This is a genomic window from Enterobacter cloacae complex sp. 402C9 (assembly GCF_050030745.1).
Classification (GTDB): Bacteria; Pseudomonadota; Gammaproteobacteria; order Enterobacterales; family Enterobacteriaceae; genus Enterobacter; species Enterobacter intestinihominis.
Genome location: NZ_JBLGUW010000002.1, coordinates 281,887 through 338,715, shown reverse-complemented (window position 1 = coordinate 338,715; position 56,829 = coordinate 281,887). Strand labels below are relative to the sequence as shown.

Below are 56,829 nucleotides of genomic sequence, written 5' to 3'. Positions count from 1 at the left end.
CTGTCCTGAATTATTTCACTCGGGGCCAAAATACCGCTGTGTTGTTTGCCAGGTTACACCCCTGGCACCAACAGGGACGGGCTGTTATAAGAAAAGCGGTCTACTGGAGCATCTTCAAATCCGTGGTTCGGCGCATCTGGTGTCAGAACAAGGCCGTCATGTGCCGCGTGAATATGCAGCAGTGAATCACTGCCCGTGTCGATGTGCAGCGTCGGTACACCCCGATCGATCTCAAAAATGAGGCCGAAACAAGTCGTGCCGGATTCATTCACCACTTCACACTGAATGTTTTTCTCTTCTAACAACACCTTCACCTGATAGGACTGACAGTCTTCTTCTGGCAGCTGGGTTTCACCCAGTTGCCAGTCCTGTAACGTCCGGATAATCTCTGAAGGCGTTGCCTGCGATTCCGGCGTCAGAAGCGCATACACCTGCTGGCGGAACTGCTGGCTCAACTCCTCCATCAGGGGATTGTCCTCGCCATCGAAATGTTCTTCCCAGCCATCAGGATCAGCGTGCATCCAAACGTTATGCGTCAGAGACGGTAGTGAGTCGTCAGGGTGTACGATGAGATATGGGGAGCTTTCTTTTGTTTCCAGATAGCGGACAGGCTGGCCATCCAGCAAAGCTTCATCAACTGCCGTACCATCGGTTTCCGGCAATGCGATTTCCGTGACATTGCCGCCGCAATGCTCTGCCACAACACGCCCCAGATCCTCCATCAGTGCGCGATGTTTTTCTGGAGAATCCAGCTCGCCCAATAATTCCGGTTTTACCAGTAATGCAGTAATAATTGTTGCCAGTTCACGAGTTGAAATTAATTTAGCCATGATAGTCATCCTTTCATCTGATGTGTTAATTCTAACAGTTTCGGTTTGCTGGCTAATAACCCGGCGTGAAGTTTTTTAAAAATATATTCGCCCTTTAAACAAAGAGCGAACAATGGAATTAAAAAAGGACAAATTTGTAATTAATGAATCAGGAGGCTGCTTTAACTAATAAGCCAGGGCGACCGTTGGTATACCTGTCAGGCGGCGAAATACCGAATTCATGATTCAGGGAGTCAGTTGAAAGGACCATGCCGCCGTGAGCAGCCTGGACGTGCAGAACTGAAGGATCAGTGTCACCCGCGTTTACATGGACCGAGGGAACACCATTTTCAATTAACAACGTCAGGGCCATTACCAGGCGTGATTCCACATCCTGTACTGCCAGCTGGGCATGACCGCCGAGCGCCATAGTAACGATAAACTCTGCTGAAGACCCGGGCTGTTCGTCGTCGAGGTTGCAGTAATCACGCATTCGTACCACCTGCGAGGGAAGATTAGCATGGTTGGTTTGTGTCTGAAGGAGCATCCGCTGGAGGGCGTAGCGGCGAACTGAGCACTCTTTATGCGTCGGCAATTCATCAGGGCTTTCTTCGTCGCTGCCTTTGATATGGTCAAGCCAGCCATCTCGGGCATGGTGACGCCAGACATTATCGGTGAGGGAGTGCATGTCCGCGCCGGGAGATACGACGAGATAAGGGGTTACATCCGGAGAGGTCAGATAATCGGCCTGGCTTGATTCATCGCGATCCACCGGCATGATCACACCGTCAATCTCTCCTCCGCAATGTTTCGCCACCAGCTCAGCGATATCCTGCATAAATGCTTTATGCGACTCCGGTGTTTTTAATTCATTCATTAATGTGGGTTGCACCAGTAATCCACAGACAATTTCCGCAAGCTCGGCAGGTAATAGACATTTTGGCATGGTTGGTTCTCCTCTTTTTTGAATGAGAACACTCTAACATTCCGGCTTATTTTCCAAATAAGTTGAAGGCATTTATTTTTTTAAAAATTCATATCCAAACTATAATTAAAATAGTCCATTTTAATCTCAGAAAAGTAACTTTTCTAAAGGCTTACCGGGAGGGCATTAACGAGTGTTTCGTAATCACATTTGTGCCAGTTGAAAGCCGGTGTGCATGACCATTGTTTCGTGACCTTAAACCCAGGAATCGTCGAGCGTCTGGGAGAAAGGCTGCGACACCTTCGGTTAAGATGGGTCTTGTGAGTGGGGAAGGGACGCTACAGCCGGAAGACAAACTGAATCTGCCATTTCAGCCCGCGAGTATCCCGACCCTGTGCCACCGTTTTATAGCTAACATTTCTCCTTTACTGTAGCATTCTGCCGTTTCGCCATCCTCTCGGAACTTCGGTATACCGCGAGCGGAATATTTGCCAGTCATATGGCCCTTACTGGTAACCGGAAAAAAGCTTCATGAAGGCGGATAGGAAGTTCCTTAGACGCATATGGTGTTTTTAAATTAACACATAAGCATTGCTACTCATAAGGATGTAAAATAACCATGCCCATTAAGGATGTAATTAAGACCTCATTGGTTTTTTTTTGGTATTTGTAAACAGACAATTCCGAAAATATTTCTCAGTAAAATTGAATCCTGCATATATAAACTGCCTTTAGCAGTGCTGCAAAATTATTTTTAAAAATCTTTCATTCAGGTTATTAGCCAGCGAGACCAATCTGTCATGATTACTTCAGACCAAACCTGAGGAATCAAAAATGGATAAATACTTTGACCAGAGCGGAATTGAAATCGACAACGCTAAGATTCAGTGTATTGATTCAGTAAAAGGCACCGGGGAATATATTTATCGGGTCACTTGCAATAAATGCAAAGGCCGTGGTGAGCGTAAACACTTTTATAGGAGCCGCTGCATGGCATGTAATGGTACGGGCTATAGCCTGGTCACAACCCGTACATGTTACACCCTTTCCGCGTTATATCGCACATACCCGGAAGCGGCACGCAAGATTTCAGCAGCTCAGGCAGTAGTGCGTCAGCGTGCTGTACAATCAAAGACTTCCGCGTTCAATCTGTGGTGTAAGAGCAATCAGGAACTGGTTGACGCCATCACACAGCAAGACGGGGAGAACAGCTTTCTGAACAGTCTGAAATCGACGTTATCACGGAAATATCCATTAAGTGATAAACAACTAACGGTCGCAGCCAGAATTCTCGGGATTTAATAAATCAGCTTCAGGCTTTTATAATTCTTATTTAATTTTACTCATTCCATTACGGAGGAAGATATGATCCATTCATTTAAAGACAGACGGCTGGAAAGCTTTTTCCGTAATGGAAAGTCCACAGCAGGTATTCCTGCTGATCTGTTAAATGCGATTTCATGCAGACTGAAAACGTTAAATAATGTAAAAAACGAACGCGAATTGTTATCAAGTAGTTTGCGTTACGAACGCTTAAGGATGACCGCAAACCGGTACTCTTCCATTCGAGTTAATTCAAAATATCGGTTATTCTTTGTGTGGAATGATGGCGTACATAACGTTCACCTGTCGGCGCATGATTATAAATCGCTAATCCATTAAGGTAAAAAATGAAACTTTTCGGTATTTTATCCAGGGATGCAGGCACGGATGCGATGTTTTATATTCAGACCAGCACTAAACAACAGGCAAGCTTCATATTTGATGCCCTTGTCCCCCGGCTGAATGCGCATTGCCAACTGATCGACCCACTGAATGAAACAATTATACCTTCACTAAGCCGGACGACACTTTCTTTACAGCCCTGGTCCCAGAATACCCAGACACGGACGAGTGAGCTGAAGATGACGACGCACGGTCTGACTCTCTCCGGGGCAGTGATGGTGGAACACTCCCGGCAGATCGTCGACTTCTGCGATAACCTGGGCCTGCGCCTCGATGCACCCACCGGGAAACCCAGCTGGACAGAACTGATCAATGCTGACCTTGAGCAGCTTAATTCCCCGCGTTTGTTCCCCGTCCTTACCCAATCTGGCACGGAAGGACAGTTTCAGATCTATGTCCCGGCACCGGCTGTCATTGACGCCGACGTAGTCATTGCAAGCGTGATCGGCGAGTGTTTTAGCGGCGTTACCCCGTACTGCGTGAACGGCACTCCATATCCGCTGACTGAAAAGCCGCTGATCCGGATGGAGGCACACGTTAGTGACATGCATACACGGGTTTTTGAGCTGACATTCGTCAGTTATAACCTGGCCCTTACTGCGACGGTATATGACAACAATCTGCGCCAGGTTCTGATGCTGTGTGAAGATTTTGGTGTCACCCTTCAGGGGCGAGCGGGTGCATCCTGTCATGCCTACATGCGTAACGAATACCGGCGGCTTGCACATGTAGGTGTTTGCTCACGCTCCGGGGCTGAAGACGATGTCCGCGCTTACAGCTCATATAAAGAGGAAACCCTGATCCGGCAGCTGCTGAATCAGGCGACGGCGGACAGCACATTGATCCCGGCGCGACACGGCCAGCAATTTAACGGTGTGCTGATGAATGCCACCCCGTCATCAGCAACCACCGGATTTATCTACCTGTCACAGGAATTCCCGCAAGGCCAGTTTATGATGACGGCGGAAGTGGTGAATGCCAGCAGCACGCCACGGGGGATCAGTTACATCGAAACGGTGGACGGTTACCGTTTTATTGTGACTGCATACGACACGAGAGCGATGAATTCCCTGACCGAATTTCTTGAAGTTAACGAGACCTATTTTACCCCATACCGCTGGGCGTAGCGCCAGCGCACCGGACAGCCAGGGAGGGCATCCGGAAAAGGTGATTTCACGCCATCAACAGAGCGCGAAACTCGCAGAAAAACAGACTGGCCCTATTTTAATACCCGATCACCGAAGCCAATTGCCTTCCGGGCAGAATGCCTGAGTATACCGGGTCTTAGCGACGTGGGATCAGGGCAGCCGGGAAAAGTAACTTTTGAAAAATTAGACGTGGTCAGTCGGCATGGTGTATTAAATTTCAAATCCTCTGGTTATATTCCTTCTTATAAACAATCCTCCTAATTTTTAAAGCTATCAATCACATCATCAACTATTCGGAAAAATTTTGCCGCAGGTTATTAGCCGTCGAGCGCGTCCTGGTATAATTGCCACATACCAACAGGAGACATCATGAATAAATTAGATATCATTTCCAGTCAGCTTAATTTCATTTCCCTTCTTAATGCTGTCGGTTATTCCGTATCTGATGTTGTATTTAAACGTCACGGTGCATCAACCGACTTTAATGCAGGTTTCTGGACGTTTGTCGCGGAGCAGAAAGATCGCTATATCGAAGTGTCGTGCAGCCTGTCACATCCTACCGCAGAAGGCACGCAGCATATCGATGTGCGCATTGATATGTTTGAAGACCCGATTGATGATGAGATCTCCCGGACTTTAGACACCAACACCTATGCCACGAATTATAAATATATTGAGCGAGTGCCGTTTACTGAATCCGTCAAAAGAGAATTTACCACCAGCCTTGGTGATATTATTTCAGAATAGTGCCAGCTTAATTCACGGCATGGATGCCTGAGATTTTCTTCAAAATATTCTCTTCCGGGTTATTAGGTTTTGAACCCAACCTGGTATTATATATCTACAGGCAATGCCAACAAATAATGAAGCGTCGGAGGCGATATGAGCATTCAGGAATTCGATTTTACCACCTGTGATTTATTTTCCATTCTGGACTCTCTGAATTATTCCCGCGAGGATATTAATGGTCTTACTCCGGCTATTTTCCGGGACGGCGAATTATCGAGAGTCTCTCTCTCTGTCGTCCAGTCTACCCGCTCGGCGGAAATCACGATCAGCCAGCGCGTGAGCACCGCCACAGGTCTCCGCTGCTATGTGCTGTTGATTGCGCAGCATGAAGACCGCATCCACAGTGAAGCCCTCAGCCAAGATGCTGAGGCGCAGTATCAGGTGAATCGCTTTATCCGCAAGATGGCTGAAGTCACGGATGCCAGCACCAAATCGATCAAGAAATGCTCTCAGATGATGAAAAAAATCATAAAGGAGCACCAGTTTAAAGCCAATCCTTCTTTCGGCCAGAGTTTCATCAAGGGTTGATTGAGTCTTGCCCCGGACGCCGGGGCAACGCTGAATAAACCCCTAACCAGCCGGGAGGCGCAGATGCCTGAAAAAAACTTCATTGTCAAAATTGTATGCCGGAATGGCGAGTATGAGCATTCCAGCGTGAAGCTTGTCGCCAGCGATACTGAGGCAAACGCCAGCCAGACGGCATTACTGAATGAGTGTCGCGACGAGGTCGAAGCACTGAGTTTTGAAGACGGCGGAGTGTATGATCTTGGCGGGGAATTCTTCTATCAAGTGAAGAGCTGCCAACAGCTGCCACCGGAGGATGCGGAGATCCTACTTCGTTACCTGTGAACCCGTGGACGGTTGCGTCAGCCGCCGTCCGTTGTAACGCGATCTTGCCTGCCCAGCCCGAGGGTTATGTGGTAATTTCCCGGCAACAGAATGATTCGAAATTAAGGTTATCAGTATGAAAAGTAAATTTGCTGAGCTGCCGGTGAAAAACGGGAAATCCGGTAACTGGACGCTGGACTCCTTTGTGATTACGCCAGAAAAAGCGCAGACCCTGAAGCTTCGCGCCGAATATACAAAGGATCAGGATGAATATATCCCGGCAGGCGTCTACCGGCGTTTGTCCTGTGATAACGAAGTGGTGATGTCCAATACGCCGATGGAGATCCGTACCTGTGAAGCTTTCATTGAGCGAGCAACTGGACGCATCCTGATTAACGGACTGGGGCTGGGAATGGTGCTGCACGCCATTCTTCAGAAGCCTGACGTGACCCACGTGACCGTCATTGAGAAGTCTCAGGATGTGATGAACCTGGTTTCCAAAGCATTTGCTCACGATCCCCGCGTTGAAATTATCCTTGCGGATGCTCTGAAATACTGCCCACCGGCAGGCGTTACCTTCAATGTGTGCTGGCATGATATCTGGCCAGATTTTTCGAGATCAAATCTTGATGAAATGGAAGCGCTCGAACGCAAATATCTCCACCTGTGCGACTGGCAGGACTCGTGGGGTAAAGAGCAGTGTGAAGCTGCCCTGATTCGTTTCGCGGCGCTGGAATCGTCACTGGAGTCCCTGATGCAGAAAGGGAAGTGACCTGCTTCACCGTCTTCCTGCGCCCACTTACGTTGAACTGAATCCATTTTAAGGATGACTGATGAAGAGTTGCTTTTCTAATTTACCTGTTAAAGATGGAACATCCGGTGCCTGGACACTGGACAGCTTCGAAATCTCCAAAGATAAGGCGGTTAGCCTTTTCCTCCGTGCCGCTACGGAGGATATCGACGCGGTTTTACAGCCCGGTAACTATCGCCGCCTTTCAAATGGCAGAAATGTGGTGATGACCAATTTGCCATACGAAATCCAACTCTGTCAGGAGTTCATAAAGCGAGCGACAGGGCACGTCCTGATCAACGGACTGGGGCTGGGGATGGTGCTGCACGCCATTCTTCAGAAGCCGGAAGTTAACAACGTGACTGTCATTGAGAAGTCGCAGGATGTGATTAACCTAGTTGCCGAGGCCTTTGCCCACGATCCCCGTGTTGAAATCATCCATGCGGATGCTCTGGAATACTGCCCACCGGCAGGCGTTACTTACGATGTGTGCTGGCACGACGTCTGGGCGGGATTATCGAGTTCAAATCTCGATGAAATGGAAGCACTCGAACGCAAATATCTCCACCTGTGCGACTGGCAGGACTCGTGGGGTAAAGAGCAGTGTGAAGCCGCCCTGGTCCGTTTTTCAAGGATGGCTGATGAGCAACCTTAACAGCGATTTGATTGCGCGGATCTATGCCGCGTCAGACACCCCGTTAACGAACGAAGAGCTGTATCGCGAGGTACAACGCGAAACGGGGATGTCGGATGCAGAACTACAGAAAATGAAGGCGTTCGGCTCGGACAAAATGCGAACCAGCGGCGTCAAGCATCAGGTTCGCTGGTATCAGCAGACGCTGCGGCAGGCCGGGGTGATCGAGCGTGTCCCGGAAAAGCGGGGCGTCTGGCGCTATGCCTTCAAAAATGACAAGAAGCTGCATGAGTCCTGGGACAAACTGTGCGTCGTTGGCTTCTCAACTTCGCTCGGGGCATCGGTCTTCGGGAATGCGTACGCGTTCTTCAGCAACATCAATGAGCAAATCCATCTCTGCCTTACGTCGCCCCCGTTCCTGCTGCGTAATGCCCGAAATTACGGGCACGGCGGCGGACGCGGTGAGCAGGCGTATATTGACTGGCTGCTGCGGATTCTTGAGCCTATCGTGAAGCAGCTCGTGCCGGGGGGCAGCGTGGCGCTCAATGTGACGCAGGACAGCTTTAATCCAGGCAGGCCATCGCGCTCTCTGTATCTGGAAAGACTGACACTGGCGCTGTGCGATAAGCTGGGTCTTGAGCTGATGGACAGACTGAACTGGGTGAACCGAGCGAAACCCCCGTCGCCGACTCACTGGGCGTGTAAACAGCGTGTTCAGCTCTGTTCGTCTTACGAGCCGGTGCTGTGGTTTACTAATGACGCGCAAAAGGTTCGTTCGAACAACATGCGCGTTCTCCAGCCTCATTCAGAGCAGCATCAGAAATTGCAGGCGTCCGGCGGCGAAAACCGCACTACATTTTACGGGGATGGCGCTTACCAGCTTAAAAATGGCGCCTTCGGCAATAAGACAGAAGGGACTATCTCCAAAAATACGCTTATGTTTGGCAATGCCTGCCCGGATACGCGGCTCTGCCATCGCATCGCCCGCGAACTGGGGTTTCCGCTGCACGGTGCAACGTCACCCACTCGACTCGCCGCATTCCTGATCGAGTTCCTCACCAGGCCTGGTGATCTGGTAGTTGAGCCATTTGCCGGTCTGCACAAAGTACCGGTTGCCGCTGAGCGGCTCGGCAGACGTTGGTATGCAACGGACAAAATAATGGAATGGCTCGGGATCTCGCGCAGCCTGTTTACAGAAATGCCGGGATACCAGAGCAGCCCGATACTCGATGACCTGGTTGCCCTTTACCGTGATGAACTGCGGGAAGGGGGATGAGCTGGGCGGTTTAGCCTGGCCAGCAGCCGGAAGTGACGCCAGCGGGGATGTCCTGCGGCGACGGCGCTGACAGAAAATGATTCAGCAACATACCGGCGTAATGGCCACCAGGATTCTTCTCCCGGATGCCTTAAAAACGACGGCGACAATTTTAATCACTGAAGGGAGTGTGAGCATGAAGAATTTGACTGAACAGGTTTCCCCCATTGAACTGCAAAAGGGCGACCGTGTTGAAGCGTACGGCGCATTAATGGAAGTGATGCACATCGTTGAATCCGGCTGTGATGTCCCCGGCGGCGTCCGCGTTGCCGCCTGCGTCTCGCGGGTTATCGGTGACACCACCGGTACTATTCCGCGTGGATGGCTGGAAACGCCCGAACAAATGTCGGAACGGGGGGCAACCTGGGCCGCAGAGCTTCCGGCTGGGCTGTACTGGAACATTCAGGGCAATGCCCATGCCAGAGTCAGCCGGGTGACGAACTGACGTTATGAGAAAGGTGAAAATATTGCCAGTAGTCACCCATATGGTATAATTGACATACCAAATGGGAGGGTCGGTTATGACTATGAAAGTTTTTTCTCCAGATTTATCCAAAATGAACCCGCACGGCTTATGGCAGGTGGTGGGTCTGGATAATGACGGCATTGCGCTGATGGACAAAATTAGCCACGGACTGGAAGGTAAAGTCGCTCATTCCATTTCTGAATGGGCGAACATCACGCCGTCGGAACTGCGCAAAATGTCCGGCATTCCGAACACCACCTTCAATCGCAGCGTAAAAGCCCGTTTCACTGCGGATCAGAGCGAACGTCTGGTGCGTATTATTCGCGTCATTGAACGGGCTGTAGAGCTGTTCGAAGGCGACAAAGAGGCAGCACAGAAATGGATGAACGAGCCAAACCGTGGCTTGAGCTGGAAGACTCCGGCAGATGTTGTCTCTTCGGAAACCGGCGCACTCGAAGTGATGCGCCTGATCACCCGTATTGAACACGGAGTCTATTCGTGATCCTGTATCGGATGACCAAGACCCGCTATATTACGACTGCATGGTCGGGATTAGGTGCGAAAGAAGCGGGAGGCCGCTGGAACAGTGTCGGCACAGCACTTGTCTATCTGTCCGAGACGGCCTCTCTGACCATGCTGGAGACGCTGGTGCATATCAATGCCCCGCAGCTTCTGGACGCTTACACGCTGCTGAGCATTGATGTCCCGGATGACCAGATCCAGGCCTTTGACTTGAACCTGCTGCCGCCGGGCTGGGCAAGTGAAGATGCGCCCGCAGAACTTGCCCTGTATGGCGATAACTGGGCTGAAAGTGGCTCTTCTGTTGCCCTGCGTATTCCCAGTGCATTATCTCCGGTGGAGTTTAACTACCTTTTAAATCCGGCTCATCCGGCGATTTTTGATCTGATGAAAACCGTCCAGAAAATTCCTTACCAGTACGACACACGGCTGAAATAGTTTCAGGTTTATATAACCTCCTGGATTGAGATGATAAATGATGACAAGCGAAAAAATCTTTAAAATCAGTGTATCGCTCGTTGTGTTATTTTCTTTCGTTTACTGGGGGCTTGATCCCGAATTTATCTGTAAATTTGCCAGTGACCCATCCAGTACCTGTGATTATTCTGAGCGTATTCCATTGCTTAACTTTATTTCTTCAGTATGGGCATTGATGCTGACTGTGACTCTGGCTGGCATTCTCGTTAAGTGGGTCAGAAAAAATTAGCCGCAGCTTTTGAACCGGGACAGGCTCTTCATAACGTCTTGTGTTCCGTCTGGTATTGCAACCGGGGCAGAGAGTATTTTACTTCAGATAATAACCTGAATATTTGAAATATACTTTTATACCAGACGATGCAGGTTCGTTGCGTACTTAATTCCGAATATGTCAAATGTGAAATGAATTGCAATCGGATAATGTGATTTTGCTGTTTCCAGATTTGTTCTCTTCCTGTTTTATTCCTCTATTTTTAAAAATTTCGCTTTGTACTTATTAGCCAGTGAACCGACTTTGCTAAAATATCCCTACAGCAACCCAACTGACGGTCGAGGTTAATAGTATGGAATCCGAACAGCTCATCACTAAAATTACTCAGACACTGAAACGCCCCGACGGCTCTGAAGTGCGTATTGTGGTGCAGCAGTCATTTGGCTTAGGCCTCACGCCTTCGCTGGGTGTGTATGTCCTGCGTCGCCCGACCACTGTCGACAACTGGCAGTTGTGCAAAAACACACCGCACAAGGACTGGCGCACCATGTCGGTGGATGAATACCAGAAACACGGGCGTTCTGAAATGCTGCGGTACGTCTCCATCGGCGAAATCCTTCGCCTAAGCGCCGCGATTGGCAAACCGATGAGCTACGTTGATACCTGTCCGGGTTTACAGGGCTGATGGTGTATTTTACCCGTAGCAGAACTGACAAATTTAAAAATTGCAGACGGAGAAAAATGATGATTAACAAACAGGGCAACGCTGTAAATCTCCCGGACTTAAGCCGACTGTATATTATCTCAGGCCGCATGATGTTTGATGATGAGGAAGAAGTGATGCTGGTTGAAGCCGACTCCTCCGGTGAAGCAGAAGCGGCATTCCGGCGACATATCGCCGACAGAGAGGCACACATTGAAAAGGCACTTGTCATTTCGTCGGCGTCCCTTCAATCACTGTTACCAGACCGGATCATTGTTTCCGCCCTGACACATACCTTATAACTGAATCTTTCCCATTTAATAAATGCCGCCCTTGTGGCGGTTTTTTATTTTTTCCGCATAATTACTTAATGCCGCCCTCTAAATAATGGCTGGATTAATAAATATGGCGCCTGTCTTCTCTATAAAAACTTCGAAAATATTTCATTTCGGGTTATTAGGTGCGGGTATCTGTTTTGATATTATCTATTCACAGACAGCAATCACACTTAATTAAATAAGGAGTTATGCAATGGCAAATAATTACACTCAGGCATCCTTCACAATTCTCTGTTCACAGGAACAGGCTCAGATGGCTCTGGACGCGATTGCGTATGTTACGGACACGGATGTGTCGGAAGGTGATCACCTGCTGTCTAAACCTGCTTCAGAGTGTTCCCTCACTGAACTGCTGGTCCTGGGTATTATTCAGAACCACCCGGAGTGCGATCCGTTTGAGCCGACTTTTGGTCAGCCGGAGTCACCAGAAGACAATTACGAGCTGGAACTCAAAGCGGAAATCACCGGTAGCGGTCTGGCAATCAGCCATGATGAAAGCATTAACCTCGACCACGCAATCGCGGTAACAACTGCCGTGTTGTCGGTGTTTAACCTGCCTGAAATGGTCACAATCAATGCCGCTTTCGTCTGCGACCGACCACGCGAAAACGAGTTCGGCGGTGCGACAATCGTGGTGACTAAAGATACACACCACTATGAGGAAGGCTTTAATTTTTCCCGCCTGATGAACGAAGCCCATGATGCCGGTGTTCAGTATGCGTTGGTGAAAGTGAACCAGTATAACCACGAAAACACATACACAGAATGCTATCTGATGAGCTGCAAAGCGTCTGAATCGCCTTATGACGTTGCACGCCACCGCCTGGCCTCGGACGAGAGTACTTCTGACGATCCTGATGAGGATGGAGTCATCATTCTCAGCGAAGAAGACAACACCAGCATGGCGCTTCACAGCGTCACCGAACTGACGCCCGTCGTGTACGACAGCCTGAGCAAATTGCTGCCTTCGCTGGACGTATTGTGCCCCGTGACTGCCTGATAACCCTAGATTGCCACCGGGACAGCCGGTGGCATGGAGAGCTGAAATGTTCAATAAACTTTTGATTGCGTCCGCTAGCTGCATCAATGAATTTGCGAGTGAAGTCCCGCAAAGCGTCTTCTTTTCCATTGATACATCGCTGGCTCAGCGTATCCGTGAACTGGCGGCATACGTGAAAGAGAATGATTTGTACGTTGCAGAGTTTTTCTTCTATGACTGCCTCTGGTCCGAAACATCGGAAGAGGACATTGAGGAACTCATGGCGAAGGCTGCATTTATTGAAAGTGACAGTAACGGGCAGGAAACCATGCTCCGGGACGTCATGCCGTCCTCTCGCACGGAAACAACTTCCATCCGGGTCATGAAAGAATCATTTCAACTGACGGCTGTACCCCGCCATTGCGGTGATGACATGATGCTCAATACCCCCAGAATTCCGTTGGCAGAGCTGGAATCAAATACGACGGTTTTAATTACCCAGCAGTATTCGTGAGAGCGTGGTAAAGATAATATATTTATTGCCGCGTAATTCTATTTATTCAGTGCTATTTAGTTAAATTGGCATAATTCCAATTTAACTAAATTTATCTTCACATATTGCACTGAAGATATTAGATGGGTTTAATAAATAACGCGATAATGCAGCGAAAGCCAAAATTCAGGAAATAATATGTATATCGAAATAAAAGAAACATTCCTTGAATTACCCTCAGAAATTCAATTTTCTGAGGCGGCTAACGCTGCCATTCTGACGCAGGATAAATGGGGCGATGTCTGGCAAACACTGAAGACCGATGCGGATCTGAATTATACCGATGCCGGTGAGCCGGTCAGTCTCGCATCGCGCGTGACGACGGCAACCAGTGCCATTTATCATGCGATTACCGAAGGCTGGACCATGTGCGTCGGCTACAGCGGCGGGAAAGACTCCCACTCGCTACTGCACCTGTTCCTCATGGCCCTGATCCGTGCCGTACGGAACGGGTCGAACGTCAGCCAGCACCACTTCATTCAGATCTCCAACACCCTGATTGAAAACCCTGAGATGCATCATCAGTCCACGCAGGTTCTCAGCCAGCTCCGAGCCTTTATTGCCGAACAGCAACTGCCCGTGACCGTCCTGGTGGCCCACCCGTCCATGACCCAGAGCTGGGTCGGACGCATTCTGACCGGGCGCGGACTTCCGACCTGGACAAATTCCAATACGCGTCAATGCTCTACAGATCTCAAACGCTCTCCACTGCGCCAGGCCAAAGCCCGTTATTTAAAAAATGCACCAGCTTCCGTCCGCAACAAAGTGTGCCTGATGCTGGGTTCCCGCGATGATGAGAGCGCCCGTCGGGCAGGCAACATCCTCAGAATGGGCGGGCAGTCGGACAGCGTCTCGCTCACGGAGCTCGGCGGCGAACTGTACCCGGTGAAAGAGTGGCGGACACAGGATATCTGGTCATTTCTGATGGCCTGTGGTTCGCTGGCGCGATTTCCGCTGCCAAGCTTTTTGCCGGACAACTTCAGCCTCGCCACGCTTTACAAAGACGCGACCGGGGAATGTATCTGGACGCCGGAGAAATACACGGCCCGGTCTTCTGCCTGCGGCGCTCGCTATGGATGCTCGCTTACTCTTGTTTTTATGTATTTAGAGTTAAACTCTACTTTTCTATTTTTAGAATTCAAGCTATTCATCGTAATTGAGAGATATCCTTTTAATGTTCAGCAAGCCTGTTAAAAGCACTTTATCTGAACCGCGTTTTGCCTAAATCCTGCTCAATATATACTCTCCCTGAGTTCTGAAATCCTCAAATTCCCCAATCTTAAAGCATTGATACATAGATGATGTCAGATAATGCGCAATCATCTCACCGCCAATATGGATCCGTTCCGGGTGTGAGTATGTCGCCTGTATAGCCCTTTGTTCATTCATCATTACAGGAATTGTCTGCAACAAATCCCCATCCAGGATTTGGCACTCAGGTTTTACTCCTGTTCCGTATTGTAATTGCTCTGATTCGAAATCATGGACTGAGCGATAGGCGAACGAAACGATATTTCCTGTTTCCTCGCAAATTGCGAACTGATAAACACTGGTTGTCACCGTTGAAGAAGAGGGAATTGCATGGTCATGCTTGTATTGTTTCCACAGCCTCCTTAGACAGGCCGATGTATGATAATTGAGATTTTGTATACCTGATACGACCATTCTGGTTGATGCTTCAAGCAACCAGGTGTTAGAAAATCCACCTGCCCCCGTACCTGCTATGATGGTTCTTAGCTGGGGGATGTAACCTGCTTTGGAAACAAAAGATAACGGCTCCCCATTATCGGTGACGGCAAGGGTATCTGTTACAATCAGTGCTTGTGCTTCGTCTGTATAAAATATCAGTGATGACATATTTTCCTCATCCAGAAAAGACATTACATGAATCACAGAACAGGTCACTACAACCACGTGAAAGGGAGTCAGACCATTTTCCAGAGGTAAATATATTCTTGTGTTTGGACGCGTTGCGGTTCTCTGTAAAAAATATATAGCACAAACAAAAGTCCCCGCAGGGATAAATATAGTTATATGCGCTTTTTCTGCTGGCTTTTACAATTGAAAGTGACAGGTAAACGAAATGTGTTACAGGTTTCTTTTGCTTTTCGTTGGGTTCTGTATATGCGAATTTACCCTGTGTGTTATTTTTGCAATGGACTCAGGCTGTATTCAATCAATTAAGGTTTACTTCTGGCATTAAGATGTATCCGTTGCCTGTTTTTTAAGGGCACGGTTTGTGCCGGGAAATGAAAATCACATCTTAAGTTCTTCACTCAAAGGATTTGTGATGTTTATCACGTATGGTCCGGGTAACGTGTTGAGGTCAATGTATTGCATCGTGATGGTGTCGTTACATCTTTTACTTTCCTCCTGATTTGCATATTCACTCCCGGCAACCTGGTTGTTTGTTTTTTCTTCTTCCGGATTTATAGTGTAGGCATGAGGTGGCGTTTCAGGGCGACAGACTGTGAGGATAATCACTAACATTCATGCGCGTTATGGGCGTGTCAGCAAACTGGATGCAACAGAGCCGAAACTGAAATTTGAACCCGGATTTCTGTATGCTGAAATACCTTATATTAGCGGCATCCAGAATCGAAAACTGAGCCGATATGTACACTTTTATCTTATGGATAAAGCTATCCTGCAGGCCAGGGATTTAAAGCCTTTAGCCCGGGCATTTTTACGCTGGATAAGGTGGCTGGAGGATAACGGACTTGACCCTTTCACCCCGGGAACGTTGAAATACCAAAGCCCTACATATGGCTTCAGGGAGTATCTTCTGGGGGCCGTAAGGCAGGGGCGCATCGCCTCATCCACCGCGGCGGTGTACATCAGCGTTATCCGACGGTTTTACGTATTTCTGGGCAAGTGTGGTGAGCTGGCTGCCAGCTCATTTTTTACGTTGGTCGAAAAAGTCGTTGACGGGCGACGCAAGGTGATAAGTTCGGATCTTGCCATCAGGATAACCAGCACAACAAAAAGGACAATCAACCCACTGAATGATGCAGAGGTTCATATCCTGGATGAGGCACTGAAATCTGAGTCCGGGTTGTTCAGTTTAATGATTGTGCTGATGAAAAATTGTGGGTTACGGCTGGATGAAATGCTGACCCTGCCGTCGTCACTCTTTACTGAAGAGTACCTTGCCAGTGTCCCTGTATCTGAGTTGACCATCAGGGGGCTTCATATTGGTCCGAGATGCGGAGTTCATACGAAGTTTGGGATGACGCGAGAACTCTTCATCACCAGACGATTGTACGAGCAGGTTCTGGATTATCTGGCGGATGAGGAGTATGAAAAGAAGATCCAAAAATGGCGTGCACGACAGGGTGGGGAAGGGCGGCACGAGCCTTTATTTTTAATGGCAAACGGGAAACGGATGTCTGAAAAAGCCTTTTACTCCCGCTGGTACAGTTTTCGCCATCGCCTGGCCCGGTCTGCTCCGGGAAATGTGTTCAGACATAAACCCCATGATTTGCGGGCAACGTTTGCGACCCATTTTTTACGCTCGGCACTGAGTTGCTATCCCGATCAGGCCGCAAATGCGCTGGGTACAGTAAAATACTGGATGGGCCATAAAAGCGAAAATACGACGATGAAATACATCGTCTTTCTTCAGCAAAACCAGATTTCTGATGCAGTCGCCGGGGTCATGGACGCATTGATTGACGGTGCTGCAGGTCGCGATGGAGCCATATATGAGCCGGAGTGAAACGCAGATAACGTGGATGGCCGAAAATGTGCTGTCATGGGAGACGGTCAGCGGACACATCACTCAGCGGGATCTGAACCGATATTATTTACTTGACGTTTATCTTCAGGCTCATTTTTCAGATTATGTGTTGCTCCCCGGATGGTTTAGTGAACATTCGCATCTTGCCCGCCCTGAAAAACGCGATTTTATTGCCTCTCTGAAACGATTTCTTCTGTCTTACCGTCCCGCCGGAAGGTTAACCATTTTCCGTTATCTCAATATGTTTTTTATATGGCAGTCAGTCAATCAGTATGACTATGGCACGGCTGAAGGCGTTGAAATGTATATTAAACATCTCATGAACGATATTCGTCGGCGAAAAATTTCAGTCAGGATGGCAAGACACTACTTGTCCGTGGTCAACCGGTTTTTGCTTACGGGCGGGCAGATTCAGAGGCGGTATGAATATGAATTCTTACCGAAAGGAACGTATCAGCAGCAGGGAAGGGATAGCTATACCAGGAATGAACTTTCCGAGATCCTGAGGCAGTTGTCATCCATGAATGAGTTCCTTGCGGGATGTATCCGGGAGCATATCGCTAAATCGGAAAAAGGGGTGCGGCATTTCTCACCGTCTTTGCTGGCACCTGTTTATGAAGCGTATTTCCGGTATCCGGGAGAGAACGGGGTCAGCAGGGCAGAGATCATCATCAGGGACGTTCTGGAAAATTACTTTCTTACTTCTTTTTTTCTGTTCTGTTACCACACATGGGGAAACACCTCTCAGGTTCTGGGTCTGACGCGGGATGATATACATCTGGATGAAAAGGGTATCAGCACTGATTATGTTTATAAGGGGAGAGCGAATAAGTATATACGTCTGACGATAGGTAAATCGGAGTATGTGACCAAACGTGCGGGCTATTACTGGTTTCTGTCTTTTATCAGGCTCAGGGACGACATCGTTAACTATCTGGTTTCCGCAGATAACTTCCCTCCGGTACAGGCGCTGTTTCTGAGTGAGCCGCAGGTGAAATTCCGTAAGCTTTATTCTCTTAATCCCAGTCATCTGACTAAATTTTCTAACTCTGAGGGGGCGTGGGCCACGATGCGGCAGCTTAATCCCTCGCTTCCATCAATTACCGTTTCTGGCTTGCGCAAAACGTCTGAGCAGTATACGGACAGAACATTAAAGAATGGTCTGATTACGGCGGAAAAAGCACAGCATAACTGGGGCACTTACAGGCGGAATTATGCTGCAGGTAACCCACAGGGGGCGAAGGAAAACTTCAGTGCTGCACTTGATACGCTTATGAATCAGGGGATTGCGACACGTGCGTTATCCGAGCGGGTAAAAGTTGCTGATGAGCTGGGGATCGATCTGCGTGGAAGCGATGAGGGTGTGGATCTTTTATTGAATGGCCTGGGATGTCGATCGCAGGAGCCGCCTACAGATATTGAATTGCGCTTTATAAAAAAGCAAAAACGATTTGGCCGGACACCAAAGGCTTGTGCGGATTTTTCTCATTGTGTCGAATGTTCAAAAAGTTGCGTTGTGGAAACGCTGGAGTCTGTATGGCTCCTGCTGTCATTCAGGCATGCTATCGAGTATGGAAAACCGTTGTACATCGGTTCGGTCAATGCTGTGGAGCGTTATGAAACGTTACTCCTGAAGATTGATTTACGGCTTGGGCTGGTAGATGAGGCGATCCTGAAAAAAGCGCGCGTTAAACTTCAGCGAGAAGGTGTGGCTCCGGTATGGCAGATTTGAAGAAAAAAGAGGTAAGCCGTAGTCGAATGGCGGAGTTTCCTGCCGGAACGCCGCTTCGTTCAGGGGATGAGTTTCCGACTGAGGATATCATCTGTGAGGCACTAGAAAACAAAAGCTTTGAACGTCTGAATAACTGCCTGGTTATCGCCAGCTCAGATGAACATGATATGCGTTTTATCAATGAGGAGACGCTGAATATTTATTTCAGGGATGATGTCTGGACCAATCGCTATGTCAGAACCCATATTGGTGAAACGTTAAGAACCGTTAATTTTTCAGGCATACGGGATCCTGAACTGCGTCTTGAAGCCAAAATCATCTCAGCCAGCCTGCTCTGGATTGTCGGCAGGACCGCGAAGACGCAGTCACTGATCCGGAAATGTGCAAACATTGTGGCGGGAGCCCGTATTATTGAGTCTATGGGGTATCGCAGTCTGTTTCAGCTTCGTTTTCCGCTTGTCCGGAATGCTTTCATTGTAAAGATGAAGGAGGAGGATGAGCACGGCAGGAAGCGTTCTGAAAGAACATTACGTAATTACTTTATGGACCTGGCGGATATCTCGCTGACAGGTCATACCCGTCTTCGAAAATACGGTTACTTTCCTGATATTAGCTTCGACAGTTACAACAGTGTGGATGATTCAAACCAGACATATTGTATGCCTTTCAGTCTTATGATGTCTGTCTGGGAAGGGCTGATTACTGAACTGGATGCTGAAATCAGTGATTTCGATTTTGACGGGTTTTCCCGGCTGTGCGCTATCATAAACGGTTTTTATGATTCGCCTTACTATACGTCGATGCTGGAAGCCCGTAAAAGAGGGACAGCAAAAAGCATACCGGATTACCGGGCCGCGTATTACTACAATATTGTTGCCGGGGAAATTCGGGCGCTTTTCGCGACACTTGGCCCCGGGATGCAGGGCTGGTTCTCGGTACATAAAAATAAGCGCTGGAGATCTGATTTTATTGGCGTTGATCACATAAAGCTGAACACCTGGCATTTTGAGCTGACGTTAAAAGTCATGAATGTGATACAGGCCATGTCGGGGATGAGACACAGCGAAGTGCTTGGCGTGATGCACGGTTCACTGATTTATGATGGTGATATCCTGGGACTTCGTTCGGTGTTGCATAAGTTCGCCCCGGAAGGTGGAAGTCACGAAGACTGGGTTGTTTGTCGCTATGTGGAAAAGCCTTTTCAGCATTTACGCAGAATTAATCAAATCATGACAGGCCTGGACGGGAAGACGCTGGACAATGTTCCATTGTCTTTAAATATCAGGTCGTGGTTCTCGGAGCAAAAACTCTCTTTTATGGGGACGCAGCGCCAGACTGAGTGGGCAAAGAAATTTGTGAAAAGACACCATCTGTTCATCCGACGTGACCATATTGATGAGTTCAGGCTTTTAAATCCAAACATACGTGATGATGAACGCGTTGCGATGGAGATTCGGGAGGGGGCTTTCTGGCCATTGCGAACCCATCAGTTTCGCCGTTCACTTGCTGTACACCTCAGGCGTCTTGATCTGATTTCTACTAATGATCTTATCCGGCAGTTTAAGCACTTAATCAGAGGCATGACGGAGTGGTATATGTCCGGTGCACTCAACGCTTCGCATTTTAGCCGGGCGATCCCTCAGGCATTCGCTGCCGAGATTGAAAGGGTTGATACCGAACTCTCAGCTTCCAGGGCTGTTTCTTATCAGCATGAAGGCCTGCTTTATGGCGAAGGCGGGAAGTTACTGATGTCCCAGAGAGGTGGGCACTTACATCAGATGACGTTTCCTACACTGAAAAAAGCGATGAGCATGGCTAAACGAGGCGGGCAAAAACTGGTATCTCTTGGAAACGGTTTTTATTGCATGAATGGCCATGACTGCGAGTTTAAGGCGGTTGTTCAGTCAGCGTCCTGCAATCCGGGATGTGAGAACATGCTGGCCGGAGCTGATTCTGTTCCCGTGTGGAAACGCAGGATGGCTCATTATGACAACCTTCTGGAGATTGCCGTGCGAAATAATGCTCCTCAGGCTGACAGGGATTTTCTGATGCTTGAGAGAGATTTTTATGCAGATGCTGTCCGCTTTTTTGAAAAGGATGAATAGAGCATGACGAACGAACAGTCGGGGGTTAAAAAAACACAGGCAAGAGCAGAGCAGGCCCTGAGGGAACTGATGTTATCAGGGGAGCGTATCAGCCAGTATGCTGTGGAAAAACGAGCGGGGCTGGCAAACGGCACCCTGAATTATAACTGTCCTGAGTACAGGCAGGTCAGGGAGGCTATCCGCAGTCTGAAAAAAACGTGCCAGGGCACCGCGCCGGTTGATGAGCAGGGCATTGAGCAGCAGATCAAGCTGAAAGAAAAGTATCGCCGTCAGAGAAATGAGCTGAGGGAAGAAATCAAAAAGATGATGGCTGAAAATGTAGAGCTGTTACATAACCTTATACTTTTACAGCAGTATGTCAGGGAGCTTGAACGCAACACCGGGAGGGAGAAAGGGGACGTCATTCCGTTCTCGGGTGGTGTCAGGGACTGAGGCTATACTGAACGGAAGGACGCGAGGTGAATCGCCACGGGTTTAACAGACACCTCAGAGTCATTTAAGATGGCTTAAAGAGAGGTGCCCATGAGCGGTAAGCGTTATCCCGAAGAGTTTAAAATTGAAGCAGTCAAACAGGTTGTTGATCGCGGTTATTCTGTTGCCAGCGTTGCAACGCGTCTCGATATCACCACCCACAGCCTTTACGCCTGGATAAAGAACTACGGTCCGGATTCTTCCACTAATAAAGAACAGTCAGATGCTCAGGCCGAGATCCGCCGTCTTCAGAAAGAGCTGAAGCGGGTTACCGACGAACGGGACATATTAAAAAAAGCCGCGGCGTACTTCGCAAAGCTGTCCGACTGAGGTACGCCTTTATTCGTGACAACACCTGTTGCTGGCCTGTTCGCCTGCTCTGTCGGGTGCTGGATGAACATCCCAGTGGTTTTTACGCCTGGCTTCAGCAGCCGCATTCACAACGCCATCAGGCAGACCTGAGACTGACAGGACAGATTAAACAGTTCTGGCTGGAATCGGGATGCGTCTATGGTTATCGCAAAATCCATCTGGATCTGCGGGACAGCGGGCAACAGTGCGGAGTGAACAGAGTCTGGCGACTGATGAAACGTGTCGGGATAAAGGCTCAGGTCGGATACCGGAGCCCGAGGGCATGTAAAGGCGAGGCCAGTATCGTGTCGCCCAACAAGCTCCAGCGACAGTTCAATCCGGATGCTCCGGATGAGCGTTGGGTAATCACAGCGTGGTTTCCTCAAACCCTCGCTGTGAATTAACTGAAATACTTCATTGAAGCTGTAACCAAACAGTTAACTGAAAGAATGAGCCCGCAGAGCATTGCACAGCGATGACACCATTTGTTGAGCTTCACCGTTTTCGCATACAACCGTCCGGAATTTGGAAAAGCACTGTCTTTTTGTACTGACCGATCATGATTAAGTGACACCTCTTCGAAAAAGAGAGCGCGATGAGCGATTAATATATGGCTCGAAAGACAATTATGTTGGGCTTTTATGACCGCTGTCAGAGGTATTATCTTACCCGGACGGCAACAGGGTCGGAATGTCATCAGCGGCACTGTAACAAGCTATCCGCCATCTTAAATATCTGCAGGTCCTTTCACCGAGTATGCACACCAACCGACAGAGTGATTTGACCCAAACTGGTGGATATTTTGCAAAACTATTAGCCTCTTATGACCGGTCTGCAGCCTGATATTGAGGAATTAGTGCGCTTTCATGGAATGCCTGCCGGGATCGCAAGTACGAACCCCCGGTACTGTTACACTGAATGTGCTCAGTCCTGTATCAGATTGTATTTTTCAGCAACTCAAGAACAACCCTTATTTTATCATTGTCACGTTTGTAGTACGTCCAGGGACCGATGCGCTGAGAAGTAACAAGTTGTGCCCGTTGAAGAGCTGAGAGGTAAAGAGAAACGGTAGACTGTGAGAGCCCGACCTTTTCCTGAATGATACTGACACACACACCGAACTCGTCCGCATCAGCATAAGGCTGATGGAAGTGTATTTTCGGTTCCTTGAGCATATACAGAATTTTTCTTCTAACAGGGTTTCCCAGCGCCTTAATCACGTCATTCAAATCAATATCAGGCATAAACTCTGTCACTTGTCGCATTGAGGAATTGCAATGTTACGATACTTCTCTACGTTAAGCATCAGCTTTTGAAAAGCTGATGCTCATAAGAATGGTTAGCCAAAGGCGGGATAATCTGTGTAGCCTTTTGCCGTTCCACCATACATGGTTGTTGGATCGACCGGATTCAGTGGCCATTCATGATAAAGGCGCTGCGGTAAATCCGGATTAGCTATGAACGGGCGGCCAAATCCGATAATGTCTCCCCAGCCAGCACCGATAATCCGTTCGGCTTTTTCTTGCGTATATCGCCCGGCATACATAATTACACCGCTGAATAACTTACGGACTTCAGCTCTGAATGCTTCAGGCAATTCGGGAGCATCATCCCAGTCGGCTTCAGCAAGAGAAATATAGGCTATTCCGATTTCTTCAAGAATTTTAACGGCTTCGGTATAGGTTTCATGGGGATCATCTTCCACCAGGCCAAGATAGACCCTTACTTCATCCGTGGTCTGAAAGAGCGGAGCAAAACGGACTCCCACACGGTCTTTACCGACCACATCAGCGACAGCCTGCGTCACTTCGCGCAGAAACCGCAGCCGGTTATGTAATGAGCCACCATATTCATCCTCTCTTTTGTTGCTATGGGATGACATGAACTGGTTAACCAGGTATCCATTTGCACAGTGAATTTCCACACCGTCAAAACCGGCATCAAGGGCGTTCTGAGCTGCCCCGGCGTACATCCTGACAATCTCACTAATTTCCTCTTTTTCCAGTGCGCGGGGGCAGGAAGCGGTAGCCAGCGCCCCCTCTCCCGGCCCGGTTTCGATGAATACCTTAACGTTTTCCCCTGCCGGTATCGCCGACGGAGCGACAGGCGAGGCGTTACCTGGCTGCAGGGAGTTATGGGATACTCTTCCGACATGCCAGAGCTGGGCAAAAATGATGCCTTCTTTTTCATGCACTGCCCGCGTCACTTTCTTCCAGCCTTCCACTTGCCGTGAGCTGTAGATCCCCGGGGTCCACGCATAACCCTGCCCACGAGGTTCGATTTGTGTTCCTTCGGTCACCATAAACCCGGCACTGCTGCGCTGTGCGTAATATTCAGCCATCAGTTCGTTCGGAATATCACCCGGTTGTGAGCTCCGTGAGCGGGTTAAAGGCGGAAGTACAACACGATTCTTCAGGGTGTAGGGACCTAGTCTGGTGGGAGAGAACAGGTTTTTCGTCTTCATTACATATCCTGATATAGCGAATTTTCAATATCACTGAAACGCCATGTCTCAGCATTTACGACCTGGCATGTCGTCGTTCGGCCGATGTAGCCGCAGAACCACGACACTTTATTCCACATATTGAGATTTACCAATATCTAGATTTATAAAAATTATGATCGGATGAGCGGAACGGGGGGGTTGCCTGATGGCTCACAGAATCGGCATCATGAACCTAAATGGTTCTGATAATGTTATCGGAGCTCCTGAACGGGAACGGTATGCGTCACGATTTTAATGACTATGTTGCATTCATGGCAGTAGCACAGGAGTGCAGTTTTTCACGGGCTGCTGTCCGCCTCGGGATTTCGGCATCCACGCTTTCACACACGATACGTCGTCTCGAGGAGCGCGTTGGCATGCCGTTACTTATGCGTACAACCAGGCGGGTGGCTGTCACCGAAGCCGGTAAACAATTATTACTGACGCTTGAACCCGGTCTTGCGCGCATTGAAGCGGGCGTGACAGCTCTTCAGAGACTGCGCCATACACCGGCTGGGCTGGTCAGACTTACGGTATCAGATCACATGATTCATGAATGTCTCTGGCCACGATTGTCACCGTTACTAAAAAAAATATTCGGATATCAAGGTGGAAATGTCGCAGCAGAACGGTTTTGTCGACATTGTTGAGGGCAATTTTGATGCCGGAGTCCGAATTGGTGATGACATATTAAAGGATATGGTGGCCGTCCGAATCGCACCGGACATACGGTTTGTCGTCATTGGATCGTCCACCTATCTTGCAGAAAGAGGTCTGCCGCTACATCCCTCTCAGCTGGAAAAACATGACTGCATCAATATACGTCTGTCACCCACAGGCCCGCTGTATGGCTGGGAATTTGTCAGGCAGGGGGAGAATATTGTGAAAAAAGTGGACGGGCAGCTTACTTTTTCAAGCATTTATCCAATGCTTCAGGCAGTAAAAGATGGCTACGGCCTGGCCTACCTGCCGGAGTCTTCTGCCCTGGCGGGGATTGAGGCGGGACACTATTGTCGGGTGCTTGAGGACTGGTCAGAGGCTTTTCCCGCCGACATGATAATTCCAATAATGTCCATTACAGGCTCCGGTAAAGATAATACCGACACCTTACATGAGAAAGGCAAAAGCAATATAACCTGCTGTGCTCCGGATTTTAAGAATGAGCGGTTTACGTAGCAGGATGAGCAGTTCGAACCAGAAATTTCGTTACTATTGCTAAAGTAAAACCTGATGACCTCTAATCGTAACGGAGACCAATATGACTTCACAACTGAACTGGCAGGCCCCGGCTATCAATCGCAAAAAAGTAGGTGACATGACTGTGACCATGCTGAGTGATGGCTATCTGGACGTATCTTTTGAGCTGCTGTCTGGTATTGACGGCTCACGTGCCGAGGATTTACTGCAGAAGCGCGGTGTGCCAGCAGTACCCCGTATTAATATCAACGTCTACGTTATCCAGACGCCTGAGCGAACCATCCTGATTGACAGTGGTGCCGGAGGTATTAATGGCTGGGGCGGTCGGCTTCAGGTAGCCCTGGCCGCGGCAGGCATTGACCCGCTTCAGATTGATACCCTTCTCCTGACTCACGCGCATCCTGACCATATCGGCGGGCTTGCAGGCCCCCTGCAGACTCCCGTTTTCCGCAATGTTCAGCAGTTGTTTGTGCATGAGAAAGAACTCGCTTTCTGGCGTGATGAAACCATTTCCGCTGGCGCGCCTGACGCATTCAAGCCGTTCTTTGAAGTAGCAAGGAACGCCTTCAGCGCTTATGACGACAAACTGGTGCCATTCCGCGAGGAAGCGATTTTACCAGGTATTCAGACTGTACCGCTGTTCGGCCATACGCCAGGACATACCGGTTATCTGCTGGGTGATGAAAAAGAGTCGCTGCTCATCTGGGGTGATATTGTTCACTTCCCGCACATTCAGGTTGCTCAGCCTGACGTTACTATCGCGTTCGACAGCGATCCTGCGGCGGCGGCGGCCATCCGTAGCAAAGTGCTTGACCGCGCAGCGAGCGATAACCTGGCTGTCAGTGGTATGCACTTCAACCTGCCTACTACCGGTAAGGTTATCCGTGAAGGTAACAGCTTCGCACTGAATTACGACCTGTGGTCACCCGCAGTCTGATCACCTTCCTTCCCGGTGCACACAATAGTGACCGGGAAGAGATCCCCTTTCATATCGCCCGACAAGAACCCACCTGCAATACTATGAATATCACTGCCTCACAAAAAAAATGGCTCATTACTCTTGCGCCCTGGCTTTTTGTATTCCTCTGGAGTCAGGGTTTGTCGCAGCCAAATTTACCGTGCAGTACAGCGCGCCGTTTCATCTTTTATTCCTGCGTGGCGCATTTTCCTGTCTGGTCCTTCTGCTGCTTACACTGGGGTTCAGGGCCCGTTTTCCGTCCGGCAGAGGAATGGTTCGCAACCTGATTGTCGGACTTTTCCTGCAGAGCTTCTTTCTGGGCGGATGCTTTTATGCCATCCATCGTGGCATGCCGTCAGGCATTGCGGCGCTCATCACCGGCCTGCAGCCGGTACTGACTGCAATACTGGTTTCACTCATGCACCGTCAGTCCCTGCATCCCCGGAAATGGCTGGGTATTGCGATTGGCTTTGCGGGCGTTTTCCTGGTGCTATCGCCAGGGCAGCATAGTTTTGCACTGGATCCTGTGGCTTTTGGGTCGGTCATGCTGGGGTTATTTGGCGTAACGATCGGAGCGCTTTATCAGCGCCGTGCTCAGGGAGATGGACATATCTTTGCGAACACGTTTTTACAGTACGTCACTTTGACAATATCGATGGGTGCAATTAGCCTGATGTTCGAATCTGCTCCGACGCAGTGGAGCTTATCATTTGCGCTGGGTCTGGGCTGGCTGGTTATTGGCGTATCGGTTCTGGCGATTATGTTGCTGATTTTTATGATACGAAGCGGTGAAGCAACCAAAGTCGCTACTTACTTTTACCTGGTTCCCATTCTCACGGCAGCTGAAGCGTGGTTGCTGTTTGGAGAGGCCATTACATTGCCTATGCTTGTGGGTATGGCAGTAACTATAATCGGCCTGATTTTTGTCATCCGGGAATAGACAACCGCACGCGTCGCTGTATGCTTTTGTATATGGCGACGTATAATAGCGGTCAAAGTCAAATTCCGGATGAATATGCAAACAGTCAGCTTTTCCGATTCTCCCGTTGATGATCTCCTCGCTGAGCTTCTTACCCTGGCACGCTCCCGTTTTCCACTTCCCTGCGATTGCCTTCGCGCAGAACAGACGCATCAGGTAAAGAAGTTCGAGGTGGAAGGTGCGACCCTTTCCTTCCCGCTGGAAGGAGAATTCCGGTATCGTGAAAATGAGAAATGGCACCGGGTGATCCCGGGCGAGATTATGGTCGTCCCGAATGCCCGTAGCATCGATATAGAATATGCCCCTTCAGAACAAAGTGGTGAGTTTGTCGCCCTGAGCGTGGTGCTCGCGGAGGAACAGCTTGAAGCAGCCAGGCTGTTACTTGCCGCACCACCACCACAGGACACCGGCAGCATCGCAGCCATTTCCGTATCAGCTCTTCTTTCACCCCTTAACCGCTGGACAGCCGCAATGCGGGAAGGGAAGCGTCCGCTTTCCCTGCACGCCATGGTTGAAGTGGTGCTCTGGCTTTATGGCATGGGATACCATGCTTTGCTGCGAGCCCGGCAGCCAAGTCTGGCCATGAAAATCCGTCAGATGGTAGCGGACAAACCGGCTCATCCCTGGAGTGCTGCTGAAATTGAAGATCTGACGGGACTCAGTGGCCCCACGCTTCGGCGCCACCTGGCCAGTGAGTCAACCAGCTTACGCTCAGTTATCGCCGATGCACGTATCGCGGAGGCTCTCCGCCTGCTGATGACATCGACGCTGCCGGTAAAAACGGTCGCGGGGCGGGTGGGTTACAATTCAGTATCGAGCTTCAGCAGGCAGTTTTCTGAACGCTATGGAATCGAACCTTCAGGGTTCCGCTGACTTCAGTTCGTTCAAGGTACACATTGCGTCCCTCGCACTTCAGTAACTTGCGTGGATCTTTCGAATATAACGGAAGATATTGGCCGGCATTGCGTGTAACCGGTTCAGGAGTTCTCATCGTGACGGGAGAGCTAAATCGGTACGGCTGTTGTTCTCAGCTATAAGAACAACTGAGTATCTGACCAGCTGTCTGGTGCTGGCAGCAGCATGCAGTGCAATCGGTCAGGCTCAAAGGAACTGACCTGATGTCAGGTTATAATTTCGGACACATCATAACCCCAGAAGGAGACAACTGTGGTTCATGTTTTCATTATCGGTGGTGCAGGCAAAATCGGCCAGCGTCTGTGCAGGATCCTTTCAGGAAGGGGGCATGCTGTTCGTGCCCTCTACCGTAAGCCAGAGCAGCAGGCATTGCTAGGCGAGCTGGGTGCTGAGCCCGTCAGTGGGAGCCTGACAGAGCTGGATGCAGCTGCGCTGGCGATGCACTTTGCAGGTAGTGATACAGTGGTGTTTACTGCCGGTGCCGGCGGTAAGGGGGGACAGGAGATGACCAATGCGGTCGACGGCGAAGGGCTGAAAAAGTCGGTAGCTGCCGCCCTCAGTGCCGGTGTGTCTCGCTTTCTGCTCGTTTCTGCATTCCCGGAGTCCGCACGGGGAGAAACCACTTCTGAATCATTCGAAAATTATATGCGTGTTAAAAAAATGGCCGATGTGGAACTAGCACAAAGCGAGCTTGACTGGGTGATCCTGCGCCCCGGCGCGCTGCAGGATAAGACTGGTACGGGTTATGTACGTGCCGGCCTGGCCATCCCGTATGGTAACGTGCCCCGTGATGACGTGGCGGCTACGCTGGCTGAACTCATTGAGCAACCTGCCGTCAGCCGCGTCATCATTGAGCTGACGTCTGGCGATGCTCCTGTCCGTGAAGCCATACAGAAGCTGGCGGGCCGATAAAAGGCAGCGCACGTACCAGCAGGCTGCAGGCCCCCAGGCGTTTACAATAAACTTTCCAGCCAGTCGGTAAACGCCCGTACTTTTCGGGAGAGATGGCGGTGCGGATACAGAAGTTACAGTTTGCGATTCGGGGACGTATTATCTGGCAGAACCTCTACCAACAGCCCGCGATCGAGATAAGGCTGCAAAAAAATATTCATGCCCTGTAGTATTCCCAGCCCCGCCAGGCCTGCTGCAATGTAGGCTTCTGAGTTATCCACGACAAGCCTGCCTGGAAGTTCAATTTCGGTGGAGCCCTCTGACGTCCCGAATGTCCAGGGCATAACTTGTCTGTTGCTGCTGTTAATCCAGTTGACGGCCTGATGCTGCTGCAACTCGTCCATTGTTTCCGGGGTGCCGTGTTGATCAAGATACGCAGGACTGGCGCAGGTCGTCATTTTAACGGTTCCCACCTCCTTTGCGATATAGTCGCCATCGTCCAGCTCCCCCACCCTCAGTATGATCCTACCCACGTAATGTGGACACGGCCCTAAGCGAGGTTCTGGTTTTCAAATTGTTCGGGACTGAGTCCGCCACAGGCACTGTGTCGGCGCCACCGATTGTAATCACACTCGATATAATTAAACACCGTCATCCGCATGATTTCCCGGCTGATAAGGCGTTCCCCGTGGATACATTCCACCTTCAGCGAGTGGAAGAAGCTTTCCGCGCAGGCATTGTCGTAACAACATCCTTTGGCACTCATGCTACCGTGCAGATTATGCCGCTTCAGTAACGCCAGATAGTCTGCCGAACAGTACTGCCCGCCTCTGTCCGTATGCACGATGACATTTTCCGGGCGCTTACGTCGCCAGAGTGCCATCTGTAGCGCATCGCAGGCCAGCTGCGCTGTCATCCGCGACGACATCGACCAGCCGATGACAGCACGGGACCACAGGTCAATGACCACCGCCAGGTACAACCAGCCTTCGTCCGTGCGCAAGTACGTGATGTCACCCGCCCACTTCTGATTCGGGCCACTCGCGTAAAAATCCTGTTTCAGCAGATTTTCAGACACCGGCAGGCCATGTTCGCGGTATCGGACCGGGCTGAACTTCCGGGCCGCTTTTGCGCGAAGCCCCTGACGCCGCAGGCTGGCGGCAATGGTTTTGACGTTGTACTCAGGCAGTTCGTCAGCGAGACGAGGCGCACCATAACGCTGTTTTGCCTCAGTGAATGCCTGACGGACAGCAGTATCACAGACGAGCCGGAACTGCTGACGTGGTGTTATCTGCTGACGACGCAGACGCCACGCATACCAGCCGCTACGGGCGACCCGCAGTACCCGGCATATGGCTTTGACGCTGAACTCAGCCCGATGTTTTTCAATAAAGACATACTTCATTTCAGGCGCTTCGCGAAGTATGTCGCGGCCTTTTGGAGAATGGCCAGCTCCTCTGCCTGTTCCGCCAGTTGGCGCTTAAGACGGGCAATTTCAACGGACATTTCCTGCTCACGTTCGGAAGAGCTGCGGGCATTGTTAATCTTACTGCGCCATGCGTAGAGCTGGGATTCGTACAGGCTGAGTTCCCGGGCAGCGGCAGCAACACCGATACGTTCCGCAAGCTTCAGGGCTTCGTTGCGGAATTCAGGCGTGTACTGTTTGCGGGGCTTCTTACTGGTTGATGCTGGTTTTGTCATGAGTCACCTCTGGTTAAGAGTTTACTCACTTAGTCGTGTGTCCACTATTCGTGGGTAAGATCATTGTTAGTAAAATATTGATTAAGGTCTGTTAGCACATAACGAAGCATCTGCACGGAAAGCAATGACAGTAAAATAAAAACGACGGTCAACCAGCTTAGCCTGCTGCTGACCCTCTTGTCGTATTCAACGATGTTACCCAGAGCCAGATTTTTATACTTATCCAACACATCCCGGGAGCCCGGACATTGTAGGCTGACCCCGTGGTGGATGACATCGATAAGCGCTTTTTTAGTTGAGCCATGATGGTAACGTTCTGCATCAAAGTTAATGAACGTAAAATCATCTTTAAGCTTTTTCTGCAGGAACTTCAATATTGTTGACTTACCTGAACCCAGCTCACCTTCCAGACCAATAATATTGACATCAGGTGTCCTGATGATCTGAGCCACATTCTCTGCAACTTTTTCATGACTGCTGCCTCTAAACATATCCTGGTCAGCGGGTGATTCCGTCTGCAATCGTAGAGTCATTCAGCAATTTCCTTCGTTATAACGTAAGATTCTTTCACTATTAGACACAGTACAGAGCCCACAGCAACCAAATGACTGCAGCCGGGGCAGTTTAGTTTTAAGCATGCATAAGCCGATTTCGATGGAATCCCTTTCACACAATAATATTGAATTGAAGCAATGAAAACATTAATGTGTTTGTTGTGACTAGCTGCAGGGGCCTGGAAGAAATTCCAAAGCCTGACAAACCGGAACAGGGCTTGCTCTGCTCCGGTTTTATCCAGTTCATCTTGAAGCCCTTGTTTTTGTTACATATCCCTGCTCACTCTTTCAGCCATTGTTAAGCTTCTTGTGTGTAATCTGCGAATAATACGGATGCAAAATTGATGCAATGGATTATACATACCTACAGCGCACGTTACGCTGAGCTGAATCGAATTTCAGAGAACGTTCTTCGCTATTACCCTGCCCAGCCAGTTGAACACATTTTATCATCCGGCCCCGAGAGTGACATGTTCTCTGCCTGGTACAGCCTTCATCAGAGTCAAACTAGACGTTATTTACAGGCAAAAGAAGACAGCTACAGAGTTTAAGTCTGACATTATTCGTGGCTGTGTCTGCCTTCGGAGTTTTCAGCTTATCCCGATAACAGCGGTTTTGAAAAATTGACGTTTTTTACACCGGTACATTGCCCGAACGCAATCTCCCCCGTAGCGAAATACCGCCCCGCAGAAAATCGTCCATGCTCGGCATGCCCCTGGAACATCAGCATCTTTTCAATAAAGGTTTTACAGCCTATAGTCTGTATAACACAAAATACACCTTACCTGCTGTATTACAGGGCGGTACTCCCTACTCAGTCTGCGAGGCAGGTCACTTATGAATAATCAGTTCCCGATAAAAACGCTGAACCAGCTCAGACCTGTGCTAATCGGGTTTCGCAAAATCAAGGGCTTCACGCAAAAAGATGTGTCTGAGAGGCTTGGCGTAACGCAGCAAACCTATGCCCGCCTGGAAGCAAACCCTGCTAGCGCCAGTATTGATCGTCTGTACAAGGTATTCAGTATTCTGGGCGTAGAAATAACGCTGTCATCTATTTCCCCTTCACCCTTCATTTCCCACACAGAGATGAGGGGGGCATTTGACAGCACTCCCGCCAGACGGGAGAAATGGTGACTATTAGAAGTTTGCTAGTTTTGTCGAATGACGCCAACTACATGTCCGCATCCATCGAGTAGTGGCTTCAAGCCACGATTGTCACTGCCTCCGCTGCCTTTTTCCAGTAACTCTCTCCTTTTAATTCTAATATTTAGGGGTGTCAACGCAAAGCAGAAACGGCACCTTCTTTGCGAGACAGAAATGACCTGTGATTGCCTGGCCGATTTATGGCAGCTAAGTGCGAGAAGCGGATATAGCGAATTCGCCATTGTACGGGATTAGCAGGTTTACTGAAGCAACCTGCGATGGCGTTATGGCAATAGTCAGTCCCCTGTCCAGTCGGCATAGGTGGCCACCTCGTCACCGCCGGGGATAAACTGATTGAAGCCTCCGCGCAAAATCACTTATTCTTTTCCGTTAATAAAATGCAGGAGCAAAGTCATGACTGGCGAAATTCGTGGGCGAGGCAGGCCACGAAAAACAGAGAGTACCTATACAGATACCCGTAATGACCTGATCCGAAGCGGGCTTGAACTGCTCACGCAGAATGGTTTTCTTTCAACGGGAGTCGATGCCATTGTCAAAAATGCCAGTGTTCCTAAAGGCTCATTTTATTACTATTTCAAGAGCAAAGAAGAGTATGCCCAGACTGTTCTGAGCGCCTATGACAGTTTCTTTGTGCATAAACTCCAAAAACATCTGTATGAATCATCCTTCACACCAATGATGCGTCTGGAAAATTTCATCGACGATGCCTGCGACGGCATTAAAAAGTACAATTTCACCCGGGGCTGTCTGGTTGGCAATATGATGCAGGAGAGTCCGGGTCTTCCACTGTCCTTTATCAAACAGCTCCACGAAATACTTGAGCGCTGGCAGGCGCTTGTGGCGTGCTGTCTGTCCGACGCGTTATCTTCGGGCGAAATCCGTTCCGATATGAATAATACGCAACTGGCGGCCATTTTCTGGAGCAGTTGGGAGGGTGCCGTAATGCGTGCCAAACTTTATTGCTCAACCCAGCCTGTGTACGACTTCTGGAGCTATTTCAAAAAGTCAGTACGCTATCAGCCCTCTAAGGACACGGCTGTTGAAAAGTAAAAAAGGGGCCGCAGCCCCTGATAATAATTATCAAACCCAGGCTGAGCCTGGCTTCCACTTCATTAGCTACACTGAATTACTGCCCGGCCACGAATTCCGCCACTCAGAAGTTTTTCGGCCACATTGATGGCATCACTCAGCGGATAAACGGTGGTCAGGCTATCCAGTCTGGACTCCGGTAAATACTGTACCGCCTGCTGCCAGATCGCCGCTCTTTTTTCCTTCGCGAACATGACACTGTCAATCCCTTTCAGCGTGACGCCACGCAGGATAAACGGAGCCACATTCCCCATTAGTTCCATCCCCTGTGCCATGCCGCAGGCTGCAACAATACTGCCATAACGCACCCCGGCGCATACATTGCAGAGCGTATGGCTACCGACTGTATCAATGGCGGCAGCCCAGCGTTCTTTCTGTAACGGTTTTCCGGGACAGGAGAGCTCGGAACGGTTAATAATCTCGTCCACACCGACCGTTTTATAGAGCCAGGCAGCCTCTTCCGGGCGTCCAGTAGACGCCGTAACGCGGTACCCCATTGATGCAAGGATCATGGCCGCAATGCTCCCGACGCCGCCGCTGGCACCGGTAACAAGTACCGGACCATCTTCAGGCTTAATACCATGATTCAGAAGTGCGTCTACGCACAGCATCGCGGTAAACCCAGCTGTTCCGATTGCCATTACGTGTTTGCCGTTAGCGCCAGCCGGGAGCGGCGTCAGCCAGTCTCCATTTACCCGTGCTTTTTCGGATAGTCCGCCCCAGTGTTTTTCCCCAACACCCCAGCCGGTCAGGAGAACCTTATCTCCGGCCTGATATTCGGGATGTGAACTGGCGGACACTGTACCGGTAAAATCAATGCCGGGCACCATGGGAAAGCGTCGGACGATTGGGCCCCGGCCCGTAATGGCCAGTGCGTCTTTGTAGTTGATGGATGAATAGTCAACATTGACCTCCACATCCCCCTGCGGTAGTTCACTTTCAGCGATTTCAGCAAGTTGCGCACTATAGCGTCCATCTGTTTTGTTGATTAATAAAGATTTAAACACGTTCACCTCGTTTGTCCGGGCGTTTACCGTTCAGTCATTAAGTCGTCAATAAATAATATTGACCGATCGTCTAATAATCAACACTACTATCCCAGTGCTTTGCCAGCATTCAAGAAACATTATTCATTTCATGCACTTAAAGCTGTCTTTTTTGACCGACATCAAACTGTATTCTGGTTTATCTGGTGCAGAGGGAAAATCAGCATCCCTGAAGATACATAGCTAATGCTTCAGAACACGGCTGATGATGCGATAAAACAACCAGGCTTTAATGAGTTAGTCTGAGCGGACCTTCGGCTCAGTAAATAGGTCCGCTCCGTGCCAAGAGCAGACGCTGGTAATTCGGGTAATGGTGCCAACTTACTGATTTAGTGTATGATGGTGTTTTTGAGGTGCTCCAGTGGCTTCTGTTTCTATCAGCTGTCCCTCCTGTTCAGCTACTGAAGGCGTGGTGCGTAACGGTAAAAGTACTGCCGGACATCAGCGCTATCTCTGCTCTCACTGCCGTAAAACATGGCAGCTACAGTTCACTTACACCGTCTCTCAGCCCGGTACACACCAGAAAATTATTGATATGGCCATGAATGGCGTCGGATGTCGCGCCAGTGCACGCATTATGGGCGTTGGCCTCAACACGATTTTACGACACTTAAAAAACTCAGGCCGCAGTCGGTAAACTCACGCATACAACCGGGCAGTGACGTCATTGTTTGCGCGGAAATGGACGAACAGTGGGGTTACGTCGGCGCTAAATCACGCCAGCGCTGGTTGTTTTACGCGTATGACAGGATACGGAGGACGGTTGTGGCGCACGTATTCGGTGAACGCACGTTGGTCACGCTGGAGCGTCTTCTGGGCCTGCTGTCGGCCTTTGAGGTCGTGGTATGGATGACGGATGGCTGGCCGCTTTATGAATCACGCCTGAAGGGAGAACTGCACGTTATCAGCAAGCGATATACGCAGCGCATTGAGCGGCATAACCTGAATCTGAGGCAGCATCTGGCAAGGCTGGGCAGGAAGTCACTGTCGTTCTCAAAATCGGTGGAGCTGCATGACAAAGTCATCGGGCATTATCTGAACATAAAACACTATCAGTAAGTTGGAGTCATTACCGGTGCTCTGATATATTTATTATACTATAGTGGGGTATGTGTTGATCTTAATGTAATACTCCCCTATAGTATAAGAAATACAGAGCAGTGAGGTAAGCAATGCCCAGTACTCCTGAAGAGAAAAAAAAGGTCCTAACCCGGGTTCGCCGTATCCGGGGTCAGATTGATGCTCTGGAAAGAGCACTTGAAAGTGGCGCTGAATGCCGTTCCGTTCTCCAGCAAATCGCCGCCGTCCGGGGCGCCGCTAACGGACTGATGGCAGAGGTGCTGGAGAGCCACATACGGGAAACCTTTGACCAGAATGACAGCTACAGTCATGAAGTCAGTAAATCAGTTGACGATACGATTGAGCTGGTTCGTGCCTATCTTAAATAGGTGAGGCCATTATTACATTGAGGATATATTACGTATGAAATCACGTGCCGCTGTTGCATTTGCACCAGGGAAGCCCCTGGAGATTGTTGAAATTGATGTTGCTCCGCCTAAAAAAGGCGAGGTGCTGATTAAAAACACCCACACAGGTGTCTGCCATACCGATGCCTTTACCCTCTCAGGGAATGACCCTGAGGGCGTTTTCCCGGTGGTTCTCGGCCACGAGGGAGCCGGTATCGTCGTTGAAGTTGGTGAAGGCGTCACCAGTGTGAAGCCGGGTGACCATGTTATTCCGCTCTACACCGCTGAATGCGGGGAGTGTGAATTCTGCCAGTCCGGTAAAACGAACCTCTGTGTATCGGTTCGCGAGACTCAGGGCAAAGGACTGATGCCTGACGGGACCACTCGCTTTTCATACAACGGTCAGCCTCTTTACCACTACATGGGATGTTCCACATTCAGTGAATACACCGTTGTGGCCGAGGTTTCTCTGGCAAAAATTAACCCGGAGGCGAACCATGAACACGTCTGCCTGTTGGGTTGTGGCGTGACTACCGGTATTGGCGCCGTCCATAACACGGCTAAAGTGCAGCCGGGCGATTCAGTTGCCATTTTTGGTCTGGGGGCAATTGGTCTGGCTGCGGTACAGGGGGCCCGTCAGGCAAAAGCGGGACGTATTATCGCTATCGATACTAATCCGACAAAATTTGACCTGGCCCGTCAGTTCGGGGCCACTGACTGCATTAACCCGAATGATTATGACAAACCGATTAAAGATGTTCTGCTGGATATCAACAAGTGGGGTATTGACCATACCTTTGAATGTATCGGTAACGTTAACGTCATGCGTGCAGCGCTGGAAAGTGCTCACCGTGGGTGGGGGCAGTCCGTTGTCATTGGTGTCGCAGGGGCCGGACAGGAGATTTCCACCCGTCCTTTCCAGCTGGTCACCGGGCGCGTATGGAAAGGTTCCGCGTTTGGCGGAGTAAAAGGCCGCACTCAGCTCCCCGGTATGGTCGAGGATGCCATGAAGGGGGATATTGACCTTGAGCCATTTGTAACCCATACGATGACACTGGATGAAATCAATGACGCCTTCGAGCTTATGCATGAAGGCAAATCTATCCGGACAGTGATTCATTACTGATCCCATCAGAATTTTAATCAACTCAAACTGAAGGAAGTGGAAAATGACAACTCCGGTAATTTCTGGTGACGGCATCTTTTCTCATGTGTTCATTGGCGCAGCCGATGTCGAGAAATCCTCCGCATTTTACGATGTCGTCCTGGGCACGCTTGGTATCAATAACCTCGGCCCGTTTGGCAACGGCTGGGTACTCTATGGCCGCGAAAAGCCGGCATTTATCATTGCCCGTCCGGGCAACGGTGAAGCACCTTCCGCTAACGGGGTGACTGTCGGCTTCGCTGCTGCCACCCCGGAAGAGGTTGATGCTTTCCATGCTGCCGGCCTTGCCGCCGGTGGAGCTGATGAAGGTCAACCTGGCCCGCGTGGTCACCTTCCCGGGGCCTATGCTGCCTACCTGCGGGATCCGGCGGGTAACAAAATCACGGCGTATACGTTTATCTGACGTCCGGATTTAAAGATACTTCCCCTGGCTTCGGTCAGGGGAAATAACCATGAGATAACGGCTGATGGAACTCATTGAGCAGCATGCCAGCTCTGGCGGCTGGCAAAACGTGTACCGGCATTATTCACAATCCCTTAATTGTGAAATGAATTTCGGTGTGTATCTTCCTCCCAAAGCAGTAACAGAAAAACTGCCGGTACTATACTGGTTGTCGGGCCTGACCTGTACTGAGCAGAATTTCATCACCAAATCAGGTATGCAGCATTATGCAGCCCGGCATAGCGTCATCGTTGTTGTCCCGGATACCAGTCCCCGGGGTAATAATGTCCCGGATGCCGACAGTTACGATCTTGGCCAGGGGGCCGGTTTTTATCTGAACGCGACGGAACAGCCGTGGAATGTTCATTACAGGATGTATGACTATATTCTCAGAGAGCTTCCGGATGTCGTCATGAATCATTTTCCTGCAACGGCAAGAAAATCTATATCCGGTCATTCTATGGGAGGGCTGGGTGCTCTGGTGCTGGCTCTGCGAAATCCTGGTGAATATGTGAGCGTATCAGCATTTTCCCCGATAGTATCGCCTTCTCAGGTGCCATGGGGGCAACAGGCATTTAGCGCTTACCTGGGTGAAAACAGAAAAACGTGGGAAGCCTACGATCCAGTCAGCCTCATTTTACAGGGTGAAAAATTACCAGAAATCTTCATTGATCAGGGGCTGAGTGACGCCTTTTATGAAGAGCAACTGCGCACCAAAATCCTTGAGAGAGTATGCAATGAGATGAACCTCAATGCGTCGTTCCGATATCATACTGGATACGACCACAGCTATTATTTCATTTCCAGCTTTATTGGTGAGCACATTGCTTACCATGCCAACAGGCTCAGGCTGTCAGCATGAGTTGATTTCCAGCCTCAGAAAATGTGCTTAATTTTCAGGCCTGAACAGGGCCTGAACCCTGCAGACCTGAGATGTACTGTAACTGAATCGCCACGGATAATCTAGACACTTCCGAGCCGTTGATGGACTGACCCCGCCCCGGTAGACGATCCTGCCCTATAGTTTGGACTGACCCCACGCCTGTAGACAAATCCTGTCCTCACGACGAGGCCTGTTCGAAGGCCTCCGGACTGACGTCGCCGAGGTGGCTGTGGCGCCGGGACCGGTTATAGAAGACTTCAATGTAATCGAAGATCCGCCCGGGCCAGATCCCTGGTTTTATATATGCGTTTTCTGATCCGTTCTTTTTTCAGCGAACTGAAGAACGATTCGGCCACCGCATTATCCCAGCAGTTGCCACGCCGGCTCATGCTCGGCGCCAGGTTATTGGCCCGGTAGAAGCGCTGCCAGTCGTCACTGCCGTACTGGCTGCCCTGATCGCTATGTACGATAACCTCGCTGTCTGGTTTTCGGCGCCAGACCGCCATCATCAGCGCGTCGAGCGCCAGTTCGCGTGAGAGAGTGGGTTTCATCGACCAGCCGACCACATTACGGGCGAAGAGATCGATAACCACCGCCAGATACAGCCAGCCCTGCCAGGTGCGGATATAAGTAATATCGGTGACCCAGACCTGGGTGGCCCGGACAACGGTGAACTGCCGCTGCACGAGATTAGGAGCAACGACTGAAGGCCTGCCAGCGATACGACGTGGCGCTTTATAGCCGCGCACAGCTTTAATCCGGTCCAGTTGCATGATCCGACCCACCCGGTTTCTACCACAGGTTTCCCCGATTTCGTTCAGATCGCCATGAACCCGCCGGTAACCGTATACGCCTCCGCTCAGGGAATATGAGTCGCGGATAAGCATCAGCAGGCGCTGGTTATCTTTATCACGCGCCGAGACAGGGTTATGCAGCCACGCATAGAACCCGGCCCGGGCGACATTCAGTACCCGACACATCGTCATCACACCCCATACAGTTCGGTGCTCATTGATAAAGCGGTACTTCAGTCGGGCTCCTTTGCAAAGTACCGCGCGGCCTTTTTCAGGATATCCCGTTCTTCTTCGGTGCGTTTTAGCTGCGCCCGGAGTTTCAGGATCTCGCTTTTAGCTTCCAGTAAATCCCGGGCATGCTGCTCGCTGTTATCAGGTTTGATAGCCCGTAGCCACTTGTAGAGGCGGTGTGCAGAGACGCCCAGACGCTCAGATACTTAGGCGACGGAATAACCGCGTTCCGTTATCTGACGGACGGCTTCTTCCTTAAATTCAGGTGTAAATCGTGGTGTGCCCATACGCTCCTCCTATACTCAAACTATAGGGCAGGATCGTCTACCGGGGCGGGGTCAGTCCAGGGAGCCGTTAACGACCTGATGGCGGTTGTTCTGGAAAGCTATCTTCGGGAGGAATTCCCCGATACGGGCAAACGAAATGAGTCGCAGAAGAGGTCAATCGACGACACCATTTCGATAGTCCGCTCCTATCTCCGTTAACTCTGCCAGGCAGATGTCTGATGGGGTCTAAAACTGTAATGAAAGGAAATGACATATGAAATCACGTGCATTATTCATCTGTATTTTTTAATTGGTACCCGAAACCGCCTGAGTGTCGCCATCAGCTGGGTCTGGAACCACAGCGTCGCGTACCGGGGAGCCCGCATTATCACGGGAGCCAAATCTCCGGTCCCGGGTACGCCGCCAGCCAGTTCTCATACAGAAGGCGGATCCGCAGGGTACCGCTGAAACTTCAGCGGTGTCCCACATGGTACCACCGGGCCCAGCTTCAGCAATCTGTTTCCAGTCACACAAACGCTTTTTTCGACGGGCTTTCTGATCGAGCGGTCCGGCACACCAGATACCGTCACAAGAGGTGGCCTTATTAAGAGCGGACACACCTAGCACAGGAAATTCTATGGCAAAGAAACTTTTCGGTTATCATCCCATCCTGACTGACGACAACAATTCAGTTGTGATTCGCGGTGCTCGCGAGAACAACCTTAAAGAGGTGGATGTTTCCATTCCGCGCAACGCATTGGTTGTTTTTTCGGGTGTGTCAGGCTCGGGTAAGTCTTCACTGGCCTTTGGCACCATTTATGCTGAGGCGCAACGGCGCTACTTTGAATCGGTTGCCCCCTACGCTCGTCGCCTCATTGATCAGGTCGGGGTTCCGGATGTGGATGCCATTGACGGACTGCCGCCAGCCGTTGCGCTTCAGCAACAACGCGGTGCCAGTAACGCGCGCTCCTCTGTCGGCAGCGTGACCACCTTATCCAGTCTGGTGCGAATGATGTACTCACGGGCGGGCGCTTATCCTGCCGGACAACCGATGCTGTATGCCGAGGATTTTTCTCCCAACACGCCGCAGGGGGCATGCCCTTCTTGCCATGGTCTGGGCCATATCTATGAGGTAACTGAAACACTGATGGTGCCCGATCCCTCACTTAGTATCCGTGAAAAGGCTATTGCTTCCTGGCCCCCGGCCTGGCACGGACAGAATCTGCGGGATATTCTGGTGACGCTGGGGTATGACATCGACACTCCCTGGAAAAATCTGCCAGCGGAAGACCGTCAGTGGATCCTTTTTACCGAAGACACCCCCACTGTACCGGTTTTCCCGGGACTGAGTCCGGAAGATACGCGCGAAGCCGTCAGGAAAAAAATGACGCCGGGTTATATGGGGACCTTCACCGGGGCACGTCGTTATGTGCTACATACCTTCGCCAGCACGCAAAGCGCGTTGATGAGAAAACGAGTCTCCCGTTTTATGGAAGGCAAGCTGTGTCCGGTCTGTCACGGGAAAAGACTGAAGTCAGAATCATTGTCCGTCACCTTTGCCGGTGTGGACATTGGTGAATTTATGCAGATGCCCTTAGACCAGCTGGCGGAATTGCTCCTTCCAATCTCCCGGGGGGATTTCAGTGCCCACCACGCCGGCGCAGATGCCGACAGGGATATCACCCGTCGGGATCTGACAGAGCGTGCTGCATCCGGAAAAGCGGTCCATTCCGATAACGCCGATGTCTGCCGGACATCGGCGTTATCGGAAGAGAAACGACTGGCGGCACAACGGCTGATCGGTGGTGTCATGGCCCGGTTGTATCAGTTGCAGAAGCTGGGGCTGGGTTATCTTACGCTGGACAGAGCAACCCCAACTCTATCTGCAGGAGAGCTTCAGCGACTGCGTCTTGCCACGCAACTCAGTTCGATGCTGTTTGGTGTGGTCTATGTTCTTGATGAACCGTCTGCGGGTCTGCACCCCTCAGACAGTAAAGCGCTTTACGATGCGCTTGAGAACCTTCGTGATGCCGGCAACTCGGTGTTTGTCGTTGAACATGATCTTAACCTGATGCGACGGGCGCAATGGCTTGTTGATGTGGGACCGTCGGCTGGTGAACAGGGAGGACATGTTCTCTACAGTGGTATTCCTGAAGATCTGAAAGCCGTCACCCAATCTCGTACCGCGCGTTATTTATTTGATGAAGTCCGGCCACCACAATCTTTTGCCCGTATCCCATCCGGGTGGCTGAAACTGCAGGGGATCCATCGCCACAATCTTAAGTGGATCGATGTTGATATTCCTCTGGGTGTGCTGACAGCCGTGACGGGAGTCTCTGGCTCCGGTAAATCCAGTCTGATTGCCCAGGCCTTACCGGAACTGGTGCTTTCTTCACTTGGCGGTGAGCCAGAAGACGTGCTTTCCGAAGCCAGCGACGCTGAGGGGCCATCCGTAACGGAGAAAACGTACGGTACCCTGACCGGTGATACCGGACTGGTAAAGCGTCTGGTTCAGGTTGACCAGAAACCGATAGGCAGGACCCCCCGTTCAAACCTGGCGACATATACCGGGTTGTTTGATCCTGTTCGTAAGCTCTTTGCCGGAACGACTGACGCCAAACTCCATCATTACGATGCGGGTCAATTCTCTTTCAATGTGGCAAAAGGCCGCTGTGCAACCTGTGAAGGTGAAGGATTCGTCAGCGTGGAGCTGTTGTTTATGCCGAGCGTGTATGCACCGTGCCCGACCTGCCATGGCGCGCGGTATAACCGGGATACTCTCAGGATCTGCTGGCAGGACAAAAATATCGCGGAGGTCCTGCATATGACGGTGGATGAAGCCAGTCAGTTCTTTGCGACTGAAGAACCAGTGGCTCGTCCCCTCCGTCTGCTGAGTGAAATTGGTCTGGGCTACCTGCGTCTGGGACAACCAGCAACCGAGTTATCCGGAGGGGAGGCGCAAAGGATCAAGCTGGCAACCGAACTACAACGTAGCCAACGTGGCCACACGTTGTATATCCTAGATGAACCGACAACCGGCCTGCATGCTTCAGACGCCGACCGCCTCCTTGTGCAGCTGCAGCGGCTTGTTGATGCAGAAAATACGGTGATAATGATTGAACACGATATGCGGGCGGTTACTCAGGCAGACCAGGTTATCGACATCGGTCCTGGAGCGGGACATGAGGGAGGACGCCTGGTTGCCGCAGGAACTCCCGAACAGGTATCGCAGGTCAAAGAAAGCCGTACCGCACAGTATATTGCCAGGGAACTCTCACGGAACGGTTAAAAAGGGCTGTGTCGTCATTGCGTCAATGGCGGCACATTCCCGGCGTGTTCTGTATCAGTAATCTCCCGCAGGTATAATTTCAGCGCATCCCACTGGTTCAGCGCGTACGCGAACGCCTTCGACAGCTCCGAGTGCCGTGACAGCGTTTTCTGCTTTTCACGCAGCCAGCCCTCCAGCGCGGTCAGCAGCGGTACCGCTTTTTCCTGCCGAATGGCCAGCCGTTCCGCCGCGCTTTTGCCCCGGATGCCCGCCTCGATGCCATACAGCTCGCCGATACGGCACAGCGCTTCGGTCGTGGTGTCAGAGGGCGTCCGCACGTGCACGTCCGCCTGCAACACCCCGCTGAACCCCGCAAGATGCGACTGCGGATGTGTAACGCTGGCGTGATAGAAATTTTAAGTCAGTCATCAGGTGTCCACCTAATTAGGGGTCAGTTTGGATATCGAAAATTATTGTACGTCAAGGTTATTTTTTGACCTCTCTACTTTAGCGGGCCTCAGCCGACGAAACTTATCGGAAGCCGGTACCGGCCAGTCTGACTGAAGATGGAAGCAAAATTAATGCTGTGGGCTACCATACCTTCTTTAACAGGTGATTTGTGAACTGCAACTTCTCGGAACGGGAGTTTGCGCAAGGACCGGAAGTCCGCTTTTCGCTCATAGCGGACCGTTCCTGCGCACATGTCTGCTATGTGGTAGAGGCAGACAATACTTACAGCACAGGGCGTTAATAAATACGGAACAGATCAACCGCAGATGCCTCCTCCTGAATGTATTAATTTTGCTATCTCGTCGGCAAAATCAGGGAACAAGTCTGGATATGGAAGCGCCTGGCAGCTGAAAGTATGAATAATAACGCCCTGACAGGATATTTTATTGCACCCTGTCAAAAGTCATACATTCTTTCCCGGTTTTTGCTTTCTCATACCGGATAACTCTATTTAAGGCTTAAGGATAACCTTCGTCCATCCTTCATCCCGCTCATCGAAGTGCTTATATCCGGCAGGAGCCTCTTCAAGCGAAAGACGATGAGAAATTATTTTGCCCGGACTGGCTTTATCGTGATGGATGAGGCGAGACAGCTGACGGTTATAGGCCTTAACGTTCGCCTGGCCGGTACGGATTGCCTGTCCTTTAAACCAGAAACTCCCAAAATCAAATGGCATCTTACCCTCTCTGGCAAGCTCCGATTCAGCCCCCGGATCCTGAGGAATAAAGACGCCAACCACACCAATTCCCCCGGTTGCTTTCGTCGACGCAACAAGACTGTTCATGGTAACAGAGTTATCTTCATGGCCATGTTTGTTACAGCACTGATAGCCAACACATTCGCAGCCACAATCCGTACCGCGTCCATCCGTCAGGTCGAGAATTTTTTGTACAGCTTCATCGCCAGTAGCATTGATGCCCGTCGCCCCCATTTTTTCAGCCAGAGCCAACCGGTCTGTGTGCGTATCAACCACAAACACCTGTGAAGCACCTTTAATGATCGCCGAATGAGCTGCCATCAAACCGACCGGCCCCGCGCCATAAATGGCCACGCTTTCACCAGGCTTCAATCCGGCAAGTTCTGTTGCATGCCAGCCGGTAGGAAAAATGTCAGAGAGCATCACATAATCATCTTCTTTTTCTGCCGCATCAGGGGGAAGAACAAGGCAGTTAAAGTCGGCAAATGGCACCCGAAGAAGTTCCGCCTGACCTCCCTCCCAGGGACCCATTTCAGCAAAACCATAAGCTGCGCCTGCCGTACCCGGATTGGTAGTGAGACAAAAGCCGGTCAGACCTTTTTCACAGTTTTCGCAAAAACCACATCCCACGTTAAACGGCAGACAAACATAGTCGCCCACCTTAATACGTTCAACGCCTGAGCCAATTTCGACCACTTCACCCAGGTTTTCGTGACCCAGAATCCGTCCCTGTTCAAAGCTGGTCCGGCCCTCATACATGTGCAAGTCCGACCCACAAATGTTGGTGGTGGTGATGCGGACGAGTACATCCGTGGGGCGGACAATTTTCGCATCCGGTACGTCTTTTACTTTTACATCATAAGGACCGTTGTAAATTACTGCTTTCATGATCTTCTCCTTCTTGCGTGCGGAAAGGAAATGCTGCCCCGCGGATTGGGGTATCAATCGAGTTTAGCTGCCATAACAGATCTCGCGATCGGCGAAAGGACGATTAGGATGTTTCTTAACTAAGTGCATTGAAGTCTGTAAGACAGGTACTTACCGATGAAGGCTGCCTGGAAAACGTAAAAACATCACACGTTAATCCGGTTTTTTTAAGCAGGCAAGGGATTACGGACAGCTTTGAGCGAGAAGCGGATAAAGTAAATCTATCTCATTTCTGCATTGTGCCAGAAGTAGACATAGGTGAATTAGGTAACCCTAGAGATGCACTTTGAATCAATGATATGAAATGCTGAAAAGGTAATTAACTAATTCAAAATTTGAATAATCAGTTATCTCTTCCATGCTTAATACGTAACCTTAGCTAAGGAGAAATTATGTTAGACGAATACAAAAAATGCATCGAAGCCTGTTATCTATGTGCAACGGCATGTGATAACTGTGCGGCTTCGTGTCTCGACGAAGAGAATCTGGAGATGATGCGCGAGTGCATAAAACTGGATATGCAGTGTGCAAATATCTGCCGTCTTGCAGCTCAATTCATGACACTAAATAGCGGGTCTGCCCAGGATCTTTGCCGTCTTTGCGCTGATGTTTGTCAGAAGTGCGGTGACGAGTGTGGAAAGCATGAACATGACCATTGTCAGGATTGCTCAAGCGCTTGTCATCACTGCGCCGAACAATGCAGAAAGATGGCCGCCTGAGAAAAACTCAAATTACCAAACCCGCTTCGGCGGGGTTTTATATTCCCGGTAATAAGTCGTAGAAGGATGAGATAGATGAGTTTAAGAGTACGGGCGGGAAATAGATCTACTCGAAAGTACTAGCCTCAATGACAAATTCTGGCACAGATTATTTGATTGGCTCAATGTCCGTTTTCGCTGACAGCGGACTGCACCCCGCCGGGGTGACCGCTTCGTGCCAGAATTGGACGTTTCCAAAATCTGCATGCACTAATCGGTGGAGAGCAGATCTCACTGCATAGCCATGCAGACGCGCAGAAATCATCAGGGGCGTTTGAAAGGTGCCGGAAACAGGCGGGAGGCCGCAGAAACGTGCTGAGGGCGCCTGCGGCGGTGCGCCCAAGGGTTGTTATGTTTAATATGGCAGAACTTTCCTGTCGCTATCATTTTGACGCCCGCTATTCGCTCATAGATATGCCTGTCGCGTTTGCGGCTTTACTTGTTATACCCAACCTGCCTGATTTTTATCGCCAGCATCCCGGAATTGAAATTATCCTGAGCAGCTCAGACCGCCGACGGAATATGCTGCATGATGGCCTGGACTGCATACTGATCTTACCCACGAATAGTGGACACACGACTAAGTGAGTAAACTCTTAACCAGAGGTGACTCATGACAAAACCAGCATCAACCAGTAAGAAGCCCCGCAAACAGTACACGCCTGAATTCCGCAACGAAGCCCTGAAGCTTGCGGAACGTATCGGTGTTGCTGCCGCTGCCCGGGAACTCAGCCTGTACGAATCCCAGCTCTACGCATGGCGCAGTAAGATTAACAATGCCCGCAGCTCTTCCGAACGTGAGCAGGAAATGTCCGTTGAAATTGCCCGTCTTAAGCGCCAACTGGCGGAACAGGCAGAGGAGCTGGCCATTCTCCAAAAGGCCGCGACATACTTCGCGAAGCGCCTGAAATGAAGTATGTCTTTATTGAAAAACATCGGGCTGAGTTCAGCGTCAAAGCCATATGCCGGGTACTGCGGGTCGCCCGTAGCGGCTGGTATGCGTGGCGTCTGCGTCGTCAGCAGATAACACCACGTCAGCAGTTCCGGCTCGTCTGTGATACTGCTGTCCGTCAGGCATTCACTGAGGCAAAACAGCGTTATGGTGCGCCTCGTCTCGCTGACGAACTGCCTGAGTACAACGTCAAAACCATTGCCGCCAGCCTGCGGCGTCAGGGGCTTCGCGCAAAAGCGGCCCGGAAGTTCAGCCCGGTCCGATACCGCGAACATGGCCTGCCGGTGTCTGAAAATCTGCTGAAACAGGATTTTTACGCGAGTGGCCCGAATCAGAAGTGGGCGGGTGACATCACGTACTTGCGCACGGACGAAGGCTGGTTGTACCTGGCGGTGGTCATTGACCTGTGGTCCCGTGCTGTCATCGGCTGGTCGATGTCGTCGCGGATGACAGCGCAGCTGGCCTGCGATGCGCTACAGATGGCACTCTGGCGACGTAAGCGCCCGGAAAATGTCATCGTGCATACGGACAGAGGCGGGCAGTACTGTTCGGCAGACTATCTGGCGTTACTGAAGCGGCATAATCTGCACGGTAGCATGAGTGCCAAAGGATGTTGTTACGACAATGCCTGCGCGGAAAGCTTCTTCCACTCGCTGAAGGTGGAATGTATCCACGGGGAACGCCTTATCAGCCGGGAAATCATGCGGATGACGGTGTTTAATTATATCGAGTGTGATTACAATCGGTGGCGCCGACACAGTGCCTGTGGCGGACTCAGTCCCGAACAATTTGAAAACCAGAACCTCGCTTAGGGCCGTGTCCACATTACGTGGGTAGGATCACAAGGAGTCATTATTAGGGTGGCTTTTTTATGTTGAGGTGGCCGCGTTTCTTTCTCCTGCCATTATGGTCGCAGGACTGGCATGCCTGCAGAACATGGAATGGTACAGAAAGAAAGGGTATTCGAGTATTGGTGATTTGTTCAAACGCAACAGTACTGACAGGATTGAAGAGACTTGGCTAGTTAATAAGGAGGTCGGAGCTATTGAGCTGGCTGAAGCTCTGCAGGGATTTACCTCCAAAGAGGTCATTTCCCATGGAGATCGCTTCATCCTTATCATTGATAATCTGGACCGAATCAGTGCAGACAAAGTGAAAGAGCTCTGGAGTGATATGGAGCTTATTGCCGGAGCCACTCATGAACACTTCAGGATAGTGGTGCCCTATTCGGCAAGACAGGTTTCAGCCTCACTTTCTGTGGCGGGTTTCAGCGGGCGTGAGTTTATTGCAAAGCGGATTCCTGTAAGTTTTCAGGTTCCTCCTCTTATTTCGGCAGGATGGCAGGAAGCGTTAAGGCAGTACTGGAAAGAAACAGTAAATGAGGATGCAGGGATAGCGTGCCGGGAAGCAACGGTGTTGCTTGAGCGCTGGAAACCCTCTGAGTATCCTCGTATCACACCGCGATTAATGAAGAAGTTTGTTAATGATATTCATATTCTGAACCTTACCGTTCCTGCAACAGAAGATCATCGCCATATTCTTATTGCTCTCTACTTACTGGTGGTCAGATACGGGGAGCGAGATATTAAAGTATTACTTCGCGATCCCAAAGCTAGTCAGACCGAACCCGGTATTGCTCCGGATGATTTTGACGAGATGCTCTCGCTAACTTATCAACAAATATCCCGAATTTTTAATAACGATACAGAAAGATGGAGCGAATTTCTGATGAGCATCCACTATCAGTCCACGGTGGAGCTTGCCAGGAGCGAGTTGCTTGATACGCCTCTTAAAGACGCGATTGGTGCTATAAATATCCCACGGCTTGAAGAACTGACGGCCTTGTGGGGTTTCGCTGAAGCATGGCAGCGAGTGGCACCACATATTCAGATGCGAGACTGGCTGGTTTCTTATAGCCGGATGGATGAGAAGTGTCAGGCTCTCGCCGAACCGCAACTCAAAGTCGCAGTGCAAATGCTGAATCAGAGTTATGCTGTTTCACTCAGAGAAAAGAATGATGAAGGTTTCGTATTGAGTCTGCAGAAACTGATGGCTGACGGGCGGATAAGCCTAGAGCCTTTCGTCGAAAGGCAAATATCGTTTATTGTGAGTAAACTTGATGAAATTCAGGATTCAGAAAAATTGGAGGCTGAATCCACGCAGACGTTGCTGCAGGAAGCTGATTCATACTCTGTTCTGGCCGGTGAATCACTACTGAATAAAATGGAGAATTTTGTAGATGGCGTATTTTATGTGGAATACCTTGTCAATAATGAAGAGACCTTGTCAAACCTGAAAATTGGCACACTAGATATCGGAAATCACGGTCGGGAGGAGATGTTACGCTATGGAGCTGAGCAACCTCAGATAGACCTTTTTAATCCGGGAATTATCCGGCATATCAATATTGCATCGAAGGCGGTACAGAACGTAATTGGAAAGAATGATGGTACAGGTGGGGCTCAGGTTAGCTCTGCAATAATGACGCTTAAAAATCGTCAGGTTGTTGAGGACGTTATCCATTTCAGAAAAATTGTTCTGAGCCCGGACTGGAATAATAATGTTTTAAATCAATATTATCTTAATAATACGGCGACGAGGAATCTCTTCCCTGCGGAATTTGCTGCACAGGCTGTTGCTCACATGGTGCTCCATGGTAACTATGCCGGTATCGAGTCGTACAGTGAACATATTGGTGAGGAACGGTTTGACCTGGCTTTGGCTGCATATCTTCGTTATCTACGTACTGCCGAGAGTATCTTTATAGCACTTAAGGATAAAAATGTTCTGCCGTACATCAAAAATGCTGTTGGCAGGATTGTTGATTTAGGTCTTCTGGTGAATATACCTGTCCTGAGCTTTGTTAAAGGTCAGTATGACGTCATCAAAGAAGCTACAAATGCAACCTCTCTTTTAATATTTGTGCGAGAGCGTCAAAAAGCACTGTCAGAGAAAATAATTGAGTCTGATGTGAATGCTATGGGTCCAGTATTTCTCCATGACGTATATCAGTCAGGTGAGCAGTTTGATATTTTGAAGAAAAAGCTGAACGCCCTGGCATGTGGAGTATTTAGTTCTTCTGAAAGGCTTATTGAGTGTTTTACGGTTCTTCCTGTGAACATGCGCTTTATCCTTGAACAAATGCAACTTCAGGGGCAGCATATCCGGATGGAAGGTAGTGTGGGTATCTTTGCATCATGGTTCCGTGATGCAGAGCCAGACGTTGTCACAAATGCCGAGAACATTCATTTCCTGTGGTCTTGCCTCGACGATACCCAGAGAGAGACTGTACTTGATGAGTTGCACGATGTCTTACTTGAAAGACATATTCGTATTGACAGCCGTATTGCGATTATTACCCGTTTTCATAATGAGTTGTCGTTTATTGAACCTGAGAAGGCCGTTGAACGCAGGGCTATTGCGGCGCTGTTTAGCGCTTCTGTTGATAATGTATTATTGTCTCAATGGCTTGACCGTCAGACGTTTTCATTTTCATCATGGTCTCCGGAGGACGCCCGTACGGCAACGAGTTGTATAATGAATAACTCGGAGATTTTTCCTCTCATCTGCAGGAATTCACAGTATATTAAAAACAGAATGTTACCAGAGAAAGCGGACGTTACAGAAGATAGTGATACGTTTCCGGACTGAGTTCGTTCTTTAAATCCTATACCTGAAGACCACAGCGGTGGTCTTTGGGAGTTTTTTTATTGCCTGATATACATTAAGCATGTTATATCTTGCTAAGAAATAATCATTCAGGGATTAATCATAACTACTGAAGTTATGTTGTGTTCTTTTCTTTTAAAAATAAATTATTCAGATTTATTTTCTATTGATTTAATGAGGTAGGGAATGACAGAAAGTGCTTTGCTTTTGCGAGAGGCATTTAATGAATCGGTTAACTATATGACATGGTCTTTTTATTCACTGATAACTGCTTACGTTTCGATGGCTTTTTATGATAGAGTTGAGGTTAAGACCCGAATAAATAATTATCTGAATAAGTTACTTTTCGTGATTGCTATGTCCGTTTTTATCCCAAATATGTACTTTGTTTCAATGGTGTTCAGTCAGAAGTTAGGCACCGCAGCTGGCGTTGCGTCATTCATTATTGGGCTACTTTTCATGATGTTAAACTCGGCGCCTGTAATTACTGGTATCGTACAGCAGCGCAAAGATTGAGTTTTATGAGTATAGTCAGTTGGGTTTTCATCTGTTTTATCAGACTTAGAAAAATGAAATCTTTCAATTCATTGATTTTAAACGCAAAAAAATTTCTAAATGATCAGAATTATAGGGTGCTCCTTATGCTGCGCCGTCGGCATTGACCACTCGATGGAAACCTTACTCCGCACTGATCCTGAGAAGTACGGCTACCAGGCTGGTCTAAACCGCCTTCAGCGTTTCCTGACCAAAATCCAGTACGACTGGAGCCTTCGGGATTATATCGGCCGCAAAGTGTTTGAGGGCGGGTATGTGCGTCTTCAGCCCAATGTTTTCTCGTCGTCCCTGACCGAACGACTGTTCCATATCTGTTGCAGCCTCGATTACGTGGAGGCCCAGCGGGCCGCAGCGGTGCGGGAAAAGTTACTTTCTGGCGAGGTCGAAGATACGGCGCATAACCGCCGCATGGCGGAGCCGCAGTTTCGACTGGTGCAGGAAGCCAACGTGCTGCATATCGACTTTCTCTGGTCACTGCATTGCTTTAACCCGCGACCATTTCGCGCCATCGAACTTTACCGCCAGGTGTGGGAAGGGGGGGCACTGGATCTGCTCGACGATGAGCCAGCTATGCAACCCGTACCCCGCACGCCGATGCCAGCACCACGCTGGATGAAGTTGCCGGAAGGCCGTATCGGGACGTCATTTGACGGGCTGTCTGATCCGTCTGCCGAAATGGCCTATTTTGACGGTCGGGAGGATGACCGTGCTTCCCGCAGCCTGCTGAGCAGCGGGGAAAGCCTGAACATCGTTGCATTCGAAGAAGAGGATGAGCTGACGGTCGATGAAGACACTGCGTCCTGGATTATCTGGCATGAATATGACGGATTACGCCAGCGTGTGTCTGACGGTGAGTTTACCCCCGTGGCGGCGGCACAGTACCTGCTTAGATACGGCGCCGTCCGAATTTCCCGGGGGAAAGGTGCGGTGTACCACCGCCTCGCTCAACGCGGGCAGGCCTTTTCACGTCTTGGCATTAACGACCAGACGCCGCTGCCGTCCCTGCTCGTCAGCCACCGTTTCAAGATCCTGACCGACTGCGATTACCGCCTGCTCGTTGCCCGTAAACTGCGGGGGCAGCGGCAGAAACTGCGCTTCTGGTGCTGTGTTGCGGCCTGTGTGGCGCTGCACACCCACAACCGAACGCCTCTTGGGGCATGGATCACGACGCAACTGGAGAACGAACGCCAGCAACATCTGGCCCGGACGGGTGACGAACTGAAAGCCGGTCTGCTCGACGCTGTACTGACTCTCTGTAACCTGCGGATTAAGCCTCAATCAATGCAACCGGAGGAACGGTTGTATTACCGGGCTGTCAGAAAACGCTTTCTGACGACGTTAGCCAGGTGTATTTCCCAGGAGTACGACGAAACCTTACGGGAGGTTATTTGGGCGCTGAGGATGCTGTCCGGTCCCCAGTCTTCGAAAAAGACGGGATTCCGGCATGTGGATGATTGCCGGGAGAGTACTGCGGCACTGTTAAGGCCTCTGCTGAATCGTCTGGTCCGCCTGCTGGCGTGAGGCAATTAGCACAATCAGACAGACCTAAAAAAGCGTGAAAATAGCCCCGTTAACGGAAAAATAGATGAAATGTGTGTGGTGTAATGCTCGCAGGGGTGAAGTCCGTTACGGTGCGGGTTTGAAAAGTAACTTTTTTCATCAGACTAACAACATCCATTTTAAAACTATTAGGGACTGATATATGACCGATAAAGAGGATAAAAAAAGGAACTTAAGGAAGATAAGGGGCATTTCAATCAACTGGGAATTTAATAAGCCCACTGGTAAGGAACACCTGCTATTAATTATTGCCATAGTGGCATGTATTTTCCCTAGTCAGATTTTTTTCAATTCCTCTCTATGGAGCGGCTTCCTGTATTTAATTTGTGTTGCGGGTAGTTATGCATACCTGGCTATACCTCATTTTAAACATCGTAAGGAAATCTGGAAGGGATGGCTTGACCAGTCGCTGAAAGAGTACCAGCCGCTTGATCTGCAAGCTTGGGAGGTTTTTAAGGCCCGCGTTAGTGAGGAAGGCATGACTTATGTTGCTTTTGAATCATGGATGAATACTGAGGCTAGTGCTTTATATAAAGAACCCAAACAAGAATGGTCATTTGTCGACAAAACACCGGTCGGAGAAAATGATCAGTCAGAACCTGTTCAACAGATTTCAGTAAGTAATAAAAAAGAATAGATAATTTTAATCGAAAACCGTCCTGAAAACAGGGCTAATTATCCAGAGGATTGCACTATGACTATTCAAGAAAAAAATACCGTTTTCATTTTTAATGCCTGCCACGCTGACAAGGCCACTGCCTCCAGCGCCAATGCACTTTACAGCCTGGAAGTTGAATATCCGATGACCCTGAATGATTTGTCATTGCTGTGTGAGTCTGTCGCGAAAGCGTTGGATGCACCTGGTTGCGTGAAATATGAAATTACGACCGAGCCGGTAGTGGAAGCGGATGAAGATTAATTCGGGGTGTGTACACCACGTTTTCAGGAAGGGATGTAGAGTCCCGCGACCGTGTAACGACTGTCGTTTCCAGGGATGGGCGAATAAAGATGGATAGGCTTCTCAATGTGTGAACCATGTGTGAAAGGAGAAACCACAGTGAAGACACGTGGAATGCTTTTTAAAGATGAAATGGTCAGGGCAATTCTGGCAAACCAGAAAACACAGACGCGGCGGATTATAGAGCCTCAGTACAGTTCACCTGAATGGTCGGTAAGGCCTGCGCAAACACCGCGACATCGTGGGCATACGCATGACTGGTGGCTTCCAACAGGAACTCAGCCAAATTCGGCGCTTCGCGCCTGTCCGTACGGTGTAGTTGGCGACCGTATTACTGTACGTGAAGCGTTTTCCTTGCTCGGGAATGAAGATGCGTGCGCGGTGGACTGGAATGACAACATTGTGATGGACAGATCTGAAGCAGCCCGCATTTACCGTGCGAGCTGTGAACAGCGTTCGGGGGATTATGGGCTGTGGTCGATCCCTGATGAGGCCGACTGGAAGCCCCGTACAGAAAATATGAAGTTCGAAGGTGCGTGGACACCTTCTATCCATATGCCTCGCTGGGCCAGCCGTATAGTACTGGAAATCACCGATTTGCGAGTAGAGCGGTTAAACAGCATCAGCGAAGAGGATGCGAAAGCTGAAGGAGCCCCAACCGAATGTTGTGTTATTGGCGATAAGCATTTTCTTGGCTTCCGCAGCCTTTGGAAAGACACCTATGGAGAAGACAGTTGGCAGGCCAACCCGTGGGTGTGGGTAATCAATTTTGAGCGCATTGCTGGGGAAGTCGCATGAATAATGAGGTGAGTTCGCTGGGTACGGAAAAACCCGAAGGTCCTTTTGTTCTTCTGACGTTAGTCGGTGATGGTTTTATCTTCGATGAGCGGCACGAGATTATCAGGATAAATGGAAGACCAAAGCAGGTCGGAGTAAAGCGAAATTATTTTGAATCTGATCTGGGGGAAGGGAAGGCGAAATACTGGACAGTGGATATTAATGAGGCCCATGTATTCCCCACTCTGGATGCCGCGACCGAACAGCTATGTAAATTAAGCCGACCACACCTGATTAAAATCCGAAAACTAATTCAGGAAATTTAATAAAAAACCGTCTTAATATGGTTGGGAGGTCCGGTGAAAGTTCTAAATAACAAAGGCTCAGTAATCGAATTACCCAATTTTTCAGAACTCCTCCCGAAGGTTAAATCTGATGATGGGCGATTTTCAAAGCCCAAAAATAAAATATCCAAAGAGCAACGAGCCGAACTGCGTTTGAAATTTGGTGGTCGGTGTGCCTATTGCGGCTGTACTCTGCCGGAAAAAGGCTGGCATGCCGATCATGTTGAACCGGTGAGGCGGGATTTTGAAATGGTCAGAGCCCCCGCTGGAAGTCGAGTGACACACCAGGCTCGAAGTACCGGTAAGGTCATGCATCCTGAACTGCATGCAATCGAAAATCTTTTTCCGGCTTGCGCCCCCTGCAATCTCTTTAAAGGTGCATTGAGTGTTGAAGGAATGCGGAAAGAAATAAGCCGCCAGGTAGAACGCGCCAGGGCATACAGCGTCAACTTCAGGACCGCAGAGCGATTTGGATTAATTGAAGTCACGGAGAAGCCGATTGTCTTCTGGTTCGAAATGTATCAAGCGACACCGAAATAATTGAAACCATAATAAACGAGGATAATGACGATGTTTTTACACCTGGTACCTAAAATCCTGCATCCGATGGGAAATCTCTGCACGCTGGATTCCGTGAGCGTCACGGAACTGTCGCTTCACCTGACAGGAAATGACCTGGTTGCGATGCGCCCTTATCCGAACAAGCAATACCTGGTGGGTATGCTGAAGGGTCGCAAGGCATTGAATGGATTTCTGGTCAAAATTCCCCGAGCGTTAGAAGAGTTTACGATGGTCTCCGTCTGGAATATTGAAGGATACGGCAAAATAACGCACACCCTGAAGACCTTTGTCGAAGATACGGAATATGACCTGGTTTCCCATGACGTGCTGCTGGCGCAAGGGAGCTACCGGGCACAGGCGTCTGAAGAGTATCGTGTTCACCCTGTCTATAAAAACATTGCGCCGGTACACATCGAACCGAAGATGGAGTCCCTGCTGTCGACCGAACCCAATTTAGAGAACGATGTCTGTGAAACCTATTCGTGGGGGATGCTGGTGCGTACGCGGGAAGAGGGGTTTAAGGCAATGACGATGCCATCAGCCCGTCTCAGGGAGTCTGAGGCACTGCGGGGGGATCGCCAGCCACAACCGGAGCAGGCCATTGTTATTAGCGGGTGAGTGGCGATCAGCCTGATGTCGTTGCACAGGCTGACAGACTCTCAATGGATATACCGGGGAAGTTGATTTTCCAACCTGTAGGTTATTCGGTTCGTACCCCGATTCGGTATAATTAGTTAAATCATAGTTAGTTTATTATGTGTAAGGACATAAACATGGATGAATATCTGGCGCTGGACAAGGCACTCATCGAAGTTCTAACCCCGGTTCCTAAGCCGTTCGCGACATTATTTGCCGGAGAAATCAAAGCAGAGTGTCACAGGATTGCCGCTAGGGAAAGCAATCCGCAACCATTGCGGATTCTTGACCGCCGTTTGCAATCGCTAATTAAGGACGGTCGCATTTCTTATACAACCGGAAAAGGTTGGCTTAAATGTGGTGGCACCGTATAACGGTATTTTCAATACAAAAAATTGGAAAGAATCATGACCAGCAATCGCTCCCGTGAAATAAAAACACCGCCTGTGCATATTATTGCGGATTACGTTCTTCGCTTCATGAAGAACAATAAAGAAGCAAAATTGTACGAAGCAATGAGCCGTCTTGAAAGTAAAATCAAACTCTTTGTTGCTGACGGCCATGATGAGCAGCATATCCGGACACAGTTAAATCAGGCCACACAATGTCATACCAAAGAAACACTGAAACGGGCCTGTGAACGGATTTGTATTTAACCTCATGTTATACATTCTGCGAGTGGTAGGCTGGCCTTTGACATCGTAGCCAGATTCTACCACTGAAAGAGGGACGCAATTTTAATGAAATTTATCCTGTTGTTTTTCATTTTAGTCATTCTGATCTGGGGGTTTACAGGTCTGGCTTTTAAAGAAGCCATTATATTT

60 protein-coding genes and 5 pseudogenes (1 of these 65 only partly in view) are annotated in these 56,829 nt (G+C 49.8%); 52 read left to right on the top strand and 13 right to left on the bottom strand.

Annotated features, from left to right (window positions below; all coding sequences use genetic code 11):
- Positions 1-53 precede the first annotated feature (53 nt).
- Both ACQG1K_RS24370 and ACQG1K_RS24365 read right to left on the bottom strand, forming a co-directional pair.
- The gene (locus ACQG1K_RS24370) at positions 54-830 is read right to left on the bottom strand and encodes a hypothetical protein (protein WP_022652130.1); all 777 of its coding nucleotides are present in this window, start codon (positions 828-830) and stop codon (positions 54-56) included.
- A 148-nt stretch (positions 831-978) separates the two neighbouring features.
- Complete coding sequence (locus tag ACQG1K_RS24365; RefSeq protein WP_022652129.1) at positions 979-1,755, bottom strand: hypothetical protein; 777 nt, start codon at positions 1,753-1,755, stop codon at positions 979-981.
- 813 nt (positions 1,756-2,568) lie between these two features.
- Here ACQG1K_RS24365 and ACQG1K_RS24360 point away from each other — a divergent pair.
- The 18 genes from ACQG1K_RS24360 (at position 2,569) to ACQG1K_RS24275 (ending at position 14,403) form a co-directional block, all read left to right on the top strand.
- Positions 2,569-3,036 carry a hypothetical protein gene (locus ACQG1K_RS24360; protein WP_022652128.1) on the top strand — a complete coding sequence of 156 codons (468 nt, stop codon included), beginning with the start codon at positions 2,569-2,571 and terminating at the stop codon, positions 3,034-3,036.
- Positions 3,037-3,099: 63 nt separating this feature from the next.
- Positions 3,100-3,396 (top strand): type II toxin-antitoxin system RelE/ParE family toxin, encoded by a 297-nt coding sequence (locus ACQG1K_RS24355; protein ID WP_015063076.1) that lies wholly within the window; start codon positions 3,100-3,102, stop codon positions 3,394-3,396.
- A 242-nt stretch (positions 3,397-3,638) separates the two neighbouring features.
- Positions 3,639-4,586, top strand: a complete 948-nt coding sequence (locus ACQG1K_RS24350; protein ID WP_224085232.1) for a flavin reductase — start codon at positions 3,639-3,641, stop codon at positions 4,584-4,586.
- 390 nt (positions 4,587-4,976) lie between these two features.
- A complete protein-coding gene (locus ACQG1K_RS24345) occupies positions 4,977-5,354 on the top strand; it encodes a hypothetical protein (RefSeq protein ID WP_015063074.1) in 378 nt (125 codons plus the stop codon).
- A 135-nt stretch (positions 5,355-5,489) separates the two neighbouring features.
- Positions 5,490-5,924 carry a hypothetical protein gene (locus ACQG1K_RS24340; RefSeq protein WP_015063073.1) on the top strand — a complete coding sequence of 145 codons (435 nt, stop codon included), beginning with the start codon at positions 5,490-5,492 and terminating at the stop codon, positions 5,922-5,924.
- 63 nt (positions 5,925-5,987) lie between these two features.
- Positions 5,988-6,245 carry a hypothetical protein gene (locus ACQG1K_RS24335; protein ID WP_022652126.1) on the top strand — a complete coding sequence of 86 codons (258 nt, stop codon included), beginning with the start codon at positions 5,988-5,990 and terminating at the stop codon, positions 6,243-6,245.
- A 115-nt stretch (positions 6,246-6,360) separates the two neighbouring features.
- Positions 6,361-6,996, top strand: coding sequence for a hypothetical protein (locus tag ACQG1K_RS24330; protein ID WP_022652125.1), 636 nt, complete (start codon positions 6,361-6,363; stop codon positions 6,994-6,996).
- 61 nt (positions 6,997-7,057) lie between these two features.
- Positions 7,058-7,669, top strand: coding sequence for a hypothetical protein (locus ACQG1K_RS24325; RefSeq protein WP_022652124.1), 612 nt, complete (start codon positions 7,058-7,060; stop codon positions 7,667-7,669).
- Positions 7,656-8,924 (top strand): DNA methyltransferase, encoded by a 1,269-nt coding sequence (locus ACQG1K_RS24320; protein ID WP_022652123.1) that lies wholly within the window; start codon positions 7,656-7,658, stop codon positions 8,922-8,924. Before ACQG1K_RS24325 ends, ACQG1K_RS24320 begins: the two co-directional genes overlap by 14 nt.
- Positions 8,925-9,099: 175 nt before the next feature.
- The gene (locus tag ACQG1K_RS24315) at positions 9,100-9,408 is read left to right on the top strand and encodes a hypothetical protein (protein ID WP_022652122.1); all 309 of its coding nucleotides are present in this window, start codon (positions 9,100-9,102) and stop codon (positions 9,406-9,408) included.
- A gap of 82 nt (positions 9,409-9,490) precedes the next feature.
- A complete protein-coding gene (gene parS / locus ACQG1K_RS24310; RefSeq protein ID WP_032610495.1) occupies positions 9,491-9,931 on the top strand; it encodes a type II RES/Xre toxin-antitoxin system antitoxin in 441 nt (146 codons plus the stop codon).
- Positions 9,928-10,386 carry an RES family NAD+ phosphorylase gene (locus tag ACQG1K_RS24305; protein ID WP_022652120.1) on the top strand — a complete coding sequence of 153 codons (459 nt, stop codon included), beginning with the start codon at positions 9,928-9,930 and terminating at the stop codon, positions 10,384-10,386. Before parS ends, ACQG1K_RS24305 begins: the two co-directional genes overlap by 4 nt.
- 37 nt (positions 10,387-10,423) lie before the next feature.
- Positions 10,424-10,654 carry a hypothetical protein gene (locus ACQG1K_RS24300; protein WP_022652119.1) on the top strand — a complete coding sequence of 77 codons (231 nt, stop codon included), beginning with the start codon at positions 10,424-10,426 and terminating at the stop codon, positions 10,652-10,654.
- A 334-nt stretch (positions 10,655-10,988) separates the two neighbouring features.
- Positions 10,989-11,321, top strand: a complete 333-nt coding sequence (locus ACQG1K_RS24295; protein WP_022652118.1) for a hypothetical protein — start codon at positions 10,989-10,991, stop codon at positions 11,319-11,321.
- 56 nt (positions 11,322-11,377) lie between these two features.
- A complete protein-coding gene (locus ACQG1K_RS24290; protein ID WP_032610382.1) occupies positions 11,378-11,641 on the top strand; it encodes a hypothetical protein in 264 nt (87 codons plus the stop codon).
- A gap of 229 nt (positions 11,642-11,870) precedes the next feature.
- Positions 11,871-12,677, top strand: coding sequence for a hypothetical protein (locus ACQG1K_RS24285; RefSeq protein WP_015063028.1), 807 nt, complete (start codon positions 11,871-11,873; stop codon positions 12,675-12,677).
- A gap of 46 nt (positions 12,678-12,723) precedes the next feature.
- Positions 12,724-13,170 carry a hypothetical protein gene (locus ACQG1K_RS24280; RefSeq protein ID WP_015063027.1) on the top strand — a complete coding sequence of 149 codons (447 nt, stop codon included), beginning with the start codon at positions 12,724-12,726 and terminating at the stop codon, positions 13,168-13,170.
- A gap of 177 nt (positions 13,171-13,347) precedes the next feature.
- Positions 13,348-14,403 carry a phosphoadenosine phosphosulfate reductase family protein gene (locus ACQG1K_RS24275; RefSeq protein WP_022652116.1) on the top strand — a complete coding sequence of 352 codons (1,056 nt, stop codon included), beginning with the start codon at positions 13,348-13,350 and terminating at the stop codon, positions 14,401-14,403.
- A gap of 27 nt (positions 14,404-14,430) precedes the next feature.
- Here the strand turns inward: ACQG1K_RS24275 and ACQG1K_RS24270 are convergent, their stop codons facing one another.
- The gene (locus ACQG1K_RS24270; protein ID WP_023279901.1) at positions 14,431-15,066 is read right to left on the bottom strand and encodes a hypothetical protein; all 636 of its coding nucleotides are present in this window, start codon (positions 15,064-15,066) and stop codon (positions 14,431-14,433) included.
- A 399-nt stretch (positions 15,067-15,465) separates the two neighbouring features.
- Entirely contained in the window at positions 15,466-15,699 is a 234-nt protein-coding gene (locus ACQG1K_RS24265) for a hypothetical protein (RefSeq protein ID WP_012477417.1), read from the bottom strand.
- Between ACQG1K_RS24265 and ACQG1K_RS24260 the strand changes: the two genes are divergently transcribed.
- From ACQG1K_RS24260 to ACQG1K_RS24240, 5 genes and pseudogenes are all read left to right on the top strand, one after another.
- Positions 15,680-16,927, top strand: a complete 1,248-nt coding sequence (locus ACQG1K_RS24260) for a tyrosine-type recombinase/integrase (protein ID WP_007897923.1) — start codon at positions 15,680-15,682, stop codon at positions 16,925-16,927. The two genes, ACQG1K_RS24265 and ACQG1K_RS24260, sit on opposite strands and share 20 nt — an antisense overlap.
- Entirely contained in the window at positions 16,914-18,680 is a 1,767-nt protein-coding gene (locus ACQG1K_RS24255; RefSeq protein WP_032607906.1) for a hypothetical protein, read from the top strand. The genes ACQG1K_RS24260 and ACQG1K_RS24255 overlap by 14 nt, the downstream gene beginning before the upstream one ends.
- Positions 18,668-20,785, top strand: coding sequence for a hypothetical protein (locus ACQG1K_RS24250; protein ID WP_017384059.1), 2,118 nt, complete (start codon positions 18,668-18,670; stop codon positions 20,783-20,785). Before ACQG1K_RS24255 ends, ACQG1K_RS24250 begins: the two co-directional genes overlap by 13 nt.
- Before the next feature lie 3 nt (positions 20,786-20,788).
- Positions 20,789-21,217, top strand: coding sequence for a hypothetical protein (locus ACQG1K_RS24245; protein ID WP_017384060.1), 429 nt, complete (start codon positions 20,789-20,791; stop codon positions 21,215-21,217).
- 90 nt (positions 21,218-21,307) lie between these two features.
- Positions 21,308-21,996, top strand: a pseudogene (locus tag ACQG1K_RS24240) (IS3 family transposase); the annotation flags it as partial.
- A gap of 546 nt (positions 21,997-22,542) precedes the next feature.
- On the opposite strand, the gene ACQG1K_RS24235 reads toward ACQG1K_RS24240, so the two are convergent.
- Positions 22,543-22,851 carry an ArsR/SmtB family transcription factor gene (locus ACQG1K_RS24235; RefSeq protein ID WP_032622084.1) on the bottom strand — a complete coding sequence of 103 codons (309 nt, stop codon included), beginning with the start codon at positions 22,849-22,851 and terminating at the stop codon, positions 22,543-22,545.
- Positions 22,852-22,946: 95 nt separating this feature from the next.
- Positions 22,947-24,071, bottom strand: coding sequence for an alkene reductase (locus ACQG1K_RS24230; protein ID WP_017384063.1), 1,125 nt, complete (start codon positions 24,069-24,071; stop codon positions 22,947-22,949).
- Positions 24,072-24,331: 260 nt separating this feature from the next.
- Here ACQG1K_RS24230 and ACQG1K_RS24225 point away from each other — a divergent pair, with 260 nt between their 5' ends.
- The 6 genes from ACQG1K_RS24225 (at position 24,332) to ACQG1K_RS24200 (ending at position 29,053) form a co-directional block, all read left to right on the top strand.
- Entirely contained in the window at positions 24,332-24,742 is a 411-nt protein-coding gene (locus tag ACQG1K_RS24225) for a LysR family transcriptional regulator (RefSeq protein WP_157698488.1), read from the top strand.
- Positions 24,708-25,268, top strand: coding sequence for a LysR substrate-binding domain-containing protein (locus ACQG1K_RS24220; protein ID WP_017384064.1), 561 nt, complete (start codon positions 24,708-24,710; stop codon positions 25,266-25,268). The genes ACQG1K_RS24225 and ACQG1K_RS24220 overlap by 35 nt, the downstream gene beginning before the upstream one ends.
- Before the next feature lie 82 nt (positions 25,269-25,350).
- Positions 25,351-26,226: an MBL fold metallo-hydrolase gene (locus ACQG1K_RS24215; protein ID WP_017384065.1), complete on the top strand. Its 876-nt coding sequence runs from the start codon at positions 25,351-25,353 to the stop codon at positions 26,224-26,226.
- 109 nt (positions 26,227-26,335) lie between these two features.
- Positions 26,336-27,187, top strand: a complete 852-nt coding sequence (locus ACQG1K_RS24210; protein ID WP_007897905.1) for a DMT family transporter — start codon at positions 26,336-26,338, stop codon at positions 27,185-27,187.
- 75 nt (positions 27,188-27,262) lie between these two features.
- On the top strand, positions 27,263-28,099 hold the full coding sequence (locus ACQG1K_RS24205; protein ID WP_017384067.1) for a helix-turn-helix transcriptional regulator: 837 nt from the start codon (positions 27,263-27,265) through the stop codon (positions 28,097-28,099).
- 294 nt (positions 28,100-28,393) lie between these two features.
- A complete protein-coding gene (locus ACQG1K_RS24200; protein WP_007897903.1) occupies positions 28,394-29,053 on the top strand; it encodes an SDR family oxidoreductase in 660 nt (219 codons plus the stop codon).
- Positions 29,054-29,094: 41 nt separating this feature from the next.
- Here ACQG1K_RS24200 and ACQG1K_RS24195 read toward each other — a convergent pair.
- The 3 genes and pseudogenes from ACQG1K_RS24195 to ACQG1K_RS24185 form a co-directional block, all read right to left on the bottom strand.
- Positions 29,095-29,553, bottom strand: a pseudogene (locus ACQG1K_RS24195) (LysR substrate-binding domain-containing protein); the annotation flags it as partial.
- A gap of 29 nt (positions 29,554-29,582) precedes the next feature.
- Positions 29,583-30,733 (bottom strand): IS3 family transposase gene (locus tag ACQG1K_RS24190; protein ID WP_087855188.1). Its coding sequence is split into 2 segments (ribosomal slippage): positions 29,583-30,475 and positions 30,475-30,733, totalling 1,152 coding nucleotides; the frame shifts between segments, so codons are not numbered across the junction.
- Between the two features lie 44 nt (positions 30,734-30,777).
- Entirely contained in the window at positions 30,778-31,266 is a 489-nt protein-coding gene (locus ACQG1K_RS24185) for a P-loop NTPase fold protein (RefSeq protein WP_023280967.1), read from the bottom strand.
- Between the two features lie 858 nt (positions 31,267-32,124).
- Between ACQG1K_RS24185 and ACQG1K_RS24180 the strand changes: the two genes are divergently transcribed.
- Both ACQG1K_RS24180 and ACQG1K_RS24175 read left to right on the top strand, forming a co-directional pair.
- Positions 32,125-32,421, top strand: coding sequence for a helix-turn-helix transcriptional regulator (locus tag ACQG1K_RS24180; RefSeq protein WP_017384073.1), 297 nt, complete (start codon positions 32,125-32,127; stop codon positions 32,419-32,421).
- Positions 32,422-32,844: 423 nt separating this feature from the next.
- Entirely contained in the window at positions 32,845-33,501 is a 657-nt protein-coding gene (locus ACQG1K_RS24175) for a TetR/AcrR family transcriptional regulator (RefSeq protein WP_023280966.1), read from the top strand.
- 62 nt (positions 33,502-33,563) lie between these two features.
- Here ACQG1K_RS24175 and ACQG1K_RS24170 read toward each other — a convergent pair whose 3' ends face one another.
- Positions 33,564-34,547 (bottom strand): MDR family oxidoreductase, encoded by a 984-nt coding sequence (locus tag ACQG1K_RS24170; RefSeq protein WP_023280857.1) that lies wholly within the window; start codon positions 34,545-34,547, stop codon positions 33,564-33,566.
- A 400-nt stretch (positions 34,548-34,947) separates the two neighbouring features.
- Here ACQG1K_RS24170 and ACQG1K_RS24165 point away from each other — a divergent pair.
- The 5 genes from ACQG1K_RS24165 (at position 34,948) to fghA (ending at position 38,521) form a co-directional block, all read left to right on the top strand.
- A protein-coding gene (locus ACQG1K_RS24165; protein WP_223195083.1) for an IS1 family transposase occupies positions 34,948-35,645 on the top strand; the annotation gives its coding sequence in 2 pieces (ribosomal slippage) (positions 34,948-35,197 and positions 35,197-35,645; 699 coding nt in all).
- 113 nt (positions 35,646-35,758) lie between these two features.
- The gene (frmR, locus tag ACQG1K_RS24160) at positions 35,759-36,034 is read left to right on the top strand and encodes a formaldehyde-responsive transcriptional repressor FrmR (RefSeq protein WP_017384071.1); all 276 of its coding nucleotides are present in this window, start codon (positions 35,759-35,761) and stop codon (positions 36,032-36,034) included.
- Between the two features lie 34 nt (positions 36,035-36,068).
- On the top strand, positions 36,069-37,178 hold the full coding sequence (gene frmA, locus ACQG1K_RS24155; protein WP_017384070.1) for an S-(hydroxymethyl)glutathione dehydrogenase: 1,110 nt from the start codon (positions 36,069-36,071) through the stop codon (positions 37,176-37,178).
- Positions 37,179-37,221: 43 nt separating this feature from the next.
- A complete protein-coding gene (locus ACQG1K_RS24150) occupies positions 37,222-37,620 on the top strand; it encodes a VOC family protein (RefSeq protein WP_012561111.1) in 399 nt (132 codons plus the stop codon).
- Positions 37,621-37,684: 64 nt separating this feature from the next.
- A complete protein-coding gene (gene fghA, locus ACQG1K_RS24145; protein WP_426721187.1) occupies positions 37,685-38,521 on the top strand; it encodes an S-formylglutathione hydrolase in 837 nt (278 codons plus the stop codon).
- A 199-nt stretch (positions 38,522-38,720) separates the two neighbouring features.
- Here the strand turns inward: fghA and ACQG1K_RS24140 are convergent.
- Positions 38,721-39,854 (bottom strand): annotated as a pseudogene (locus ACQG1K_RS24140) (IS3 family transposase).
- A gap of 616 nt (positions 39,855-40,470) precedes the next feature.
- Between ACQG1K_RS24140 and ACQG1K_RS24135 the strand changes: the two are divergent.
- The gene (locus tag ACQG1K_RS24135) at positions 40,471-43,122 is read left to right on the top strand and encodes an excinuclease ABC subunit UvrA (protein ID WP_180257098.1); all 2,652 of its coding nucleotides are present in this window, start codon (positions 40,471-40,473) and stop codon (positions 43,120-43,122) included.
- A 71-nt stretch (positions 43,123-43,193) separates the two neighbouring features.
- On the opposite strand, the pseudogene ACQG1K_RS24130 reads toward ACQG1K_RS24135, so the two are convergent.
- Positions 43,194-43,493 (bottom strand): annotated as a pseudogene (locus ACQG1K_RS24130) (IS66 family transposase); the annotation flags it as partial.
- A 569-nt stretch (positions 43,494-44,062) separates the two neighbouring features.
- A complete protein-coding gene (locus ACQG1K_RS24125; RefSeq protein WP_022651297.1) occupies positions 44,063-45,196 on the bottom strand; it encodes a glutathione-independent formaldehyde dehydrogenase in 1,134 nt (377 codons plus the stop codon).
- A 431-nt stretch (positions 45,197-45,627) separates the two neighbouring features.
- On the opposite strand from ACQG1K_RS24125, the gene ACQG1K_RS24120 reads away from it, so the two are divergent.
- From ACQG1K_RS24120 to ACQG1K_RS24050, 15 genes and pseudogenes are all read left to right on the top strand, one after another.
- Positions 45,628-45,954: a four-helix bundle copper-binding protein gene (locus ACQG1K_RS24120; protein WP_022649401.1), complete on the top strand. Its 327-nt coding sequence runs from the start codon at positions 45,628-45,630 to the stop codon at positions 45,952-45,954.
- Between the two features lie 447 nt (positions 45,955-46,401).
- Positions 46,402-46,545: pseudogene (locus ACQG1K_RS24115) on the top strand (LysR family transcriptional regulator); the annotation flags it as partial.
- A gap of 61 nt (positions 46,546-46,606) precedes the next feature.
- A protein-coding gene (locus ACQG1K_RS24110) for an IS3 family transposase (protein ID WP_087855188.1) occupies positions 46,607-47,757 on the top strand; the annotation gives its coding sequence in 2 pieces (ribosomal slippage) (positions 46,607-46,865 and positions 46,865-47,757; 1,152 coding nt in all).
- 124 nt (positions 47,758-47,881) lie between these two features.
- On the top strand, positions 47,882-50,596 hold the full coding sequence (locus tag ACQG1K_RS24105; protein WP_157843391.1) for a P-loop NTPase fold protein: 2,715 nt from the start codon (positions 47,882-47,884) through the stop codon (positions 50,594-50,596).
- Positions 50,597-50,800: 204 nt separating this feature from the next.
- Entirely contained in the window at positions 50,801-51,130 is a 330-nt protein-coding gene (locus tag ACQG1K_RS24100; RefSeq protein WP_000140246.1) for a hypothetical protein, read from the top strand.
- Between the two features lie 153 nt (positions 51,131-51,283).
- Positions 51,284-52,690 (top strand): hypothetical protein, encoded by a 1,407-nt coding sequence (locus tag ACQG1K_RS24095; RefSeq protein ID WP_223866369.1) that lies wholly within the window; start codon positions 51,284-51,286, stop codon positions 52,688-52,690.
- A gap of 181 nt (positions 52,691-52,871) precedes the next feature.
- Positions 52,872-53,366, top strand: a complete 495-nt coding sequence (locus ACQG1K_RS24090; RefSeq protein ID WP_015063025.1) for a hypothetical protein — start codon at positions 52,872-52,874, stop codon at positions 53,364-53,366.
- 57 nt (positions 53,367-53,423) lie between these two features.
- Positions 53,424-53,648: a hypothetical protein gene (locus ACQG1K_RS24085; protein WP_022652360.1), complete on the top strand. Its 225-nt coding sequence runs from the start codon at positions 53,424-53,426 to the stop codon at positions 53,646-53,648.
- 138 nt (positions 53,649-53,786) lie between these two features.
- On the top strand, positions 53,787-54,485 hold the full coding sequence (locus tag ACQG1K_RS24080) for a hypothetical protein (protein ID WP_022652359.1): 699 nt from the start codon (positions 53,787-53,789) through the stop codon (positions 54,483-54,485).
- A complete protein-coding gene (locus tag ACQG1K_RS24075) occupies positions 54,482-54,790 on the top strand; it encodes a hypothetical protein (protein WP_022652358.1) in 309 nt (102 codons plus the stop codon). Before ACQG1K_RS24080 ends, ACQG1K_RS24075 begins: the two co-directional genes overlap by 4 nt.
- 33 nt (positions 54,791-54,823) lie before the next feature.
- Positions 54,824-55,348 carry an HNH endonuclease gene (locus ACQG1K_RS24070; RefSeq protein WP_022652357.1) on the top strand — a complete coding sequence of 175 codons (525 nt, stop codon included), beginning with the start codon at positions 54,824-54,826 and terminating at the stop codon, positions 55,346-55,348.
- A gap of 30 nt (positions 55,349-55,378) precedes the next feature.
- Positions 55,379-55,987: a DUF6012 family protein gene (locus tag ACQG1K_RS24065; protein WP_022652356.1), complete on the top strand. Its 609-nt coding sequence runs from the start codon at positions 55,379-55,381 to the stop codon at positions 55,985-55,987.
- A 155-nt stretch (positions 55,988-56,142) separates the two neighbouring features.
- Positions 56,143-56,379, top strand: a complete 237-nt coding sequence (locus tag ACQG1K_RS24060) for a hypothetical protein (protein ID WP_022652355.1) — start codon at positions 56,143-56,145, stop codon at positions 56,377-56,379.
- Positions 56,380-56,412: 33 nt separating this feature from the next.
- Positions 56,413-56,661, top strand: a complete 249-nt coding sequence (locus ACQG1K_RS24055) for a hypothetical protein (protein WP_022652354.1) — start codon at positions 56,413-56,415, stop codon at positions 56,659-56,661.
- 84 nt (positions 56,662-56,745) lie between these two features.
- A protein-coding gene (locus tag ACQG1K_RS24050) for a hypothetical protein (protein ID WP_022652353.1) crosses the window boundary here: on the top strand, positions 56,746-56,829 show its 5' portion. The gene runs 318 nt beyond the window's last position; only the first 84 of its 402 coding nucleotides appear in the window; it begins with the start codon at positions 56,746-56,748; its stop codon lies off the right edge, out of view.

Bases quoted from the DNA above. Each gene is read 5' to 3' on its own strand.
- ACQG1K_RS24355 (WP_015063076.1), top strand. From the start codon at position 3,100: ATGATCCATTCATTTAAAGACAGACGGCTGGAAAGCTTTTTCCGTAAT.
- ACQG1K_RS24300 (WP_022652119.1), top strand. From the start codon at position 10,424: ATGATGACAAGCGAAAAAATCTTTAAAATCAGTGTATCGCTCGTTGTG.
- ACQG1K_RS24120 (WP_022649401.1), top strand. From the start codon at position 45,628: ATGTTAGACGAATACAAAAAATGCATCGAAGCCTGTTATCTATGTGCA.
- ACQG1K_RS24325 (WP_022652124.1), top strand. From the start codon at position 7,058: ATGAAGAGTTGCTTTTCTAATTTACCTGTTAAAGATGGAACATCCGGT.
- ACQG1K_RS24185 (WP_023280967.1), bottom strand. From the start codon at position 31,266: ATGACTCTACGATTGCAGACGGAATCACCCGCTGACCAGGATATGTTT.
- ACQG1K_RS24210 (WP_007897905.1), top strand. From the start codon at position 26,336: ATGGCTCATTACTCTTGCGCCCTGGCTTTTTGTATTCCTCTGGAGTCA.
- ACQG1K_RS24280 (WP_015063027.1), top strand. From the start codon at position 12,724: ATGTTCAATAAACTTTTGATTGCGTCCGCTAGCTGCATCAATGAATTT.
- ACQG1K_RS24370 (WP_022652130.1), bottom strand. From the start codon at position 830: ATGGCTAAATTAATTTCAACTCGTGAACTGGCAACAATTATTACTGCA.
- frmA (WP_017384070.1), top strand. From the start codon at position 36,069: ATGAAATCACGTGCCGCTGTTGCATTTGCACCAGGGAAGCCCCTGGAG.
- ACQG1K_RS24365 (WP_022652129.1), bottom strand. From the start codon at position 1,755: ATGCCAAAATGTCTATTACCTGCCGAGCTTGCGGAAATTGTCTGTGGA.
- ACQG1K_RS24275 (WP_022652116.1), top strand. From the start codon at position 13,348: ATGTATATCGAAATAAAAGAAACATTCCTTGAATTACCCTCAGAAATT.
- ACQG1K_RS24175 (WP_023280966.1), top strand. From the start codon at position 32,845: ATGACTGGCGAAATTCGTGGGCGAGGCAGGCCACGAAAAACAGAGAGT.
- ACQG1K_RS24135 (WP_180257098.1), top strand. From the start codon at position 40,471: ATGGCAAAGAAACTTTTCGGTTATCATCCCATCCTGACTGACGACAAC.
- ACQG1K_RS24095 (WP_223866369.1), top strand. From the start codon at position 51,284: ATGGAAACCTTACTCCGCACTGATCCTGAGAAGTACGGCTACCAGGCT.
- ACQG1K_RS24340 (WP_015063073.1), top strand. From the start codon at position 5,490: ATGAGCATTCAGGAATTCGATTTTACCACCTGTGATTTATTTTCCATT.
- ACQG1K_RS24235 (WP_032622084.1), bottom strand. From the start codon at position 22,851: ATGCCTGATATTGATTTGAATGACGTGATTAAGGCGCTGGGAAACCCT.
- ACQG1K_RS24350 (WP_224085232.1), top strand. From the start codon at position 3,639: ATGACGACGCACGGTCTGACTCTCTCCGGGGCAGTGATGGTGGAACAC.
- ACQG1K_RS24060 (WP_022652355.1), top strand. From the start codon at position 56,143: ATGGATGAATATCTGGCGCTGGACAAGGCACTCATCGAAGTTCTAACC.
- ACQG1K_RS24250 (WP_017384059.1), top strand. From the start codon at position 18,668: ATGGCAGATTTGAAGAAAAAAGAGGTAAGCCGTAGTCGAATGGCGGAG.
- ACQG1K_RS24065 (WP_022652356.1), top strand. From the start codon at position 55,379: ATGTTTTTACACCTGGTACCTAAAATCCTGCATCCGATGGGAAATCTC.
- fghA (WP_426721187.1), top strand. From the start codon at position 37,685: ATGGAACTCATTGAGCAGCATGCCAGCTCTGGCGGCTGGCAAAACGTG.
- parS (WP_032610495.1), top strand. From the start codon at position 9,491: ATGAAAGTTTTTTCTCCAGATTTATCCAAAATGAACCCGCACGGCTTA.
- ACQG1K_RS24150 (WP_012561111.1), top strand. From the start codon at position 37,222: ATGACAACTCCGGTAATTTCTGGTGACGGCATCTTTTCTCATGTGTTC.
- ACQG1K_RS24085 (WP_022652360.1), top strand. From the start codon at position 53,424: ATGACTATTCAAGAAAAAAATACCGTTTTCATTTTTAATGCCTGCCAC.
- ACQG1K_RS24245 (WP_017384060.1), top strand. From the start codon at position 20,789: ATGACGAACGAACAGTCGGGGGTTAAAAAAACACAGGCAAGAGCAGAG.
- ACQG1K_RS24215 (WP_017384065.1), top strand. From the start codon at position 25,351: ATGACTTCACAACTGAACTGGCAGGCCCCGGCTATCAATCGCAAAAAA.
- ACQG1K_RS24295 (WP_022652118.1), top strand. From the start codon at position 10,989: ATGGAATCCGAACAGCTCATCACTAAAATTACTCAGACACTGAAACGC.
- ACQG1K_RS24220 (WP_017384064.1), top strand. From the start codon at position 24,708: ATGTCGCAGCAGAACGGTTTTGTCGACATTGTTGAGGGCAATTTTGAT.
- ACQG1K_RS24360 (WP_022652128.1), top strand. From the start codon at position 2,569: ATGGATAAATACTTTGACCAGAGCGGAATTGAAATCGACAACGCTAAG.
- ACQG1K_RS24205 (WP_017384067.1), top strand. From the start codon at position 27,263: ATGCAAACAGTCAGCTTTTCCGATTCTCCCGTTGATGATCTCCTCGCT.
- ACQG1K_RS24125 (WP_022651297.1), bottom strand. From the start codon at position 45,196: ATGAAAGCAGTAATTTACAACGGTCCTTATGATGTAAAAGTAAAAGAC.
- ACQG1K_RS24315 (WP_022652122.1), top strand. From the start codon at position 9,100: ATGAAGAATTTGACTGAACAGGTTTCCCCCATTGAACTGCAAAAGGGC.
- ACQG1K_RS24345 (WP_015063074.1), top strand. From the start codon at position 4,977: ATGAATAAATTAGATATCATTTCCAGTCAGCTTAATTTCATTTCCCTT.
- ACQG1K_RS24290 (WP_032610382.1), top strand. From the start codon at position 11,378: ATGATGATTAACAAACAGGGCAACGCTGTAAATCTCCCGGACTTAAGC.
- ACQG1K_RS24230 (WP_017384063.1), bottom strand. From the start codon at position 24,071: ATGAAGACGAAAAACCTGTTCTCTCCCACCAGACTAGGTCCCTACACC.
- ACQG1K_RS24105 (WP_157843391.1), top strand. From the start codon at position 47,882: ATGGAATGGTACAGAAAGAAAGGGTATTCGAGTATTGGTGATTTGTTC.
- ACQG1K_RS24320 (WP_022652123.1), top strand. From the start codon at position 7,656: ATGAGCAACCTTAACAGCGATTTGATTGCGCGGATCTATGCCGCGTCA.
- ACQG1K_RS24335 (WP_022652126.1), top strand. From the start codon at position 5,988: ATGCCTGAAAAAAACTTCATTGTCAAAATTGTATGCCGGAATGGCGAG.
- ACQG1K_RS24255 (WP_032607906.1), top strand. From the start codon at position 16,914: ATGAGCCGGAGTGAAACGCAGATAACGTGGATGGCCGAAAATGTGCTG.
- ACQG1K_RS24055 (WP_022652354.1), top strand. From the start codon at position 56,413: ATGACCAGCAATCGCTCCCGTGAAATAAAAACACCGCCTGTGCATATT.
- ACQG1K_RS24075 (WP_022652358.1), top strand. From the start codon at position 54,482: ATGAATAATGAGGTGAGTTCGCTGGGTACGGAAAAACCCGAAGGTCCT.
- ACQG1K_RS24225 (WP_157698488.1), top strand. From the start codon at position 24,332: ATGCGTCACGATTTTAATGACTATGTTGCATTCATGGCAGTAGCACAG.
- ACQG1K_RS24265 (WP_012477417.1), bottom strand. From the start codon at position 15,699: ATGTTAGTGATTATCCTCACAGTCTGTCGCCCTGAAACGCCACCTCAT.
- frmR (WP_017384071.1), top strand. From the start codon at position 35,759: ATGCCCAGTACTCCTGAAGAGAAAAAAAAGGTCCTAACCCGGGTTCGC.
- ACQG1K_RS24270 (WP_023279901.1), bottom strand. From the start codon at position 15,066: ATGTCATCACTGATATTTTATACAGACGAAGCACAAGCACTGATTGTA.
- ACQG1K_RS24285 (WP_015063028.1), top strand. From the start codon at position 11,871: ATGGCAAATAATTACACTCAGGCATCCTTCACAATTCTCTGTTCACAG.
- ACQG1K_RS24330 (WP_022652125.1), top strand. From the start codon at position 6,361: ATGAAAAGTAAATTTGCTGAGCTGCCGGTGAAAAACGGGAAATCCGGT.
- ACQG1K_RS24090 (WP_015063025.1), top strand. From the start codon at position 52,872: ATGACCGATAAAGAGGATAAAAAAAGGAACTTAAGGAAGATAAGGGGC.
- ACQG1K_RS24180 (WP_017384073.1), top strand. From the start codon at position 32,125: ATGAATAATCAGTTCCCGATAAAAACGCTGAACCAGCTCAGACCTGTG.
- ACQG1K_RS24100 (WP_000140246.1), top strand. From the start codon at position 50,801: ATGACAGAAAGTGCTTTGCTTTTGCGAGAGGCATTTAATGAATCGGTT.